General features: G+C 38.2%; 41 protein-coding genes. 23 read left to right on the top strand and 18 right to left on the bottom strand.

The annotated features are described in order from the left end of the window. Nucleotides 1–226: 226 nt before the first annotated feature. The 6 genes from ACNF42_RS03020 to ACNF42_RS02995 all read left to right on the top strand — a co-directional run bounded on the left by ACNF42_RS03020 (nt 227) and on the right by ACNF42_RS02995 (nt 5,414). On the top strand, nt 227–829 hold the full coding sequence (locus ACNF42_RS03020) for a hypothetical protein (protein WP_443338831.1): 603 nt from the start codon (nt 227–229) through the stop codon (nt 827–829). A gap of 208 nt (nt 830–1,037) precedes the next feature. Beyond that, a complete protein-coding gene (locus tag ACNF42_RS03015; RefSeq protein ID WP_443338828.1) occupies nt 1,038–1,337 on the top strand; it encodes a DUF309 domain-containing protein in 300 nt (99 codons plus the stop codon). 21 nt (nt 1,338–1,358) lie between these two features. Beyond that, on the top strand, nt 1,359–2,648 hold the full coding sequence (asnS, locus tag ACNF42_RS03010; RefSeq protein ID WP_443338826.1) for an asparagine--tRNA ligase: 1,290 nt from the start codon (nt 1,359–1,361) through the stop codon (nt 2,646–2,648). Next, nucleotides 2,615–3,625, top strand: coding sequence for a uroporphyrinogen decarboxylase family protein (locus tag ACNF42_RS03005; RefSeq protein WP_443338835.1), 1,011 nt, complete (start codon nt 2,615–2,617; stop codon nt 3,623–3,625). Before asnS ends, ACNF42_RS03005 begins: the two co-directional genes overlap by 34 nt. Beyond that, the gene (locus ACNF42_RS03000; protein ID WP_443338824.1) at nt 3,622–4,506 is read left to right on the top strand and encodes a ferrochelatase; all 885 of its coding nucleotides are present in this window, start codon (nt 3,622–3,624) and stop codon (nt 4,504–4,506) included. Before ACNF42_RS03005 ends, ACNF42_RS03000 begins: the two co-directional genes overlap by 4 nt. Then, nucleotides 4,503–5,414: an EF-Tu/IF-2/RF-3 family GTPase gene (locus ACNF42_RS02995; RefSeq protein WP_443338822.1), complete on the top strand. Its 912-nt coding sequence runs from the start codon at nt 4,503–4,505 to the stop codon at nt 5,412–5,414. The genes ACNF42_RS03000 and ACNF42_RS02995 overlap by 4 nt, the downstream gene beginning before the upstream one ends. On the opposite strand, the gene purD is transcribed toward ACNF42_RS02995, so the two are convergent. Beyond that, nucleotides 5,409–6,713, bottom strand: a complete 1,305-nt coding sequence (purD, locus tag ACNF42_RS02990; protein WP_443338819.1) for a phosphoribosylamine--glycine ligase — start codon at nt 6,711–6,713, stop codon at nt 5,409–5,411. The two genes, ACNF42_RS02995 and purD, sit on opposite strands and share 6 nt — an antisense overlap. Before the next feature lie 2 nt (nt 6,714–6,715). Beyond that, nucleotides 6,716–7,216: an SMC-Scp complex subunit ScpB gene (scpB, locus tag ACNF42_RS02985; RefSeq protein WP_443338816.1), complete on the bottom strand. Its 501-nt coding sequence runs from the start codon at nt 7,214–7,216 to the stop codon at nt 6,716–6,718. 207 nt (nt 7,217–7,423) lie between these two features. On the opposite strand from scpB, the gene ACNF42_RS02980 reads away from it, so the two are divergent. Further along, on the top strand, nt 7,424–8,839 hold the full coding sequence (locus ACNF42_RS02980) for a purine-cytosine permease family protein (RefSeq protein ID WP_443338814.1): 1,416 nt from the start codon (nt 7,424–7,426) through the stop codon (nt 8,837–8,839). Between the two features lie 22 nt (nt 8,840–8,861). On the opposite strand, the gene rnz is transcribed toward ACNF42_RS02980, so the two are convergent. Further along, a complete protein-coding gene (gene rnz / locus ACNF42_RS02975; protein ID WP_443338812.1) occupies nt 8,862–9,806 on the bottom strand; it encodes a ribonuclease Z in 945 nt (314 codons plus the stop codon). A 179-nt stretch (nt 9,807–9,985) separates the two neighbouring features. Between rnz and ACNF42_RS02970 the strand changes: the two genes are divergently transcribed. From ACNF42_RS02970 to ACNF42_RS02945, 6 genes are all read left to right on the top strand, one after another. Beyond that, entirely contained in the window at nt 9,986–10,528 is a 543-nt protein-coding gene (locus ACNF42_RS02970; RefSeq protein ID WP_443338810.1) for a CcdC protein domain-containing protein, read from the top strand. A gap of 64 nt (nt 10,529–10,592) precedes the next feature. Beyond that, a complete protein-coding gene (gene smc / locus ACNF42_RS02965; protein ID WP_443338808.1) occupies nt 10,593–14,120 on the top strand; it encodes a chromosome segregation protein SMC in 3,528 nt (1,175 codons plus the stop codon). Next, a complete protein-coding gene (locus ACNF42_RS02960; RefSeq protein WP_443338806.1) occupies nt 14,117–14,896 on the top strand; it encodes a hypothetical protein in 780 nt (259 codons plus the stop codon). The genes smc and ACNF42_RS02960 overlap by 4 nt, the downstream gene beginning before the upstream one ends. Continuing rightward, nucleotides 14,865–15,131: a hypothetical protein gene (locus ACNF42_RS02955; RefSeq protein ID WP_443338804.1), complete on the top strand. Its 267-nt coding sequence runs from the start codon at nt 14,865–14,867 to the stop codon at nt 15,129–15,131. The genes ACNF42_RS02960 and ACNF42_RS02955 overlap by 32 nt, the downstream gene beginning before the upstream one ends. A gap of 4 nt (nt 15,132–15,135) precedes the next feature. After that, entirely contained in the window at nt 15,136–15,654 is a 519-nt protein-coding gene (locus ACNF42_RS02950) for a CRISPR-associated protein Cas4 (RefSeq protein ID WP_443338802.1), read from the top strand. A 21-nt stretch (nt 15,655–15,675) separates the two neighbouring features. Further along, nucleotides 15,676–16,653 (top strand): tyrosine--tRNA ligase, encoded by a 978-nt coding sequence (locus tag ACNF42_RS02945; RefSeq protein WP_443338800.1) that lies wholly within the window; start codon nt 15,676–15,678, stop codon nt 16,651–16,653. Here the strand turns inward: ACNF42_RS02945 and fen are convergent. The 5 genes from fen to ACNF42_RS02920 form a co-directional block, all read right to left on the bottom strand. Continuing rightward, nucleotides 16,642–17,661, bottom strand: coding sequence for a flap endonuclease-1 (gene fen, locus ACNF42_RS02940; protein WP_443338797.1), 1,020 nt, complete (start codon nt 17,659–17,661; stop codon nt 16,642–16,644). The two genes, ACNF42_RS02945 and fen, sit on opposite strands and share 12 nt — an antisense overlap. Before the next feature lie 45 nt (nt 17,662–17,706). Further along, nucleotides 17,707–18,399 (bottom strand): DNA repair and recombination protein RadB, encoded by a 693-nt coding sequence (gene radB, locus ACNF42_RS02935; RefSeq protein WP_443338794.1) that lies wholly within the window; start codon nt 18,397–18,399, stop codon nt 17,707–17,709. Beyond that, complete coding sequence (locus ACNF42_RS02930) at nt 18,374–19,081, bottom strand: HAD-IB family phosphatase (protein ID WP_443338792.1); 708 nt, start codon at nt 19,079–19,081, stop codon at nt 18,374–18,376. Before ACNF42_RS02930 ends, radB begins: the two co-directional genes overlap by 26 nt. Beyond that, complete coding sequence (gene proS, locus ACNF42_RS02925) at nt 19,044–20,429, bottom strand: proline--tRNA ligase (protein ID WP_443338789.1); 1,386 nt, start codon at nt 20,427–20,429, stop codon at nt 19,044–19,046. Before proS ends, ACNF42_RS02930 begins: the two co-directional genes overlap by 38 nt. Before the next feature lie 128 nt (nt 20,430–20,557). Continuing rightward, nucleotides 20,558–21,991 (bottom strand): MFS transporter, encoded by a 1,434-nt coding sequence (locus tag ACNF42_RS02920; protein ID WP_443338787.1) that lies wholly within the window; start codon nt 21,989–21,991, stop codon nt 20,558–20,560. Nucleotides 21,992–22,131: 140 nt separating this feature from the next. On the opposite strand from ACNF42_RS02920, the gene ACNF42_RS02915 reads away from it, so the two are divergent. Further along, complete coding sequence (locus ACNF42_RS02915; RefSeq protein ID WP_443338785.1) at nt 22,132–23,319, top strand: M20 family metallo-hydrolase; 1,188 nt, start codon at nt 22,132–22,134, stop codon at nt 23,317–23,319. Here the strand turns inward: ACNF42_RS02915 and ACNF42_RS02910 are convergent. The 4 genes from ACNF42_RS02910 to ACNF42_RS02895 form a co-directional block, all read right to left on the bottom strand. Next, the gene (locus ACNF42_RS02910) at nt 23,316–23,837 is read right to left on the bottom strand and encodes a nicotinamide-nucleotide adenylyltransferase (RefSeq protein ID WP_443338833.1); all 522 of its coding nucleotides are present in this window, start codon (nt 23,835–23,837) and stop codon (nt 23,316–23,318) included. The two genes, ACNF42_RS02915 and ACNF42_RS02910, sit on opposite strands and share 4 nt — an antisense overlap. After that, nucleotides 23,833–24,804 (bottom strand): hypothetical protein, encoded by a 972-nt coding sequence (locus tag ACNF42_RS02905; protein WP_443338783.1) that lies wholly within the window; start codon nt 24,802–24,804, stop codon nt 23,833–23,835. Before ACNF42_RS02905 ends, ACNF42_RS02910 begins: the two co-directional genes overlap by 5 nt. Beyond that, nucleotides 24,804–25,958, bottom strand: coding sequence for a pyridoxal phosphate-dependent aminotransferase (locus ACNF42_RS02900; protein WP_443338780.1), 1,155 nt, complete (start codon nt 25,956–25,958; stop codon nt 24,804–24,806). Before ACNF42_RS02900 ends, ACNF42_RS02905 begins: the two co-directional genes overlap by 1 nt. A gap of 404 nt (nt 25,959–26,362) precedes the next feature. Beyond that, complete coding sequence (locus ACNF42_RS02895; RefSeq protein ID WP_443338778.1) at nt 26,363–27,139, bottom strand: Lrp/AsnC family transcriptional regulator; 777 nt, start codon at nt 27,137–27,139, stop codon at nt 26,363–26,365. Between the two features lie 163 nt (nt 27,140–27,302). On the opposite strand from ACNF42_RS02895, the gene ACNF42_RS02890 reads away from it, so the two are divergent. The 4 genes from ACNF42_RS02890 to ACNF42_RS02875 all read left to right on the top strand — a co-directional run bounded on the left by ACNF42_RS02890 (nt 27,303) and on the right by ACNF42_RS02875 (nt 32,762). After that, a complete protein-coding gene (locus tag ACNF42_RS02890) occupies nt 27,303–29,903 on the top strand; it encodes an MMPL family transporter (RefSeq protein WP_443338776.1) in 2,601 nt (866 codons plus the stop codon). Nucleotides 29,904–30,158: 255 nt separating this feature from the next. Continuing rightward, entirely contained in the window at nt 30,159–30,962 is an 804-nt protein-coding gene (locus ACNF42_RS02885; protein ID WP_443338774.1) for a PP2C family protein-serine/threonine phosphatase, read from the top strand. A gap of 161 nt (nt 30,963–31,123) precedes the next feature. Continuing rightward, nucleotides 31,124–31,597, top strand: a complete 474-nt coding sequence (locus ACNF42_RS02880; protein WP_443338771.1) for a GAF domain-containing protein — start codon at nt 31,124–31,126, stop codon at nt 31,595–31,597. After that, a complete protein-coding gene (locus ACNF42_RS02875) occupies nt 31,587–32,762 on the top strand; it encodes an MFS transporter (RefSeq protein WP_443338769.1) in 1,176 nt (391 codons plus the stop codon). Before ACNF42_RS02880 ends, ACNF42_RS02875 begins: the two co-directional genes overlap by 11 nt. Here the strand turns inward: ACNF42_RS02875 and ACNF42_RS02870 are convergent. Then, nucleotides 32,724–33,317, bottom strand: coding sequence for a histidine phosphatase family protein (locus tag ACNF42_RS02870; RefSeq protein ID WP_443338767.1), 594 nt, complete (start codon nt 33,315–33,317; stop codon nt 32,724–32,726). The genes ACNF42_RS02875 and ACNF42_RS02870 overlap by 39 nt on opposite strands. Nucleotides 33,318–33,371: 54 nt before the next feature. Between ACNF42_RS02870 and ACNF42_RS02865 the strand changes: the two genes are divergently transcribed. Next, entirely contained in the window at nt 33,372–35,360 is a 1,989-nt protein-coding gene (locus ACNF42_RS02865) for a thioredoxin domain-containing protein (RefSeq protein WP_443338764.1), read from the top strand. 14 nt (nt 35,361–35,374) lie between these two features. On the opposite strand, the gene ACNF42_RS02860 is transcribed toward ACNF42_RS02865, so the two are convergent. Next, nucleotides 35,375–35,827: an archaellin/type IV pilin N-terminal domain-containing protein gene (locus ACNF42_RS02860; protein WP_443338762.1), complete on the bottom strand. Its 453-nt coding sequence runs from the start codon at nt 35,825–35,827 to the stop codon at nt 35,375–35,377. A gap of 499 nt (nt 35,828–36,326) precedes the next feature. Between ACNF42_RS02860 and hppD the strand changes: the two genes are divergently transcribed. The 4 genes from hppD to ACNF42_RS02840 are packed head-to-tail and all read left to right on the top strand — an operon-like array spanning nt 36,327 to nt 40,451. After that, entirely contained in the window at nt 36,327–37,412 is a 1,086-nt protein-coding gene (hppD, locus tag ACNF42_RS02855) for a 4-hydroxyphenylpyruvate dioxygenase (RefSeq protein WP_443338760.1), read from the top strand. Then, nucleotides 37,413–38,270, top strand: coding sequence for a fumarylacetoacetate hydrolase family protein (locus ACNF42_RS02850; RefSeq protein ID WP_443338757.1), 858 nt, complete (start codon nt 37,413–37,415; stop codon nt 38,268–38,270). A gap of 1 nt (nt 38,271) precedes the next feature. Continuing rightward, nucleotides 38,272–39,414 (top strand): homogentisate 1,2-dioxygenase, encoded by a 1,143-nt coding sequence (locus ACNF42_RS02845; RefSeq protein ID WP_443338755.1) that lies wholly within the window; start codon nt 38,272–38,274, stop codon nt 39,412–39,414. Beyond that, entirely contained in the window at nt 39,411–40,451 is a 1,041-nt protein-coding gene (locus ACNF42_RS02840) for an iron-containing alcohol dehydrogenase (RefSeq protein WP_443338753.1), read from the top strand. Before ACNF42_RS02845 ends, ACNF42_RS02840 begins: the two co-directional genes overlap by 4 nt. On the opposite strand, the gene ACNF42_RS02835 is transcribed toward ACNF42_RS02840, so the two are convergent. From ACNF42_RS02835 to ACNF42_RS02820, 4 genes are all read right to left on the bottom strand, one after another. Then, nucleotides 40,448–40,864, bottom strand: coding sequence for a PPC domain-containing DNA-binding protein (locus tag ACNF42_RS02835; RefSeq protein ID WP_443338751.1), 417 nt, complete (start codon nt 40,862–40,864; stop codon nt 40,448–40,450). The two genes, ACNF42_RS02840 and ACNF42_RS02835, sit on opposite strands and share 4 nt — an antisense overlap. Before the next feature lie 210 nt (nt 40,865–41,074). Then, nucleotides 41,075–41,869, bottom strand: coding sequence for a sulfite exporter TauE/SafE family protein (locus ACNF42_RS02830; RefSeq protein WP_443338749.1), 795 nt, complete (start codon nt 41,867–41,869; stop codon nt 41,075–41,077). Between the two features lie 54 nt (nt 41,870–41,923). After that, on the bottom strand, nt 41,924–42,493 hold the full coding sequence (locus ACNF42_RS02825; RefSeq protein WP_443338747.1) for a hypothetical protein: 570 nt from the start codon (nt 42,491–42,493) through the stop codon (nt 41,924–41,926). A gap of 77 nt (nt 42,494–42,570) precedes the next feature. After that, complete coding sequence (locus ACNF42_RS02820) at nt 42,571–44,928, bottom strand: hypothetical protein (RefSeq protein ID WP_443338745.1); 2,358 nt, start codon at nt 44,926–44,928, stop codon at nt 42,571–42,573. Nucleotides 44,929–45,102 lie beyond the last annotated feature (174 nt).

Raw genomic sequence — 45,102 nt, 5'->3', positions numbered from 1 at the left:
CGATATCTTTTTATCAAACTCTTCCATTATTCATTGCCTCCTTGGGTTGTTCTTAGGAGGCATCCTTTTATGTTTCATGAAATTTATCCATTGTTGATGGAGTTCTTTCATTTGTTCTTACACAAAATTCGGGATACTATCATTCTGTAAAAATTACTTGAATTAAAAGTAGGAAAAATTGTAGTTATTTTTAAATAGTTCCATTTCTTTGTTTGAATGTAGGTATATGTCACTTAATAAATCTGATTACTATATGGGAAAATTGTGGGACTCATCCATTGAGGAGTTGCTCATAATTCTTGATCAGATTGAAAATGATGAGGAGTTATCAACGGATGAAATAAACATACTGGCTCACATCATTGAAGAACTTATTTCCGACAGGAGAAAGGGAGAATTAAGTCTCATAAACAAGGTCAATGGTAAGCCTGAAAATCTCAGGCAGATAATGGAGAATGACTTCGGTGGAACTGCCAGGTATGAAGGTGAAATTGATCTTTATGGCGTCAGATGGAAGGTTTATACGCCATCACCGGAATTTTCATATTCCAAGATTAAAAAATGGAATTATAACCCTCACATATCAGGAATTCTGAGAGATACTCTGGTGAGTGTTGTTCCGGGGATGTTTAAGGAATACTTTGACTATCCCCCATGGCTACTTGGTAGTAAGTATGCTCCAGATACATACTTTGTGCCACTGGAAGAGATAATAAATGTGGCAATAGCAAGAGGCGTGATCACCGGCTGGGGGTACCTTGTTGATATCGGAATACCAAGATTAATGGTGGATGATCTGAGAGCCAACGATCTCGGGAGCATATTCTAATTTGCGAATCCTTGCACTTTTTCCCACGGAAAGTGAAGTCAAATCATTTTTTAACAGTAAAAAGGTGATATGGCGCCAGAGAACATACTGTTTAGAGGGAGATTTTCACCAGGAACTGTCACATGAAGAGTTTGAGATTGTTATGCATCTTTCTTTTCGAATAGATATTCCTGAGAATCTTAATTGCATTATAAACCCAGAGTCCAAAATGAATATTTTAAAAAGGTTATGGGATGAAGAGGCCTATTGGGAAGTTCATGATATTTTAGAGGAAAGATGGAAGATCTCTAAGGGTGCAGAAAGAAAGAAAATATGGATATTGATACAGCTTGTGATTTCACAGATTAAATGGCAAATGGGTCAGAGGGAAACATCAAAAAATATCATAGATAGAAATATGAAGGATTTTGTGGAACTCCTTGGGAGTCATATGTCTTATCAATATCCGGTGAAAATTTCTGAAGAACAGTGGAGATCAATAGAGAAGTTGATTCAATCAAATATTTAATTATTGATCTAATGAGGGTGTATGCAAAGTGTTTCTTCAACCCTAACCGATCAGCTTATCGGTAACGAAGTTGAAATAAGAGGATGGGTGTACAGAATAAGATCAACGGCCAAGATGTGTTTTGTAATATTGAGAGATTCAACAAATATTATACAGTGTGTTGGAAAGGTTGAAGACCTTGGTGAAGAAAGGTTTAAAATGCTTTCCTCCCTGACTATTGAAAGCAGCCTGTCCATAAAGGGTAAAATAAGGAAGGACGACAGAGCCATCACTGGTTATGAATTAACCATCTCGGATTTCAACATTTATTGCAGAAATCAGAACTTTCCAGTTTCAAAGGATATATCTGAGGAATTTGAGCTTGATAACAGGCATCTGTGGATAAGGAGCAGGGAATTTACCTCTATTTTGAAAATAAGATCTACTATATTCAAGGCATTTGCAGATTTCTTCTACGAGCAGGGATATTATCAGGTGCAGCCTCCAATGATGGTCTCCACCGCAACTGAGGGTGGATCGACACTTTTCAAGGTACCATTCTTCGGGGAGGAAGCATATCTGACACAGAGTTCGCAGTTTTATCTTGAAACATTTATTTACTCTCTGGAAAAAGTGTTTACCATCTCTCCAAGCTTCAGAGCCGAAAAGAGCAGAACATGGAGGCATCTGACTGAATACTGGCACGCCGAGGGTGAAGTGGCATGGATCGGTAATGAGGAGATGATGGATATCGAAGAGAGAATGATCCAATATATAGTGAGAAAAGTGATCGATACAAATGCCGAAGACCTTCAGATTATAGGAAGAAATATAGACGACTTAAGGGAGAGCCTAAAGCCATTTAAAAGGATGACATACCAGGAACTTATAGATAAGTCAGATTCGTTGGGTATGCCATTGAAGTATGGAGACGATCTTGGGGCTGACGAAGAGAGAAAGATAATGTCCAACTTTAAGACACCTCTTTTCATAACCCACTTTCCAGCAGAACTTAAGACATTTTATCACAGACCAGACCCTTCAAATCCCAAGGTAATTCTGTGCCATGATCTTCTTGCACCCGAAGGATATGGAGAAGTTATTGGTGGAGGGGAAAGAATATGGGATCTGGAAGAGCTCAGACAGAGGATTAAGGATAACGGCCTGAGGGAAGAGGATTATTATTGGTATCTCGATCTGAGAAGGTATGGAAGCATTCCACATTCAGGATTTGGATTGGGATTAGACAGACTGGCAATGTGGATTATGCATCTTGATAACATAAAGAAGGCCATACCATACCCAAGAACTATCAGAAGGCTGAGACCCTGATAGGAAATAATTTTTTACTTGCTCTTGAAAATGAACCGCACCAGTCAGTTCCCGTGTGGTATATGAGGCAGGCAGGAAGGTTCCTGAGGGAATACAGGGAATTAAGGGAAAAAGTCACAATAAATCAGATATGTTCAGATCCAGCCACTGCAAGTAAGATTTCTTATGATGCTGCGAGGATACTGGGGGTTGATGCTGCAATTATTTTTTCCGATATCGTAATACCAATGGAAAATCTAGGTTATTCTATTGAATATGTAGAAGGGAAAGGGCCTGTTTTATCTCAAACTGGAGATGAAAGAAGTCAGTATATTTCAAAGGCGGCCAGGTCCATTGAGACATATAAGAAGGAACATCTCGATATACCAATTATAGGGTTCGCCGGTGCGCCATTTACCATATTCACATATTTGTTTAATAATAGGGGCAAAGATATGGATGAGGCCCGCCGGGATATATATAAGAGAAACCAGGGTTCCCACGCCATACTGGAAAAAATTTCTTCATTGATTCAGGAAGATGTTAAGATGCAAATTGAATCGGGGGCCGATGCAATTCAGATATTTGATAGCTGGATTGGTTACCTTGATCCAAAGTTTTCGGAAGAAATAATCAGAAAATATGTATCACCCATATTTAGGCTGATTAAAAAAATGAACGTAAAGGGAATATATTTTTCCACCATGACATCTGGGATAACAGATGTGCTGAGAAAATCAGAGGCAGATTTTTTATCCCTGGACTGGCGGATAAATCTTGGAAATCTTACATGGATGAAAGAGGGCCTGCAGGGAAATCTTGATCCATCGCTTATCCTGTATTCGCCTGAGGAGGCTATCAGAAGTGCAAAGGAAATCGTTAATTCTATGAAATCAAAAAATAATTATATTTTTAATCTGGGTCATGGAATCCTTCCTGGTACAGACCCAAATCAGGTAATAAATTTAACAAAAGCAGTGAGGAGTGTAAAATTATGAAGGAGGCAATTGTTCTAATGGGATATGGGAGCCCGGAATCAAAGGGAGATATAATGGAATACTTGAGGGATGTTTATGGTGGGAGGGAACCTCCAGATTATGCTATAAGGGAAACTGAGTCAAAATACTCAACTTTCAATTATATCTCGCCATCAACTGGAATCCTGAGAAATCTTGAGAGAAAGGTCAGGGATAGTTTCAGTGATAGAAGTGTTGATGTATTTCTGTCATTCAAGCACTGGAAGCCATCCCTTAAGGATATTGCCGTCAGAATCGCTGATGGTTCCTACGAAGCAGTTTATGCAATTCCACTTTTTCCAATAAAGAATGGCAGCGTAATGGATAGTTATGTGAAACCATTCACTTACTATCTTGGTCAGTCTGGCTTTAAGGGAAATATTAAATTTATAAATGGGTTTAGCGATAAAACCAGTTTGATTGAATACTGGACAGATGAATGTAAATCATCAAAGCAGGATGGTGATCTGTTTCTCTTCACTGCCCACAGCCTCCCACACGAAGTGTCGATGGAAAAGGACTATTACGGAAATCTTGTTATAATGGCAGCCGAAATATGTCAGAGGGCTTCCATTGAACACTGGTCTTTTGCATTTCAGAGTCGTGGATCCTATGGAAAGGTGTGGCTGGAACCATCGGTTTACGTAAGGCTAAAGGAGATATCTCAGAAGGACTTTAAAAGAATTATCACAGTGCCTATTGGTTTCATTTACGATCACCTGGAAGTTTTATATGATCTGGACAGACTTTTCGGTGCAAAGGTAAAAGAAAGTGGCTTTGATTATGGCAGAGTAAATCTGCCAAATGATTCGGAAAGGATGGTTATGGTTATAAGGGAAATTGTAGGGGGTCTTAAGAATTGAACAGCTTAACGGGTTTCAGTTATGACAGTGAGGAAATTGTTAAGGCAATTGCCAAAAAACATACTGAGAGTGATATTACTCTATATGGTAGAAAGGATCAGGACCTTACGACAACCATATTTGTTCCAACGAAGTTTCCAGATAAAATTTCTTCACTTACAGATTCTATTTCTCTGAGTGAATTCAACATCATTGGAATGACTCATCTGGATAGATATTTGGGAGAAGTTATGATTGCTCTTGATCTAATGCAAAAAACTCAGGGTTTTCTTGTGATAGACGGAAATGCAGATACATCTCAAATAGACAGAATAGTGAAAGGTAGTGTTCTCTCAGGATACAAGAAATTTCAGGCATCTCCCATGGAGATTTTAGAGGATCTTAATAAAATCCAGATGAATTTGAAAAGAGATGCAGATGGACCGGTAAAGGTCATAATAGACCATTTCTTTAAGGTTAAGAGTGTGGGTACTGTAGTCCTTGGCTTTGTACTTTCGGGCACACTTAAAAAGCATCAAAATCTCTTTTTAAATCCCGGAGGGGTACAGGCACAGGTAAGGTCTATACAGATGAATGACGTTGACTTTGAGGAGGCCCCTGCTGGATCAAGAGTTGGTTTGGCATTAAAAAATGTGGATATAGATGATATTGAAAGGGGGTATATACTGGAAGAGACAAAAGTTGATGGTTTAGATACCCTCTCCGGCGATGTTATATTTCACAGGGCAGTTCCAGAGGATCTGAAAGGGGATGGAGAAGTATTCATTGCTGGAAACCTGAGATATCAGAGGGGATTCCTGAGGGGAAAAGAGATTCAGATGGATAAACCGGTAATTCCAAATTCGGAGTATCTTCTTGTTAGACCAAATTCAAAGCCAAGAATTGTTGGAAAAATAAGGGTTCTATGAAAGTGTGGCATTCTCAACCTTTCTGGCCAGAGACTTTTTAGAACCTATGTCATGTCTCATTTCGTACTCTCCACTGATGCGCCAAAGATTTGCCTCAATCTTTTCGGATGCCTCCCATATGGTTTCTCCCTCGGCATAGATTGCTAATGCCCTGGAATGTGATGTCTCAACTTCATCAAGAGAACCAGAAACAGATCCGTAAAATATCTTTACATCATCCGGCATATTTTCCCTATTAATCTTGAGTGTAGTCTTCTCTGGATTCACACCGTAACCTTTTGGGACAATGTACTTGACAACAGAAGATTTCCTTCTAAATATGAATTTTTTTCCTGCGAGTTCTGCGTTTGCAACAGCCATGAGAAGTTCACATGCGTCACCCTCAAGAAGTGTCATTATGTTTATTCCCTCGGGATCAGCCAGTCTTCCATTAATTTCTATTACCTTTACATCCTTATTTGTCTGCATGAACTGTCCATAGATAACACCACGGTAAAGGGCTCCATCATCATATAGACTTTTCACGAATTTATGGAGAATCTCTTTTGCCTTATCGACGCTTTCCTGCCTCAGGAAGGGAAGCGACCCGTTTCTATCTGTTATGGATCCCATACCACCAGTGTTAGGACCCTCATCACCGTCCTTTAATCTCTTGTAGTCCTGGGCTATTGGAGTAAAGATAAGGTTGGTGCCATCCGTAAAGGCCTGGAGTGAGAACTCTTCTCCCTCCACCTTCTCTTCAATAAGGACCTTTCTGTCGTTTCTTATTATGGAATATGCGTATTCCTTAGCCTCTTCCCTATTGCTAAAATGTGCATCTGTGAGCTTGACTCCCTTTCCCCCTGTAAGTCCTGCTGGTTTGATTGCAAATTCCCTGGTAAGATCATCAAGATATTTTCCCACTTCATATTCACTATCAAAAATTTCAAACTTTATGTTCCCTGTTATTCCGTATCTCTTCATCAACTGTCTCATATAGATTTTTGACGATTCGATCCTAAAGGCACGAGATGATGGTGATGCCACTCTGATCTTGGAGTATTCCAGTTTATCGACAATGGGTGTCTCCAGAAAGCTGTCCGGGCTAACATAAACAAGATCTGGGCTCTCTTCCTTTATTATGTCCAGAATCCTTTCCACTTCGCTTTCTGTTGCGAAGTACACTTTTTCACTTAAGCTTCTGATGGATGGATTATCGTTGGTCATTATGCTAACAATCTTTCCACCAGATTCCTTTAATCTTCTGGCCAGTGCATCCTCCCTTCCGCCACTTCCTATAAGTACTATCTTTAACTCCATTGCTATTCCTCTACCTGATTCTTTGAAATTTCTGCTTCCTTCTTGATTTCCTTCTTGTTGACACCAAAATATTTGTAGAATTTATTTGTTAGCTGATAGACTTCGGTATTTCTGTACTTCTCAGCCTTAACAAATCCCATTCTTTTGAGATTTCTTATGATCTGTTCGCTCCTGTCACCAAACTTTTCCCTAATCATACCACGCATTGCCTTTTCTTCATTCAAAATAAGCGTCATCGCTTCCATCTCATCACCGCTGATTTCTCTCTTCGCTACCGGATAGGCGACCTCACGATATTCCGGTTTTAGACCCATCCTGTATTTTTTTCCAGTTATTACAACTTCCATTGGGTGCTCACTTTTTTTATAATCTCTTATTATTTTGTTAAGTTCCTTTTTAACTTCTTCAGAATCAGCCATCAGTATTGAGGAAATCTCAACAATCCCAATTGGCTCTTCCGTAGCAAAAAGAATCGCTTCGATTTTTCCACGAAGTTCCATCATACCAGCATAAAGTTTTACTATTTATTCATTTATGCTATGATAATTACCAGTTTACGCAATTGCATCATATAAACGGCACATTTCTCAGCAAATTTGGTAAAAAACAATCAAACAGTTTTTTCTTTAGGATTTACAACGGCAATCCATTTTATACAGAAAATATATAAATAATATATACTATTTAAAGCGGGATCGGATTATATTCATGTGGTAATTACCCAAAACATGATTCATTCTAATCAAAGTAGTATTAAGGATGACACTGTTGAAATGTCGGTAAATCCAGCAGACAGAACTGTAAATCCAACTTCATTATTTTACTTGTGGTTCGGTTCCAATCTTACTGTGGCGGATTTTGTCCTTGGAGTTTTGGTTGAATCCTTTGGTCTATCCCTTTATTATGTAATACTGTCCCTTTTTTTGGCCAATATATTTGGAGGCGCTCTTGTAGGAATAATGGCTTATCTGGGACCAGAAAGTGGAAAAGGACAGATGGATATATCCAAGGGAATTTTTGGAGACTCAGGTGGGCGTGGTTTTTCGGCTCTTCAGTTCCTTAATACCATTGGGTGGCTTACCGTCAATTTAATAATCTCATCCCGTGCCTTGAGGTTCATAATTACAGGTGGTTCAAGCGTATCAGTAACCGAATCATTTGTGCTTGAAGGTATAACTCTCACCGCAACTATGGTTGCAATAGTACTCACTGTGATTTACGGACATAAATCAATAAAGAAGTTTGAAAAGGCAATGTCAATAGTACTGGGCATTCTATTCTTGGTGATTATTGGTTTCATATTAAAATCCGGCATCAACCTCTCCTCCTATGAGTCATACCCATTTTCGTTGATCAATTTTACAGCCATATTTATGCTTGCCTTTTCATATATTATGTCCTGGGGGCCATATGCATCAGATTATTCCCGTTATGTAAAGGTAAAGGATGGAAATCCAGCCAAATCCGCTGTATGGACAATGCTTGGTGTAACCATTGCTTCCATGGGTGTTGAGCTGATTGGCTATCTTTTTGCTGTTTCTCTAAATCTAAATGGGACATTTTCAAATTCCATGTTTATATCGTCACTTGGTGTCTTCTGGTTACTGGGCTCAGTAACAATATTCCTCGGGGGAGTCGCCGCAAATTCAATAAACCTTTATTCCAATATGATGTCCGTAAGATCTTTAGGTTTTAAGGCAGCAAGGAAATTCATTGTACCGGGAATATCCGTCACAGCCATTATTTTAGGAGCAATCTTTTTTAACACATTCTCAGACTACTTTGAAGGATTTTTATACGTCCTGGATTACTGGATAACACCATGGTTGGGGGTTATGATTGCAGAATATTTCTTTGTAAGGAGAAAGGATACATTCATGGGTAAAATAAATTGGAACCCTATAATAGCATATCTTTTGGGAATTGCAGTTTCAATTCCCTTCATGGATACCATACAGTTCTATTTTGGAATATCCATACCATTTTACAACATTACCGGTGGGTCAGATATATCCTATTTCATATCCTTTGTTGCCGCTTTTCTTATAACCATACTCCTGGAGAAATATTCAAGAAATATTTCCTTTTCAGGATCTAAAATCCCAGAGGAAAGCAGTGTAAGATAAAATTTTTTAAATATTTTCAAATCTATTCTTTAATAACTTCGCCCTTTTGAATTTCAATTACTTTCAGATCTTCACTGAGATAACTTTCCGGGAATATTTCCCTTGCCTCCTTCAAAAGAATCTGAACATTATCAATTCTTGGTGAGAAATGATAAAGGAATAATTTTCCAACTGAGGCATTTTTGGCTATTTCTGCAGCCTGTTTTGATGATGTGTGACCAAACTCATTTACCTTCGGTTCCAGTCCAGAATCCGTGGTTGTGTCGTGTATAAGAATATCGCAGTTTTTGGCAAACTGGATCATATTTGGGTTTGGCCTTGTGTCTCCTGAATATACAACTGACCTTCCCCTACGTATTCCACCCTGTATCTCTTCAAGCGTTATTTTCCTACCGTTCAACTCTAGGAAACCTTTATTTCTTATCGTTTCTATGTTTTTGGAATCGATCCCAAAATTTTTAGCCTTTTCTGGATCAATTTTTACCAAATTGTCTTCATCTATTCTGTATGATAATGCTGGAACTGGATGATCCGCTTTCATGGTCCTGACAGAAAAACCATCCATGTTCACAACACTATCGTATTGAAGTTCATGTATTCTGATATTGTAATTTAATGAATAGTATCCCACATTAAATGCCCTTGTTAGAACACTTATGGCCCCCGGAGGTCCATATACATTCAGATCCTTTTCTCTACCGTTAAAAGACATGCTCTGAATCAACCCGAGTATTCCAAGAAAATGATCGCCATGAAAATGGGAGATAAAAATGTGGTCTATCTTCATGAAGGATGTTGGACTTGCCATTATCTGCTTCTGTGTACCCTCTCCACAGTCAAAGAGGGATACACTATCATCAATTTGAATCATTACTGAGGGCATAGCCCTTCCCGGTTGTGGCCATGATCCACCGGTTCCTATGAAAGTTATCCTGAAAAGTGATGCCATGGGTACTGATTCTATCATATATATTAAAGGTGGATTTCATGATGGAGAATTGTTGGGAATTATGTTGTAATAACTTGTGGATAAGATTTGTTTCGTCACATACTTATTTTATTGGAAAAAAGAAAGATAAATCTTCCTAAGGTTCCAGTATTGAACTACACGTAAATATTATATGCGATTTCAAATATACTCCTTAAATGATAATACCACCACTTACTGAAAGTGCCCAAACTTCCGGTGTTTCCAACAGCTATTACGATTACATTCTACTTATCTTCATTGCATTTATTGTTATAAGAAGGCTTTTCAGGGGAATAAGGGGAAGGACATATTCTCAGGCAAGGGTTTTGAGAGTTCCTGTGGTCTACTCCATACTCAGTGCAATTCTATTAACATATATATTTTCAGACCTGATATATACACTGATTGCAGTTCTTATGGTTATTCCCGGACTCATAGTTGGGATTAGATTCGGATCATTATCCACAGTCTATGAAGAAAATGGAAAAATAATGTATCGAAGATCAGTGGTTATTCTTGCCATGTGGATGATCCTGTTTTTATTGAGAATATATACGGAGCTTTTTATTCCGGCGGATCTTCTTGTTAATTTTATTATAGATGCGCTTCTCATACTTTCACTGGGAATGCTTATAGGCGAAGCATATCATCTTATGTCAAAATACAGGGAGCTGATTGAGTCAAAATCAGGAAATGAAAATGCAACATCTATATCATAGCGGACAAAAGATTTTTATATATTTTAACATATTAGAAATCATACAAATGTCAGACGTGGTTTAATTGAGACTGTATAGCCTTGAAATGAAGAACTTTAAATCCTTCTGTCCTGAGGGAATAAAACTGGATTTTCGTCCCGGTATGACCATGATAGGTGGTCCTAATGGTAGTGGTAAAAGCAACATAGGAGATTCTCTGCTATTTGTTTTAGGCACAAGATCTTCCAAGACAGTGAGAGCGGATAAGATGGATGATCTTATCCACATCCCAAGGGAGGGTCAAAAACGAAAGAATGAGGCATCAGTAACTGCTGTATTTGTAGACGACAAAGATTCTGAAAATTTTGAGAAGCTTGAAATTTCAAGGGTAATAGAGGATATAAATGGAGAAATAAAGAGTACCTATTATTTGAACGGAAGAAAGGCGAGGCACAGTGACATTGACAAAGTTATGGATGATATGGGACTACAGCTGGATTCCTATAGTTTTGTGCTTCAGGGGGATATAAACGATTTTATTAAGAGAAGCGGAACTGAACGAAGAAAACTTCTGGAAACTATCGCAGGTATTGAGTCATATAACATGAAAATAGAAGCAGCAAAGGAGCAGGTATCTGAAATAGAGAAGAATGTGACAGCATCAGAAACATTACAGGCAGAGATTAAAAAGAATGTAGAGGTAATAGAGGAAGAAGCAAAGAAATTGAAGGAATATAAGAGGATAAACGAAGAGATATTAAATTTGAAGGCAACCTCACTGTCAATCCAGATCAGATCTTACGAAATTGATCTCAGTTCCTATGAACAGGCCTTACAGAAAAATCTGGAGGCAAAGGAACAGATGGATCTTCAGATTAACACATTAAAGGAAAGAGAAAAGGAACTTTTGAAAAAGAGAGAAGAGATAGAGTCTGGAATAAGCAAGGAACTACAACAGCAACTAACTTCCCTTAGAGAAAAAATCAATAATATTAAGCTTGAAAAGGCAAAAAAGGATGTAAGATTTCAAAACGAAAGCAACTCCATACTGGAGAAAAGGGAAAGAATAGATCAGAGTGAAGAAAAGATAACAGAGATCGAGAAAGAAATGGAAAAGATAGCTCAGGATTTCATCAGGTTGAAGGAGGATGAGGCAAAGTATAACAGCAACTATGAGGCAATGAAAACACAAATTTCACAGAGAATTGAAGCCCAAAGGCAAAGGTCTGTTGAATATCAGGAAGCATCAAAGAAGTTAAAGGGAATAGAGGAAGAGATAAATAAAGTCAATTCAAGGCTTACAAATCTAAGAAAGGATGAAAAGGAGCTGGATCAGAAGTATTCATCCATTGAGGGTATAATAGGCTCAAAGGAGGAGGCAATTACCTCAGAAAAGTACAAGGTAAGTGAGGTTAGGTGGAATCTCTCTCAAATAAAGAAGAATGATGGTGAAAAGAAGGGCAATTTCGATAAACTGAACAAGGAATATTTCGATCTGAAATCTGAAATAACTCAGCTGGAAGGAAACTTATCCAGAATCTCGTCAAGAATTGAACAGCTGGTAAGGGATACTGAAAAAATGAGGGCAATGATGGGCTCTCAGGGCGTTGCCAACAGATCCATATCAATTTTGATGGACGCCAAGGCCAAGGGTCTAATATCCGGAATACACAAACCAGTGAGCGATATAATATCATATTCCGATGAATTACAGCTTGCTGTGGAATCGGCAGCAGGAGGAAGATTGAATTCTCTTGTTGTTGACGATGAGAATGTGGCCCAACAATGCATTGAATATCTGAGGAGTAAACAGGCTGGAAGGGTGACGTTTCTCCCTGTTAATAAGATGGTTGGTGGCAGGGCAAGGGGAAAGGCCATAATGATCCTCAACGAAGGAAATACCATGGGGCTTCTGAGTCAAAATATATCCTATGACAAGCAATATGAGAATATAGTGTGGTACACATTTCAGGACACAATTCTTGTTAAGGACATAGAGACGGCAAAAAGATATATGACAGGTGTGAGAATTGTAACGCTAGCAGGAGATATATTTGAGGCAAGTGGGGCTATCAGTGGAGGCTTTCAGGAGAAAAAGCAGAGAAGAGGTAATCCTCAGGAATTAATGAAAATGGATGAGGAACTGGAAAGTAGCCGTACTGAAAAAGCTCAACTGGAATCAGCATTAAGGTTAAAGAAAGCACGATTTGAAGAGGTTCAAAGGGACCTAATGGAAGAATCCAAAAAGGGGAGCGAAGGTAAGGGAAGAGTTGAGACACTGGAAAAACAGCTGGAGGAATACACTTCCAATCTGAGCAGGATGGAGGAAGAACTCATAAAACTTAAAAATGAAAGATCTTCCCTCAAGGAGAAAATAGACAACCTCAGGAGGAATATGGAGGAAGAGGCATCTCTTGTAGAACAGCTAAACATGAAAAAGAAGGAGATGTATGATCTGATTGGAAACGATCAGGAAGGAGGTAACGATCTCAACGAAATGCAAAGGGAAGCGGATCTGCTCAATTCAAATTTAGTCTCCGCACGAAGAAAAATAACTGAAAGTGAAACAAACCAGAAAAGATTGTCTGAGAGAAAGATGGAACTATCCAAAGAAATATCGGATCTTTCCATAGAGATTCACGAAAGTGAGGAAGAGAAGAGGAGGCTTGAAAGAGAAATTAGAGAACTGGAAGAGGAAGCCAGGAAATATAATGCAATGGAGAAAGAGCTTAACGAGAGAAACTCAAAGATACTGGGTGACCTCAAGGGAATAGAAATTGAGATAAATCAGATCAATTTGAAGGTCGAAAAGATCAATTCTGAGAAAAATGCCATAGAAAACAGTATTTTGACAGCAAATATCAAAATAGGTGAATTTAAGGACAGGATATCAGAGCTTAAGAGTGAACTGGAATCCAATGGTGGAATTGTGCTCTCGGAATATTCCAGCGTTCAGAGAGTGAAATCCGAAATACTTTTCAGGGAAAGAAAACTTGAGGAGATTGGTGCAGTGAATCAACTTGCAGAGGCCGATCTGGAGAGAGAAACGAAGAGATTATCTGAATTAACTGAGAAAATAGAAAAATTAAGGGCAGAAATAGAAAGCCTTATTGAACTCATGGCAAACCTTGAAGAGGTAAAGAAGGTCAGTCTCATGAATCTGTATAATCAGGTCAGGGAAGAAATGAGGAAAATATTCGCAAGACTGACCAACGGTGGGGACGTGATTCTCTATCTCTCAGATGAGAAGGACCCATTAAATTCGGAGCTTCTGGTAAAGGCAAGGCCAAAGGGTACAACATACACAAAATTGAATGCATTAAGCGGTGGTGAAAAGAGCCTTGTTGCCCTATCATTTATTACAGCAGTTCAAAGAATTAAACCATCACCAATATATTTCCTTGATGAGATAGATATGTTCCTTGATGGCGCAAATGCTGAAAGGATGGGTGAACTGCTTAGGGAAAATTCAAATACTTCTCAGATCATAATGATTTCGTTAAAGAACGCAATGACAAAATATGCAGGTTCCCTTTTCGGAGTCACCCTGAACAGGCAGACGGGGTGTACTGAAGTATTCAGCAAGAGCTTTGAGGAGGGATACCCATCATGATTTCCACCGGTCTCAGTGAGCTTAAAAAGACTCTTATAACTCAGGCGACTGTTTTAGGCCTTAACTACACATACTACGAAAATATAGACCTGGAAGGGGAAGAGAATGACAGCAGGAAGATCATAGAGATCATGGAGAAATGCGTCACACAGAATATAGATCCCTGGAAGGTAAATGTTATAGATTTCGCGCGGATAGTAGGCGAACTTGTTGATAAAAATCTTGTATCGCTTCCTGAGGCCGGTTACATAATTTACAGATCCTGGGGTATAGTGTATCTTCAGTCTGAGGAGCTTTTGAAAGCATTCCAGAAGATAGAAGAATCAGGTTCTGATACAATCGTTGAAGAATTTCCTGAGAATCCATTGGATTATAATATGATGGAAAGGGAAGAGATGGAAAAACTCAAGATCTCTATGCCCATACACCATCACGAACCCAGAAAGGTTATGCTTGTGGAACTGATTGAAGTGATGAAGCAGACCGAGAGGATTAGGGAAAAAATAAAGAGAAATCCCGAAGTCCAGCAGATTAAAGACGTAGAAGGCATACTTTCTGCCCTGAATATGGATGAACCTGAAAAGGAACTTGAAAGAGTTATGAATAACATATTTTCAAGGTCTTCACCGGAATTCTTCATGGAATCAATCTGGGGTGACGATCGTGAATCCAGAATGAAATTTTTTATTTACTGCATGTTTATACAGAGGAACGGATTAATCGATATGAAGCAGGAAGTGTCCTATGACAGAATATGGATCAGAAAAACCAACTAGCAGTAAGAGAATTATAAGCGCAAGCGAACTGGCAGAATATGATTTCTGCAATGTTTCCTGGTATTTTACCAGAAATGGTTACGAGCGTTCCCAAAGATCGACGGCCAGAATGAATCAGGGGACTCAAATGCACATGGATTATGAGAGAAGGTATCATGCAGACAGGAGGAAATCAAACTCTCTCCTCGTAGCAATTCTTGTAGTTCTGGTTCTCATGCTTATCATTTTCCTGTGATTTGATGCTGCTGAATATCATCTATATAATCCCGGTTATCATAATTCTCGCAGTACTTGTATATCTGTATATCTCTGGAAGAAAAAGTGGACCAATATCTGAAATTCCACACGGTACAATGATATATGGAGATCTCCTTCAGGAGGGAAAGGTACTGGTATCAAGAAAGCACCTCCTGTCAGGAAAACCCGATAAGATTGTACGTCATGGAAATATAATTATTCCGTTCGAATACAAGAGTGGAATAGCCCAGGAGGAACCAAAACACACTCATGTATTGCAAATGGGAGTCTATTTCATAATTCTATCCGATCTGTACAGCGACTACGAAATAGGCTATGGAATTCTTCAATACAGTAATAAGAGATTTCAGATTGAGAACACGCCAGAACTCAGAGACGAAGTCCTGTCAAAGGCGGAAGTTATACGAAGAACCATGGGAGTTCCCGTAAGGAATCATAACAGGCCGGGCCGATGCAGAAATTGTCCATATTTGGAAATTTGCAGGCAAAGATTAATATAAATTTCTTAATTGAACCGCACAATGCTTAAAATTGATAAGAGTCTCTTTCAGGAAATTGTCACTGAGGAAGAGTTTGACAGCCTAAAACCAGGTGCTACGGGCTATATAGGATTTGAGCCTTCCGGAATACCACATATTGCCCAGATATTGCTTGTAGGCGAGAGAATCAAGGCCCTGAGTGATGCAGGTGTTAAAATGACCATACTTCTAGCAGATTGGCATGCAATGATAAATGACAAACTAGGAGGAAACATGGAGGAGATAAGAAAGAGTGGGGAGTTAATGAAAAGGGCATTTAAGATTTCTCTGGGAGGTCGTGATATTGATTATCTGTGGGCAAGTGATCTTATAGACAGAAAGGGATACCTTGAGGGTCTCATAAGAACTGCAAAGGCAACCACTCTTTCAAGGTTGAAAAGGGCACTTCCAATTATGGGAAGAACCGAAGGAGATGCCGAATCAGATTTCAGCAAATTCATATATCCTGTTATGCAGGTAAACGATATTGCAATGCTTGACGTTGATATTGCGCTGGGAGGAATGGACCAGAGACATGCCCATATGTTACAGAGGGATGTGGCTGAAAAATTGGGTATTAAGAAGGTCAAAGCGCTTCACACACCCCTCATGGGAAGTCTGAAAGGAAGTGGAAGGATGGATTCCTTCCAGAAAATGTCCAAGAGTGATCCCGATGGGGCCATATTGATCACAGATAAGGAAGAGGATATAATAAGGAAAATTAAGGGAGCCTACTGCCCTCAGGGCGTGTCAGAGGGAAACCCTGTAATGGAGATTCTGGACAAAATAATCCTACCTGCAGTTAAGGAGATACGAATAGATCGGCCAGAAAAGAAAGGTGGTCCAGTTGAATTTAGCAATTCCAGTGATCTTATAAAAACCTACAATGAGGGGCAGATTCATCCCATGGATCTTAAGGCGACCGCCTCAGGATACCTCGTGGAGATAATGAAACCCTACGGAAAACTTCTAGAAGAATGAATCCAGGTTGAACTGGTTCCCCCTTTCCAGAGATTTTGACAATTTTTCTATATAAGGCTCAACTCTTGTGGGTGAGAAGTTGTGCTTAACACATAGAAAATCAATTATCTTTTCCCTGTCAGGTGTACCGAATTTTATACTAATGTCGTGATTCGCCTCAGGTTTTATGAATATCTCCTTAACCTTGTCCAGTTCTGGAATCTCAAATCCCTTTTCCCTAATAACCTCCTGAATGGACCCGTGTTTTTTGATCAAATTAAGAGCAGTTTTTGGGCCAACCTTTCTGATTCCGTCATTGAAATCTGTTCCGACCAGGATGCCGATATCTATCAATTGATCCCTGGTTATTGAAAGGCTTTCAAGATTTTCCTGAAGGTCAATATATTCAGGATCCACTGATATGTATATGTTTCTACTGGAAATCCTTCTTCTGCCATATATTGTAAAATTTCTGAGCACCCTTTTTGCTCCAAACAGGAGACAATCATAATCCTGGGAAATTACGGCCTGTACTATTCCATCACTGCTCATAACTGAAGCCTGTGCCTCACCTTCAGAGGGTGCCTGTACAAAAGGTAATCCCATGTATCCCAAAAGTTGTTTACTCTCCTCTATCATATCAGTAGTTATTCGATTTATTGTTCTCTTAAGTCTGGCTATCTTCTCCAAATCCTGATTTGCAATGGCTTTTTCCAGTTCCTCCTCGTTTCTCTCCTTTATCAGTCTTCTCTCTTCAAGGGTCTTCAGTTTCATGGGTGAAGGTTTGCCGTCAAAAACGTATACGGGCCTCATGCCATCCTCCATAAGTGCGATGGTTCTGTAAAATATACCACTTAAATGTGATGTCACGTTTCCATTTGCATCCATTAAGGGGGTGCCATCTGGCTGTCTTATACCGCTTAAAAACTGATATAACATATTATAGGCATCCACAGATACGGTGTTTCCTGAAAAATCCTTTAGGGCAGTTTTGTGTTTGATCAGAATTGGTTCTAGATTTACACCCATGTATATTCCATATGCTTATTCATATTAAAACTCACCTCAAACAAACTATTGGGGAGAACAGGATAGGCCGGAATCTGTTATGTAAAAGTCAGTGAATTTGCTCTCACCAATGGATCTGTGTTTAATTATTGTCATTCTTCTTGTTCCGGTTGGTAACTTTTCAAGTTTCAGGATGGTTTTGGAGTAGTGGTCAAGAAAGTAACCACCGTATGGTGTTATATCCTGAATATCGGGATCAAAATAGATCTGATTTGCTATAAGCACAGTAATATCATATTCAGTGCACAACCTTTGCAAAATACCAAGTTGTCGCTGCATGGATATGTTTTTGCTCTTTTCGTCCTTTTCAAGCCTCAGCATGGCCGTGAATGAATCCAGTATCAAAACCCTAAATCGCTGATCCTTCTCAATCATCTTTTCTGATTTTATAACCGCAACTTCCTGATCAGAGAAATCACTCACACGATAGAGGCTAATCTTTGATGAAATATCACTTTGGCCTCCACCTATCTGCATAAATCTGTTTTCTGAGAAACCTTCTGTATCGATGTATATGACCTTTTCACCAGCATAGGCTGCGCTGACAGCCATCTGCATCGCAACATTTGTTTTCCCTGTTCCGCCCTGACCATAGATCTGATTTATAACTCCACGATCAATGCCTCCCCCTAAAAGGGTGTCTATGCATCCTATACCCAGTGGAAGTTTTTCGTCACCTTTTATTTCCCTTAATTTCATCTCTCTCCTCTTTAATCGATATTATAAAATCGGCCAGATCCATAAAATCATCACTTCGAAGGTTGAAGCCGTGAATATTTTCATAATCCAAGTCATTGTTGAAGCTTATGGAATAGTCTGTGCTGGTAAACATGCTTTCGTCATCTGGCGAATCGCCTACCGATATTGAAAATTCAGGACGCTTTCTGGAAACATATTCCTCCACAATCATTCCCTTTTTCTTTGGATTAACTACAGCTTTACCCTCTGGTTGTATGATTCCGTCCTTTGCAAATATTATGTTTGCGTAAACCTCTGATGCGCCTATCATTTCGCCGATCCTCTGAGCCAACCAGTTAATTCCACCAGAAACTATGACTATTTTGAAACCGTTTGCAATGAGTTTTTTACAACCATTTTCTGCGTTTGGAAATAGTTCAATCTGATTCAACAGATGTAGAATTGTATCTGCATTTCTCGCCCTGCCAGACTGTATCCACAGGGCAAGATCCAGTGTGAGAAACTTCTCGTAGGTTATCCTTCCGGTCTTGAAGTTTTCATAATTTTTCGAATTGTCTATTCCAAGATTTCTGTTTACATAATTCCAGCTGCTCTTTTCCCTGGTAAGTACCCCATCCATGTCGAAAAAAATAACGGGATTTCTATCAGTATGGTCTGGAGAATAGGGAAGTCCTCCCATCATTTCCGCACACCTCGCACTTTCCACTCTTTCCTCTGTTCATTATATGCCCCATCATGGTCAAACCGGTCTGGGCCTCCATTCTTTCAGCGCACTCCTTTTCGTAACACAGGATTTTCGTTGTGATATGTGACTCCTGTCCCTGGACTCTTATACCCTCAAGGTTATCATCAAGTATTCGTAAGGAGCGTTCCCTTAAGGTATCAGACACCTCATCCAGAAGCCTTACAATTTCCTCAATATTATCGATTCCTAATTTTGTCCTTCCCTTTTCAGTCCTCTTTTTTACTGTTATGGTTCTTTCCTTTATTTCCCTGTCACCAATCTCAATTCTCAAGGGTACTCCTTTCATCTCCCAGAAGTTATATTTATATCCCGGCGTGTACGAATTCCGATCGTCCAGTTTAGCCCTGATTCCAATATTCTTCAGTTTGGCTAAAACTTCCTTCGAATATTCATTTAGGCCATTCTCCCTTCCAGGAATTGGAACTATTATAACCTGTATGGGAGCTATATGGGGTGGAATTATTAATCCCATGTCATCCCCATGGATTGAGATTACAGCTGCCACAAGTCTTTCACTCATTCCGAATGTTGTTTGATGAACGTATTCGCTCTCTCCATCCTCTTTGGCAAATTTAACGTCATAATTTTTTGCAAAGTTCTGACCATATTGATGTATAGTTCCAATCTGAAGTGTTCTGCCGGATGGCATTACAGTGTCGAATGCTCTTGTATAAACAGCTCCCGGAAACTTATCCCATTCCGGTCTTTCGACCTCTAAAAATGGTATGCAAAGCATATGGGTAAAATAATTCCACTCCCGTCTATAAATTTCCAGCTGGTTCTCCGCATCATCATAGGTTTCGTGAGCAGTATGACACTCTATGAAATGAATATCCCTTGACCTCATGAAGGGCCGGGTGTGCTTTGTTTCGTACCTCCAAACCTGAACAATTTGGAATATTCTCAGTGGGAGGTCTGAATGATCCCTTATCCACAATTTGAACATTGGATACATGGCAGCCTCACTGGTAGGTCTCATGGCAAGATCATCTTCAAGGGATTCTCTACCGCCCTTGGTTATCCAGAAAAGTTCCTTCTCAAAGCCCTTAATATGTTCAAATTCAACTTCGAACATTGTCTTTGATATGAGTGCTGGAAACATCACCTCACCAAAATCATCCTTCTTGAATCTTTCCCTTATCATTTCATCTATATTTTTCATCAATTCGTAACCATAGGGCATCCATACATTCATACCCTTTATTGGGTATCTCTTATCCGTAAGCTCTGAAAGTTCCACTATTTCGTTATACCATTCGCTGAAATCTTTTTTTGAATATTCCATGCAATAAGTTAATTTCAATTCCCTTATTTAAATTGTTGAATGCCTGTCCTCCTGCACAATATTGAAATTTATTTTCGTTTATATTTATTCTGCTTTAAACAGTAATTCATTCCTTTGAAAATTTTTAATTAACTTGTCAAATAAAGTTTCTCCTCAGATGAACTTCCCAGATCTTTTTTCTTTGGTTCTGGCAAGAGAATCAATGTTATCAATAAACCTGCCAATGAGAAAATAGATAGGATTGAAAAAAGACCTGATGTACCTATGGCTGACTGAATCAATAGATTAAGGAATGTACCTAAAAAAGCACCTATTTTCCCGGCTGAGGCTGCGATTCCTGTTCCAGTACCTCTTGCCTGTGCCGGAAAAATCTCAGGAGGATACACGAATGTTGTCAGATTAGGTCCAAACTCAATGAAAAAATAACTGAGCCCAAAAATTGCTATGAAAAGCATGACATGGGACGCAGATTCTATTGCTGGGAATATAAAGAGAAGACCAAAAGTCAAGGCCATCATTAGGAATCCAATGCTCTGAATTGTCTTTCTTCCTATTCTGTCAATAGTGAAGGTCGCAATCCAGTATCCGGGAAAGGCAAATAGGGCAAATATGATTCCTGTGATCTCTGTTTTGTAATAGACCTCTGAAAGGCCTTTTAAGGTGGTGGGAACCACTGAAGAAATCATAAAGTCCGACATTATGGTGTTACCATACAGTGCCCAATCCATCAGAAACCATGATATGGACGTTCCAAAGATTAAAAGTCTAAGCCTTTTATCGTAGAGAATTTCCTTAAACGTCATTTTTCTTAGTCTTTCAGTCTTTTCCTCTTCCGAAAGTTTCATTCCCGTATATTTTTCAAGTTGAGAGATCGATTCCTCGTTCATATTTCCCAAGGAAGCTGTGTATCTTGGTGTCTCCGGCATCTTCTTTCTATAGTATATAACAATAAGGGCAGGAATCGCCCCAAAAAAGAGCAGCAGTCTCCATAGAATTCCAGTCCCTACTGAGAAATATAGAAGGGCAAGTGTGATTGATGGCCCTGCTAAAAATCCTATGCTTTGCATGGAAAATACCATTCCAACCCATTTACCCCTGCTCTTGGTGTTTGAATATTCCGTCATGATCACTGAACTTGAAGCATAATCACCTCCAATGCCTACACCGAGTATGAAACGCCATGCAGTTAGTGCAAATATATTTCCCGTGGGAGTTAAAAGGGAACTTCCCAAAGCTCCAACTATAAGAAGAAACATTTCCAGTCCGTATATCCTTCCTCTTCCTATTCTGTCTATAACTCTCCCAAATACTATGGCTCCAAGAGCTGCAGCGAGAAGTGACGAAGAATCCAGTATGGAAATATTTAAGTTACTAATTTTTGACCAGCCACTGAGGGGGAGCAGGCTTGTCACAACTCCAATTATGAATATGTCATAAGCATCAGTGAAAAATCCCATTCCCGATATTATGAGAGTCTTTCTGTGAAATTCTGAATCTCCTGCATTATCAAATGAACTGATAAGTTGACCTGAAGAATTTGTATTTGCTTTACCTCGACTCATTTCTTTTTTCAATTCAATATATCCCTATTATCTTCAATATAACCTATATAATCTATATATTTAACCATCCTCAATTTTGATACTCATCTAAATGACACAGCGTAGAAAATAAATTATACGCAATCAAACTATATCCAGACATGGATTTGATGAAATTAGACGATAGGGATTTTATTATTGAGGTGGCCAGAAGAATAATTCCGGTTAAGTCCATAAGTCCAGCTTCCGGTGGTTCAGGTGAAGGTGAGAGGGCCCACGTAATACAGAATATTCTAAAAGAAATGGGTTTTGAAGATTTTAAGACCTATTCTATAGAGGACGATAAGGGGGTTGAAAGGGTAAGTGTTGTATTGAAAGTGGGAAATAAGGAAAAGACAGTATGGCTAATCTCTCATACAGATACTGTTCCAGAAGGCGATTCAAAGCTCTGGACAAAACCGCCCTTTGAGGTAACTGTTGAAGGAAATAAAATATACGGCAGAGGTACCTCTGACGATGGGCAGGCAGTATTTCTCTCATTCCTTCTTCTGAAACATCTCAAACCAGAATCTCTTAAATACAATCTGGGCCTGGCTTTCGTGGCAGATGAGGAGGTGGGAAGCAAATATGGCATCCAATATCTTTTAGATCAGGATATTTTCAGGCAAGATGACATCATATACGTTCCGGATTCTGGTGTTGAAGACGGTATGGAAATTGAAACTGCAGAAAAGAGCATACTGTGGCTACAAATCACAGTAAAGGGGAAGCAATATCACGCAAGTCTGCCCCAAAATGCCATTAATGCCAATAGGGACGGTATGGAATTTATTCTTCAGGTTGACAAAATGTTACACGAAAAGTACAATGGTAAAGATGACATATTCAACTATCCCTATTCCACCTTTGAACCAACAAAACACTTGAAAAATGTGGACAATATAAATACGATTCCTGGTCTGGAAACCTTCTACATGGACTGCCGTGTCTTGCCTCAGTACGATTTAGATAATGTAATGGATGATATTCAGATGCTGAAATCTGAATTCGAACAGAGCCACAAATCAAGAATAACCATTGATATTGTACAACGAGAGCAAGCTCCAATTCCAACCCCCGCAGATTCCCAAGCTGTTCAACTTCTAAAAGAAGCACTTTCCAAGAGGGGTGGAACCCCAAGGGTCGTGGGGATAGGCGGTGGAACCTGTGCGGCATTCTTCAGAAGAAAGGGGATGAATGCTGTTGTCTGGAGCACCACAATGCCAGATGTGGCTCATCAGGTTGATGAGTATTGTGTTATTGATCATATCCTGATGGATCGGGAAACAGTTGAACAGATAATCTACTAACTCTCATCCCCTTTAGATAGATCCCTTAATCTCTGAACTCCATCTATCTCGTTGATAATTTCTATTACTTTTTCAGGTACGTCCTTTTCCCAATTTCCACCGCTGATCATCTTTTCTCTTATTTTTGTACCTGACCACTCCACTCTGTTAATAAGATCCATTGAGCGAACGGCGTAATTCTTCTCATAAAATAGTCTTTTTACCATTGGGTTATTGCTGTAGACAACATCAAACTTAGGTGTTAAAGACTCCACGTGGGCAACCCATAATGGATTAGAATTCACATCCTCAATTGGAATTATGTAAAAATTAAAAATTCCATCACCCTCCAGTGTGTTGGAGATCATTATATGTCTTTCTCCAGCCGTAAAGGGATTCTGTAAGGTATGGGAATACTGTGCACTTCCTATCCCAATTATAACGGATTTATGTTCTTTCAGTATTTCCTTTATAACTTCCAGATGTCCAAGGTGAAAGGGCTGAAATCTTCCTACTATAAAAGCTCTCGAACCGTTAATCACTCTTCACCATCTCACACATTTTCATTTCCGAATTGTCAAAGATGAACCAGTTTAGTGTGTCTGTAATTTCTGATTTAGTTTTCTCGGCATTTTTCAAGAGTTCAACCAGCTCATTCATCCCTTCAACAGTATATTGTCCCTCTGAGTTTAGCAATGAATTGATCTTTGCCTCTATGGATGATATTTCATCATTAGAGCCGCTTACCAGATTACTGTCTCCCAAAGATAGTAACACAGCCTTACCCAATTTCTTCCCCCTTTTGCCATCAGTTACTTCAATTTTTAGTTTTTCATTGAAAAATATTGAATTCATAAGTTTAAGTAAAGCATCTATTGAATAGACATTTTCCTGGGGTTCCGATTTAATACTATCTTTTCTCGTGAAATTGAGACCACCAAAGAGGTAATTTTCTACGTTCCTGAACACTCGAGTTTTCATAACGGTTATTTTATTCATAGTGTCAACAAAATCAGCCCATCTGTTCAGGAGATCCCCCTTTTCAGAAGGTATGTGATTTTTTGCCAGGTCCACCCACAGTGGGCGTTCGTTGATCACGGGTACCGGTATATGTGTATCATTTGGGGATGTATATGGGGGAGGAGAAATCAAACTATCAATCATATCCCGGGCTACTTTTCTCAGGGTAACATAGTGCTTTTCAAGTTTTTCCCTTATAAATTCCTGATGTCTCATCTCCTCCGTTATTTTTTCAACCTCTCTGTTAATTTCCACCTTTAATTCTTCCTTTACTGTTTCTTCCTCTTCTTCCGATTCGTCACTATAGTTTTCCTCTTGTGGTTCTCCAGCCACAATGTCAACTGGATCATTATGACTTTCATCACCGATTAAAAGACTCATCATATTTGACACGTCGTTTCTTAATTTTCTCAACATGAAAAAATCAGATAAGACCAATAGAAGAGCAAAGGAAACAATAATTATAATTAGGGATTCGATGCTCATTATATCCTGCTCATCTCCATCATAAATTCCTTTAGCTTTTCCATTCCTTTCCTTATGGTTATCTCGTCGGTTGCATAGGATATTCTGAAGTGGTTCTCCCCCTGGCTTCCAAAAACCGACCCTGGTGTCAGGATCAGGCCCTTTCGTTTTAGAGCTTCCTGGCAAAATTCCACTGAGCTTAAATTTATATCGTATTTTGGAAATACGTAAAATGCACCCTCCGGGCGATTAAGTGTTAAGCCAGGGATGTTTTCTATAAGTGAAGTTATCAACTCAAGGCGTTTTTTGAACACTTCCCTCATTCTTTCTGGGCTTTCATCGTCGTTCAGTGCCTCAAGTGCTGCCATCTGGGATATGGATGGCGCACATGTGATTGTTTGCTGTTGAAACTTATCGGCAGCTTGGATCAAAGCGCTGTTTGAGATCATATAACCAATTCTCCATCCGGTCATTGCATAACTTTTAGAAAAACCGCTCATCAAGATGGTGTGGTCCATCTGTGGATCCAGTTCAAAAGGGCTCTGAATTGAGCCCTCATAAACAAGTTTTTCATATATCTGATCAACGATGAGATAAATATCCTCATCAATACACAATTTTTGTAATTGCTTTATTTGTTCACGGGAGAATACTTTCCCCGTTGGATTCGATGGATTTGAAATTATTACGCCCTTTGTCTTGGGTGTAATGGCATTTTCTATATTCTCCATGTTGAGTGAGAAATCATCATTGGATTTTACCCCAACAGGTTTTATGCCATATAAATTTCCAATTTCAGGGTATGATAGAAAATATGGCTCGGGAATTATTATCTCGTCCCCTGAATCAGCAATTGCAAGATAGGAAAGATTTATGGCAAATTTTGTTGGCGTAACAATTACATTCTCTTTACTCAGACTTCTGGCATCTCCTGGAAGAACTTTTTTAAGTATTTTTTCTCTTAATTCAGGGAATCCTTTTGATGGTGTATAATGTGTATATCCTTTTAAAGCCTCCTTGAAAGCATATTCAATTATGGGCTCTGGAGTAAGAAAATCTGGCTCCCCGATGCCAAAATTTATGACCTCTTTCCCTTCTTTCTTCATCGCGGAGGCCATATTGGCCATAGAGACTGTTGCTGATTCTGAAACATCTGATACTCTCTTAGATAGCACATGGAATTATTGTTATTCCGTTATTAACATTTTTCAATTATGTTTGTACACCTGAATAGAGTTTAAAACACTGTAACCTGAAAATGTGTAAATTTAAGGTCTTATAATAAAAAGTTGATCTTAATTAAGACCTCACTTCCAGATCATCCGGCATTTCTTTGAACTGTTCTTCTTACGATAGGTTTAATTCCCAAGCAAAATATTATGCACCTTCTCTCTTCCATCGGAACTGCATTTAGAAACTTTTTTTACTCTCAACTTAGCTGTTGAATATTCCAGGTTGCCTAACCTTAGTTTTCAAAAGATCTCTTAAACTGGATTCCCTCCATATGATTATTTAAAAGGGGATATTTGTCAGTTAAAGTGAAAATTTTTAATTGATTCCTGCTTTCTTAAAAATTTTATCAGTTGACGAATTCATAGTCATATATAACCATGACATCTGAATTTTTCTCCTTCTCCCTGACTGCATTTATTACGTTTCTGGCATTTACCATATTGTCTGCATAGCATACAAATACCCCAGATTTCTCATCTCTGATTTGAAAAATTGAAATTTGCGAAAGAATCGGTTGTAATGTCTCCTGATTATTGGAAAATATGCTAAATAGAACAATATCTGTCTTTGAAAGATCCACCTTTGCAAAGACTGCAAGAAGATTATTCTTTGTCAGATAATTATATCTCCTCTTTACTCTTATCACAGGCTGATCAATTGCCTTTGCAATTTCAGAAATTTTGGCCCTTGGCATTTTCCTCATTTGTTCAATAATCTGTAAATCAACCTCCTTTGAATTTGCAGAATACCTGTCTCCAGGAGGAATATACCTCATAACTGGCTCACCTAGCTTTTTGGCGAAGTTTTCAATCTTCTTATTTATCTCATCCTCATTACTCCCTTCAACACCGTAAAGGGTGATTTTCTCGAGGCATTTCAACTTACTGACATAGTCCCTATCTATCTGTTCCTCAGAAACAAAAGCAGCATATCCCTCAATCATCCCATAAATTCTTGGACTTACGTGAACCTTGAAATCCTCTATAATCTGATCATCAATCATCTTAGACATTCTATAGTTCAAAGTTTGAGCTGAAATACCCAAAGATTTAGCAATCTGCCTTTGAGGTGTTCTACCATCTTTCAGAAGGTAGAAAAGTATTTTTTTGTCAACCGCGTCCATACGATCAGACAAAGAAAACAGTAGATAATCTTTGCGGAATCATGATAAAAATTCTCCCTATTCAAGAGTAATATTATGAAGAGTCTTCTCAGATAGCTCTTGTATTAGATAATAAAAATTTTTTTTATCATTCCTTAATACAGTCTCTTTTTTTTAGGAAAATATGATTAACGGCAAAAAATTAGTCAACAAGAAATTTGTTGTGTTGGCCATATGGATAGTTGTGATTCTACTTTCCGTCCCAGCTGTGATGTCATATGGACACTATCTGAATTATTCAAATGGAACATCAACCCCAACAGGAAGCGAATCCTATGAAGCATCTCAGATCTTATCAAACACATCCCAGAGAGATCAAAGTCTGGAGATCGTGATTCAGGGAAATGTCTACACAAACTTATCACTTGATCGAAAGGTCTTGAAACTTCAAGATGCAATAAACGAGTCCGGTATAAAGGGAATTAAGGCAGTTTCATCCCCACTAAATGAGTATGAAACTTACATAGAAAATTTAGCAGGATCCACAGGATATCTGGTAGATTCCTTGTACTCTAAGATTAATAACACATCTCAAATTATCTATAATTTCCCTTACCAATTCTATGTTCACTGGAGTAATTATTCTTACAATAAATCCGATATTAATATATCTGCCAGGGAGAGCGGTTTTAACAATTCATCATACGAACGTATTTTTATATATAATCTTGGGAATTTGAAAGGCTCTGGGATTTCATTGATCAAACAGGACATAAATCTGACTTTGAATGAGATAGGACATGTATTTCCACTTCAGAACTTTGTCGTTTCTCATGTTAGCATACTTAATTTCAGCAATAAAATTTCTCTGAGTTCTGCAACTTCCGCATATGTATCTGATGATATAGGCTTTAATCTATCCTGGCAGATTGTTTATTCTATTATTTCATCCAGTGACCCCGGATACTTTTATGTCTATAATTTTGGCCTTAATGGAGCACCGTCCTTCATTACATCCCAGGGAGTAAGCCCAAATAGTGCAATTATGTTATTGGATGTGGATTTTAACGCTCCATCTGGTTTTCAATACAGAAACGGCTCATCTCCATCTCAAATCGCATATCCAAAAATAGAAAACTTAACGAGTACCTATCTAAACAATAGTGCCATAGTAACAGGCACAGGAGCAATATCAGTGCAGACTGCCCAGGTTACTGCAAAATCTGGTTTTGCCTTTGGATTGATATTCATAATACTTCTAATAGCTATATTTATCACTCTGGTATCTTACTGGTCCTCCTTAGTTGCTTTATTCTTGGTAGGGCTATCTCTTCTGATGGGTTATGTTTCAATATTCATCACTGGTCTAATCATAGGTAACGTATCATTTATCGTCAATTACACCTTAACTGCCGTAATTTTGGGAATATCTACTGACTATCTGGTTTTCATAATCTCCCGCTATAGAAGGGAAATAAGGGAGGGAAAGGATCCAAAGGAGGCAATTTTTAAGGCGACAGACACGGCAGGGAAAGCTGTGATAATAAGTGGTATAACCGTAGCTTTCACACTTCTGACTTTCTCCTTTGTACCTACTTTTCTAGATTGGGGCATTGTTCTATTTCAGGCGGTTATCTACACAGTACTGATTCAGGTAACACTCCTACCCATTTCTGTTTATTTTCTAAGAAACAGATTAATAATGAAAAGAGGTCTAAAACCTTTAACATATGACTCCCATAAGAGCTCTGTTTTCTACAAGACCACAGATCTTTCTGTGAAAAAAGCATCAGCTGTTGCTTTGGTTTTTATAATACTGGGAACCATGGGTGTTTACTTCTTTTACACAGTTCCAACCACATATAATTTTAATACGGGACTTCCTCAGGATCTATCTTCCGTGAAAGGTTTGAATTTAATATACCAAAATTTCGGTGAAGATAAAATATTCCCGGTCTTTGTTATATATAAGGCAGGCTTTGTCACTTCTCATCTTAATAATACTGATAATCAAAGTTTGATCAAAGTAGCAAACGCTCTTAGAAGTGAGCAATTCGTTACATCAGTCAGTGGTCCTTTCATTAGCGGTAAGAACATATCAAATCGCATAAATCCAATTAATTTTCAAATAGACCATGGCAAGTATTTTCTATTTATAGTTACCTTGAATTCAAACCCCTATTCAGATACAGCGATTCAGGATGTAATGCATCTAAGATCAAATAGCAGCTATATTGTTGGCGGCTTAACTTCAGAGATAATAGATGAAAGGGCCCAGAACAATTCCATTTATTACAGTCTTGAAATTTTTATACTTATCTCCATATTTGTAATCCTGTTGATTGCTTTCAGGCAATTAAGATACCCAATAATAGCTATTTCCGGAACCTTCTTCAGCATTTCATGGTCTACATTTATTTTATACTACATTTCAATGTTTATTTTGCATATTCAGTTGATTTATCTAATACCAGTCATATTATTCATAATTCTTTTCAGCATTGGAAACGACTACACTGTATTCATTGCATCAAACATAAAGGAAGAGACTAAAAAAGATGGATTTGAAGAGGGTATAAGAAAAGGTATGGTAAATGGAGCCAAGACGATCACAGCCCTTGGCCTTATACTAGCCTTCTCTTTAGGTGCACTATCTTTAATCCCAGTTGCATTTTTGGAGGAATTAGGAATAGCCTTCATTATTTCACTGCTCATTGACACATTTCTGATCAGAACATTCTACTTCCCAGCATTGCTCACTATATTTCACAAAATTGCAGATTGAGAAAAAGTGAAACAAAACATAATAATCAAAGTCCATATTTTTATTCAATTATGAGACTCCAAACTTTGTTATATCTATGGAGACACTCCTTCATTTTTCATATAGTGTCATAATTATCTAGTTTAAACCAAAAAATGAATGGTCACGTAATCTCGTGTTCATAAAGGTTGATAATTATTGTCAATTAATATTCTTCATTTATGTACCGTCTTCGTTTAGGGAAAATTAATTAAGCAATAGTATTATCATTATGCATTGAAAATCAATTCTAACAGTGTAAGAGGTTTATTGGGAAAAAAGAATGCCGACGCAAAACCTGAAAGTGAACAAATGAAAAATTCAAAGATAGGCAAATATATTTTTGATTCCATTACTCATCCAGGTAAAATAAGAGAAAATAATGAGGATAGTCTTCTTGTATCAGAAACCAGTTTTTTTTCACAGGAAAAGCAGGCTTCCTTAATATTTGCAGCCATAGCAGACGGGCTTGGTGGGATGAAGGATGGGGAAAAGGCAAGCTATGTTGCGGTGACAAAATCCTATGGATATTTCATTGAGAATCTCTCTTTCGTTATAAGCGGAGTATCTTATGATAAGGTTCTCTTCAAGACTCTTCAAAAGGCTAACAGCTCCATAAATGAATTAAACGAAAAGAGGGAAAAAGAGAATCATATGGCATCTACATTGACCTTAGTTGCAATAGGCGGTTCGCAGGGCTATTTTGTTCATTCAGGGGATTGCTCAATTATAAAGGTAAATTCTAAACTGGAGCATCTAAATAAGTCTCATAGAATGCCCAAAACTAATCAGATTTATTCTTGCCTTGGGGTTGGTAAGGATGTTGAAGTTGATTCGGGAGTATTCACCATTTCAGAGGGGGATTCCATATTAATCTGTTCTGACGGATTGACTGATATGGTCAGTGATAATGACATTAAGAGATTGGTTGCCCAAAACAAAGAAAATCCAGAAAAGGTGTGTCATTCTCTTGTAGATCTAGCACTGGAAAATGGGGGAAAGGACAACGTATCAATAATTTATATTTACTGTAATAGTTAGTAGGAAAAATTTGAAATTTTTTAAGTTTTCTCATTATTTCTAAATGTTTTTTTGGATATTCCTTATTTTTTTGATTCAATACTTTCATTGTGGGAATATTTTATGATCCATTATTTGGTGCCGAAACATTAGTCTTATATTATGATAAAAGATAACTCCATGTGGTAGTTTCTGAAAAGTTTCAGGAAAAAGAATTAAAGGATATACTCTATGAGTCAGCAGTTCACACACTTAAGGAAGTTTGTGATAAATTAAGCGAACGAAATTCTAAGTTCAACTGGACAGGAATTTATGTACTGTCAGGCGATTATTTACTCCTTTCCGCATTCCACGGAGAAGCAACAGAGCACGTAAAGATAAAAGTCGGAGAAGGTCTTTGTAGCCTTGCCATAGTTGAAAACAAGACAGTAAATGAAAAGGATGTAAAATCTAACAGCGAATATCTGGCTTGCTTTGTAAGTACAAATTCCGAAATAGTTGTGCCCATAAGATACGGGGATAAGGCAATAGGCGAAATAGATATCGATTCCGATAGTAAGGCGGCATTTGAAAGTTCCGATGAAGTGTTTTTGGAAAAAATAGCTGAATACCTTTCTCCACTTGTAAAGATCATATATGATTATCATGCGCAATAAGTTAGGAAAGGAGACATTTTTCCAACTTTCCATACTCTCATTTATTCAATTTCTAAGACTCAGTGGAGTTTTTCTTGTGATACCTGTCCTTGCCCTTTACGCTACGAAATTCACAAGTTCAGGCATCCTTGTTGGAATTTCCCTTGCAGCATATGAAATATCCATGGCCATAATGCAAATACCTTCTGGCAGGCTTTCCGATAAATATGGGAGGATAAATCTCATAAGAATGGGGTTGCTCATCTTTTTGGCCGGAAATCTATTCAGCTGGTATGCGTCGAACATTTACGAGCTTATAATAAGCAGATTTATTGCCGGTCTTGGAGCAGTGAGTGCACCTATCACGGCTCTTTCTCAGGAGATAGTACCAAGTGATAGGAAAAATACTGCCATGGCAATTGTAGGAAGCGGTATTGGTGCAGCCTTTATGCTTGGTACAGCCCTGTCACCACTGATAGGATATTTCATTCACATTAGGAATATATTCCTCATTTCCTCGTTATTTGCTCTGGTTGGAATTATAATGGTTAGTTATGTGAGCGATAAGGGAATCAAAAGATCTTCACAAAGGTTTCATATAAATGAGGCGACATTGCTCCTATCACTCGGGTCGCTTTTATTCAGTGTTGCAAGTTTTATAATAATTTACGCAATTCAAATTTATGCAGGAATCACATTTGGTGTGTATGAATATGGAATAGTTCTTCTAATTCCCGTTATTCTCTCTGGTGTAATAGCTCTTTACATTTCAGAAGCATATGGAAGAAAGAGGCATTTGAATTTTGTGAAAACATCTGCACTAACCATAACGCTTGGGATTATGGTGGTATTTACAGGGATATTCTTTAACCTTCCATTTCCAATAATCACTCTGTTCCTGATCCCCTTTTATGTTGGTTTTTCTCTTTATGAAATATCTACAATACCTGCGCTTACGTCCAGTATAAGGAAAGAAACCTATGGTTCAAATATAGGCTTCTTTTACGCACTTCAGTTTGCAGGTAACGGATTGGGAGCAGCACTTGGTGGAGCAATTGGTGGACTAAAACTAACCGGTCAATCAGCAATTCTGCTTGGAACCTTAGGTTTGGTTGCGGCTGCAACCGGCTCACTTATTTTTATAATCTCACAAAGATTCCTTAATTCTCTGGAAAGTCCTGTCTGAAGGTTTCAGTGCTCCAATTGCCAGTATTTTACTATTTTCGAAATCTATAATAGAAATACTTGCATTTCTTATGTCCACTCCTTTTGCATCCTCTTCGTCCATATCAAGAATGTTGCAAATCAGAGCCTTAATGGGCAGGTTGTGGGATACATATATGGATAGACCTCTGTATTTCAGGGCACATTTCTTAAGACGTTCCCCGTTTTCCTCGAAGGGTTCTATTCCATATTCAGATCTGTGGAACTTAGGTAACTCGCTAACTGGCCTATTATTGTATGGTCCAAGAAATGTTTCCCGCAGATCTTCGTCTATGATTGTTTCTCCTGTAAAGTTCATGCCCTTTGCCACGTATTCAGCTGTCTGCCTTGTTCTGACAAGTGGGCTTACCACAAATCTATTAACGTAATCCCTCATATTAATTAGATTCATGCCGGCCCTTTCTGCCTCTTTAACTCCCTTTTCTGTGAGTGGATATCCGTTCAGATCGTGAGAAACTATGCCACTTGAGTTTGCAGTGCTTTCACCGTGCCTTATGAATATTCCAATGTTTGTCACGATCGTAGATAATAAAAACATATTAATACTGTTCATATGCTCGAATGTGATAATGTGGAAGAGAATTACAATCACCTCAAGGAAGAAATGAGTCCCTACCTGAAACAACACGCTAAAAATCCTGTTGACTGGTACCCATGGAGCGATGAAGCACTTAATAAGGCTAAGATGGAGAAGAAGTTAATCTTTGTAAGTATAGGTTATTCCACCTGCCATTGGTGCCACGTGATGGAAAGGGAGAGTTTCAGTCGCCAGGATGTGGCAGATCTTATGAATAAATTTTTTGTCTCAATCAAGGTAGACAGGGAGGAAAGGCCTGACCTTGATTCCTATTTTATAGATTTTGCAATGAAATCAACGGGTTCGGCAGGATGGCCACTTAATGTAATATTGACACCAGAACAGATCCCTGTGTTTGCATTCACATATTTACCAAGGGAGAGCAGAAGAGGGAATATGGGATTAATTGAAACCCTTGGAAGCATCAGTGAGATATGGAAGGAGAACCCTGAAAATATATATGAAACATCAAACAAGAACAGGGCCTTAAATGTGCCGTCTAAGATCTCAACGGGAAATCAATTTAGAAGAGAAAATGAGTTTCTTGCCTATAATCAGATGAAAAGGATGTATGATCCGGAGTTTGGTGGATTTGGAAGAGGTATGAAATTTCCAACTCCTCACTATATTTCGTTTCTTTCAAACTATTTCCTAAAGAGTAAGGAAAAAGATTCAATAATGATGGCTGAGAAGACAGTTGCATCAATCCGGATGGGAGGCATATTCGATCATGTAGGCAAGGGTTTGCATAGATATGCCACAGATACAGGATGGAAGATACCCCACTTTGAAAAAATGCTCTATGATCAAGCTTCCATGATTTACGCCCTTGCTCAGCTGAAAAGGGCGACTGGAAAAGAAGTATATCAAAAAATGACAATGGAAATAATCAAATTTCTTGAAGAATATATGGCTTCGCCTGATGGTGGCTTTTATACTGCAATGGATGCAGATAGTGAAGGAACAGAGGGGAAATATTATACGTGGACAGCTGATGAATTGAGGACGATTCTTGAGGATTCCTTTAATGAATTCTCAAATTTATTCAATGTAAGGGATGATGGAAATTATGTTGATGAGGCAAGGGGAATTTCAACTGGAAGAAACATCCTCTATCTTAATAACAGTTCCAGTAATACTGAGAGATTTTTAGGAGAAGGTGAATTCTGGCTTTCCAACGAAATTGAAGTTTCCTTAGAAAGAATTAAGAATGAAAGAAATAAAAGAGTTCCTCCATTTACGGACAGGAAGGTATGTGGTGATATTAATGGGTTCCTACTTTATGCGTTGGGAGAGGCATACATGGCAATGCATGATGAGAATATCTCAAAGATAATTTTCCGTCTGGGCCAATATTTAAAGAATAAACACGTGGAAGATGGTAAGGTGTTTCATTTAATATACCCAAACGGACAAAAAATAGAAGGTTTCCTCTCAGATTACGCCTTCATTTCCCTTGGGCTTATTTCCTATTCCTCCGTTTATCCGGAAGATTCCGCAATCGATTTGGTTGAAAGAATAATGGAAAATGCAAATTTGAATATACTGAAGGAAATGGAGGAGATAAGGGCAAATGGCTTTTCAAATTTTACAGGAAATATAATGTCGCAGGAGGATTCAGCGATGCCCTCTCAATTTTCCGCTTATCTTAGAACTTTAAGTCTAATGAAGTTCTTTGGCAAATTTATGCCTGATCAACTACCGGTACCAGAAGATGTGATGAGGAACATCGATGAAGTTCCGGCATATTTTGCCTTCAGGACTGAAACAGATATGATCGAGCAGAGAGCATATTCCATAAAAAATATGGATCTTGATCACGCATCTTTAAGATCATTACTTGTGAAGATTGAAGGGATCGGATTCAAAGGTAAGATAATTCCAATCAGGGAAGGTTCTGATAAAAACGCGTATTCCCTTTGCAACAGCAACTCATGCCTATTGGAAAATAGGACCATAGATGAAATATTGAAAAATATTTAAAATTATTTAAAAAATTATGATGGAGTCACAGTGGCGAATAGTGTGGAATCATATATCAGGTCGCTGCTGGTGATTCTGTTTTCCTTACCAGATAACATTATTTCAACGGAATTCGCTGGGGAAAATTGCGCATTGACTTGATCCACTATTTTAATATTCCCTGTTGTTTTATTCAAAAGATTGCCCTCATACAAAACCTTAGAACCATTAAATATTTCAATGGTTATCTGCCCCAGCGGGACTATTTGACTTGTTGACGTGATGTTCAAAAAATATTCATTCCCGTTACTGAGGTTGAATGGGCCCTCCATATATTCAGATGTATCAATATCATGAAAATGAGTTGAATTGTTAAAAGTTGATAATATTGCTATTAGAGTTGCCGCAAGTATTACTGTAATCCCTATGAGCAAAATAGTCGCAATAATTGGAGAAACTGCGCTGTCCTCGTTATACACCCTTTTCATACAGCTCATTAAGTAAGATCAATTTAAAATCCTTTTTGGTTTAGTTTATTATAATTCTTAAATTCATCATATTAAGGGAGATGTTCTCATTCCCGACTCAGATGATATCACTCTCTTTGTCTATAAACCCATGGGATGAATCCATAACCACCGTTCAAATTTGAAGAAACTTAAAGGTATAGTCCCTTATAGAACCAAGGTAGATATCTCAACATGCTTCAGGGAAAATACTCCTACCATCTGGTGTGTTCCTGACAACAAATTTCCAGTCAGTAAAAGTATTTATGATATGAATTCCATTATAATGGAAACACATTTTTCTATGATTTTTCTAAAAGAGAAAATTTTCAATTTCCCTTGAATCTGGTTGCAGTTTCCTGATCTGAGTTTCATATACACCATAGGAAGGGATCGAGTTGCACTGACAATCAGTAACAGACTATTTGGGAGGAATATTAGGAATAGAAATGGTAATATACCATTTTAGTGATTATAAATTATGAGTACCCAATCTTTAGAAAAGGTGGATTATGTAGAATTTTATGTTGGCTCTGCGCGTCAATGGGCCTATTATCATAAATTCGGTCTCGGGTTCAAGCCCATTGCATATGCAGGTCCTGAAACTGGGGTAAGGGATCGTGTTTCTTACCTGATGGAACAGGGAAAGGTAAGAGTTCTGCTAACCAATTCTCTTCATCCAGACTCTCAAATTGCTTCTCACGTTAAACTTCACGGTGACGGGGTTAAGGATATTGCCATAAAGGTCAAGAATCTGGATGAGGCAATCTCAGATCTAGATGAAAGAAAAATTGTGAAACATGAGGAACCTAAAAAAATAAAAACTGACAACGGTAGCATATATACAGCTAAGGCAAGCACCTATGGAGAGACAGTTCACTCATTCATAGATTATAGTGAATATGAAGGGCAGTTTCTTCCGGGATTTGTGCCTCTCGAGAATGAAGATTATGTGGACGCTGGTATAACAAGATTCGACCATATTGTGGGAAATGTTGAGGAAAAGAAAATGGAAGAATGGGTTAACTATTATGTTGATGGTATGGGATTCGAACCTTTAATAAGTTTTGACGATAAGGATATAAGCACTGAATTTTCAGCCCTGAGGTCTAAGGTTGTTCATTATAATAACAGAAAGATAGTTTTTCCCATCAATGAACCTGCAAAGGGAAAGAAAAAGTCCCAGATACAGGAGTATCTTGATTATTATCATATGCCAGGGGTTCAGCATATAGCCCTGCACACTGATAATATTATTGAGACAGTTAAAAGAATGAAGAAGATGGGTATAGAGTTTCAATCTACTCCGGAATCCTATTATGAAACAATATGGGAAAGAGTTGGAAATATTGACGAGGATGCAAACGAAATAAGGAAACACAACATCCTTGTGGATAGGGATGATGATGGCTATCTTCTTCAGATATTCACAAAACCCACCGGAGATAGGCCCACATTCTTTTATGAGATTATCCAGAGAAAAGGGGCAACGTCCTTTGGAAAGGGAAATTTTAAAGCACTATTCGAATCAATTGAGAGGGATCAGGCCAGAAGGGGAAATCTGTAAATGAAATTCGGAATAGGGTCTTTTAGAGGGGAAGTACTTAGATTCGCCTTTGACGGGAATAATTTTTATTCTATAAAGAGAAATGAGAAAAGTATACTGGACTTAATTCAAAGTGATTTCTCTATCCAAAGGGAAAACATGATGGAAGGTCCTGATTTTTTCCTCCCTCCTTTCGAGGATATAAAGCAGATCAGAGATTTTTACGCCTTTGAAGATCATGTTGTTAATTCAAGGAAGAGTCGTGGTCTGCAAATGTTGAAAGAGTGGTATGAAGTTCCAGTATATTATTACACAAGCAATTCTTCACTTTATGGCTCAGGAATGGAAGTGCCATATCCCCAATTCACCAGGAAGTTGGATTTAGAAGTCGAAGTAGGGTTCATCATAGGTAAAGACGGACGAAACATCAAGGAGGAAGAGGGTTTAGACTACATCTGTGGATTAACTCTTATGAACGATTGGAGTGCCAGAGATCTGTGGATACCTGAATCTAAATTAAATCTGGGACCATCCAAATCTAAGGATTTTGCCACAAGTATTGGTCCTTACATTACTCCCCTAAAAGAAGTAATGCATCTCTATGACGGAAAATCTTTCAATATTCGTGTTAGGTCTCAAATCAATGGAATACCATTTTCAGATTCAAATCTAAGAGATATTTACTGGTCAGTTGGAAAACTTGTATCCTATGCGTCAATGGAATCCAATCTTCGTAAAGGGGATATTTTGATGACCGGAACATTACCTGGGGGTTCTAAATTCGAGAGGCAGGTGGGAGATGGGGAATGGATTAAGAAGGGTGACAAAATAGAAATTATTTCAGAGGAATTAGGTAAATTAGAAAATGTGGTGGTGTAAAATGGTTTTTTATGTTAAGAGAGGAGAGGTACCGGAAAGTAGGCATACATTTGACAGCAGAGAAAAAATTAGGAGGGAAGAATTGTTTGGTGAAGACAGTTTTGAAGGTGTCTATTCATTGATTTATCACCTTCATGAACCAACCCGAGTGATGGGTTATAAGATTGAATTGAAACAGAACCCTAAGATTCTTGACGAACCCTATCTTCACAGGCATCTGAAGACTCAGAATCTTGAGGTATACGGTGATATTGTGGATGGCAGAAAGACAATTCTTTGCAACAATCGGGTTCAGGTACAGATATTTAGACCTGAGAAAACGAGGAGAGACTTTTACAGAAATGCTCTTTATGAAATGCTCTTTTTTGTACATAAGGGAGATGGAAAATTAATAAGTCCCATGGGTGAAATCTCCTTTTCAAAGGGCGATTATATATATGTTCCAAAGGGTCTCGCATTCAGAATGGAATATTCCCCAGATTCATATTTTCTCATTTTAAACAGCAAGGATGATTTGAAGATCCCAGAGAGGTACTTGAATCGATATGGGCAATTGAAGGAAGGTACACCATACTATACAAGAGATATAAGGCCACCAGAATTTTTAGTTCCAGTTGATGAAAGGGGGGAGTTTCTTTTGTATGTGGAGTATGAGGACCGATACGTTGTGGAGAAATTTGACTTCAATCCCATGGACGTAGTAGGCTGGGATGGTTATCTTTTCCCATTTGCCATAAATATTCGATCCATGGCTCCTATTGTTGGAAAACTACACCAGCCTCCACCAGTGCACGAAACAATGAGCTCCAAATCTATGATGGTGGCAACCTTCTTGCCAAGACCATTTGATTTCCACGAGAGGAGTATACCAATCTCATATTATCACAATAATATAGATGTGGACGAGTTTCTATTTTATTCCTCAGGGAATTTCATGAGCCGTAAGGGAATAGAGCCAGGATCAGTGACTCTCCACGTTAGGGGGTTGACCCATGGTCCACAGCCCGGAGCTGTTGAGAATTCTATAGGGAAACCAGGAACGGATGAGGTGGCAGTAATGATTGAAACCTATGAGCCACTTCTTATCACGGAGATAGGAAAAGTTATTGACGATAAAGAATATATGAAATCGTGGTATAATTGATAAGGGAATATAACTACTTACCCCTAGATAGGGTAATATATGGAGAAGGATCTACAATCAAAATTAATCAGATTCTTGCGCAAAACAAGATGAAAAACATCCTAATTATTACCAGCAAATCTGTTTCACAGACAAAGGCTTTTCAAGGATTTTTGGGTATACTATCAGTTCAATATTCCATAATGAATCAGATAACCCAGCACTCACCAATTGAAGAGATCGAAAATGCAACGGAAATTTACAGAAATCATGGTTGCGACGGTATAATTTCTGTTGGAGGGGGAAGCGTAATAGATGCTGCAAAGGTCTTAAAATATTATTATGACCTTGGTATAAAGCACATAGCAATTCCAACCACTCTATCTGCATCAGAATTTTCTCATATTGCGGGATATACAATAGGTGGTGAAAAAGAAGGGGTTAGAGATAAGGCAATTACTCCAAACTTTGTCTTCCTGGATCCAAATTTCACACTGGAAACTCCAGATGTTTTATGGAGGTCTTCCGGTATACGTTCTCTTGATCATGCTGTTGAAACCATTATTCAGCCAAACATTCTTGATATATCCAAGATGGCCGCCCTGGAAGCAATTAAAATGTTATTTAACAACTTATCTTCCAGGAGCATTGAATCAAGACTTGAATGCCAGATCGCTGCATGGTACTCCTATTTTCAGGTGTATGATTCCCCAATGGGGATAAGTCACAATTTGGGGAAGGTTATAGGTGCCAAGTATGAGATTCCACATGGCATCACATCCTGTATTACACTCCCGAAGGTCATGGAATTTTATGCCAAAATGTACCCGGATGAAATGAGCAGAATTGCCTCAGCCATAACCGGAAATAGCTCGCAGAAAGAAAAACCAGAAAACGCTGCCTTCCTTGTTGCCACATTCATCAAATCTCTGGGATTAAAGAAAACATTGAAAGATTATAACGTTACTCAGAAGGATGTGGATTATATTCTATCAAAATTGAAAACAAAGGAAGAGTGGTACGTTGACCTTTTAAATTCACTGGTAAATGAAGATTAGGATAATACAAGTTCCCTAAAGGAGCTATTTTCGTTAAGTTCCCGCTTCATCTTAATTTTGTCAAATCTTTTAATCACTATCTCAGCAAATGGATAGGCCTTGCCTGAAAATAGATGTCCCCCAAAGGCGTGGTGAGACACCCCAGCAAGGGAAATGTGTAGATGAAGAATTGGATCATCTTCAGATACTGAACCTGAAATTGACAGAATTTCCATCTGTTCCTCCAAAATCTCCTTTACGTGTGTTTTACCTTTAAGGGCCCCCACTTCAACATGGTGTGCACCTCCAATACCTGAAAACACAAAACCAGCCTTTACATTTTCTTTTGAAATGACATCTTTCAGAGATTCAATAATGTCGTCTTCCGCTTCAAGTTTCACAACTATAAACTCACCATCTTTTGCATATTTCATTATTTTCCATATGGGGAATACATAATAATCTTTACCCTCGATTTATTCTTCTGCTTTTTATACACATGTGGACTGTGATCCATTGGAAAACATAGGAACATGGAAATTTGAGTCATTTCCTGGGATAATTTATCTGAACAGCCTATCTGAAAAAAGGTTTTTCCAAAAAATATGGGAATTAAAGGATTAGATCGAAAATAAAAAATGTACTTAAAGAACGCTTGAATAATTAACGACCATCATGTAAATAGCGACCATTACTATAATTGCGGCGAATACATATGTAAGCGTCTTTCTGGGAAGATTGCTTGATATCCTGGTCCCAATCCAGCCTCCACCAACTCCACCCAGCACAAACAGTACTGAAAAGAGAATGTTTATCTTCCCAGCTATCCCATATCTAATGGCCGTTACAATGCCAAATGTACCCACAGACATTAGTGAGGTCCCTATTGCCTGTATAATTGGCAGATCGGTTGAGAATAGCAGCCCTGGAACGATAAGAAAACCTCCGCCAATTCCAAAATATCCAGACGCGAATCCTACTGCCAGGCCAGTAACTAAAAGGGTAAACAGCTTTGTATCTTTTCCTTCCGTTCTCTTGGTTTCTCCCTTATTGACTCGCTTTTCTCTTGTTCTGTAAACCATTAAGGCCGCTATTCCTATCATTAGTATGGCAAAGAAAAATAGAAGACTCTTTCCGGGCGTTAACAAGCCCAATTCAGTGCCTATAAGGACTCCCACTATACCCGGTATTGTGAAATAAATTCCCTTTTTTATAACAACGTTGTGATTAAGGGCATGGGGTATTAGATTAAGATATGCATTAATCCCAACCGCAAGAGCAGTAGTTCCAATTGCAATGTGCGGATGGTCGTATCCAACAAAATAAAGAAGCAGAGGGATAGCCAAAATTGATCCTCCTCCGCCTATCAAACCCAGTGAAAAGCCCACCATAAGGCCTGATATTAGTGACAGGATGTACTGTATTAACTCTATTGACATTATTATCCATGAGATATTGCTTTTGAATATTTAATCACATTTGTTCCCATTAATTCACGAATGTGATTTTATAATCAGATCACTCAAAATGGACATGATTTGATCAGCAACGCTTTGGTTGCTAATAAGAAGAATTTCCCTATCAAGTCTGTAAATTCTTTCTATTTTGGCCCCATGAATTGACAAAAATTGCACTATAAAAAAGGTGAGTCCAGGGACATCTGAACCGTCTTCAGGAAGTGTGACCTTTATACATGCCAGGTTTCCATCTTTGCTATTATGCGTTATTATACTGATCATATCTTTATTTTTGTATGCAAAGGCAAAATCCGAGCAATCCGGTCCTATAGTTTTAACCAACCTCTCTTCGTATCTGTACTCCAAAGAAAGATCTGCCCTGGATAGGGTATTCATCTGTTTTTTCCATGAATCTGTAGGTATTTTTTCTTCTGTTAAAATTTTAACTATTGTATTTATCTTAACAGATTTGTTAACAGCCTTTTCCACACTCTGTTGTATCTCTCTTGCCAAGCTTGTGTAGTTGACCAAACCTGAACCAACTAAAATGGCATAAAGTGGATTTTCCTGGACAATGTCCCTGACAACATCTTTTACCTTAGGCATAAATCACAATTATGAATAAATATTTAAAAATTTTACAAATTTCCATAATATATTGTCAAATTGAAAGTAAGGAATACTCATGAACGATTCATCCTCCATCTCTTAAACGCCCTAATTTCAACGAACACATCCATGAGAATTAGAATCAGAGGAATCAGATCGAACATATAGAAACCCGGAAAAATTTCCTTAATTAATATGTTTGATCCTGTAAACTTCGATGCCATTGAAAATTCAGAAAGCCAGATAGTATTTACTGAGCTGACGAAGGATTTATCATTATTGTTCACGCTGAAGGATTGGGCTGTATAGTTGTAATTAGTGTTGTTCATTGTATATGTAACCTCAGGCGCATTGAAGGTGTAAGTACCCGGCGAGTTGATATGTATTGAATAATTTACATATATGCATTGATTTGTGCTCAAGATTGATGAGTAGTATAGATAGGGTTTGCCTGACGTCAGATTTATATCACTTGAATAAGCGCTGTAAATGTTATTTTCGTCAATTGTTATGTTTGAAATAGGGTCGCTGTCCTGATTCATTAACTTGTTGACTATTTTGAAATTACCAGAACCCATAGAAATAACCTTGGTAGTGAAAAGTATCTTTGCAGGAAACTGGTAGTTTGAATCCATTTCTACGGAATTTGGTGTAATATAAGTTGCATATCCTGTGTTAATATACTTGATATTTCCGTTAAATGAGCTCTTATTTATATTTTGATTTTCCATCATCAGGAAATCATAAGTTTCACTGTTGTTTTTTACCACTGGTGAACCAAGAAATAGGGCATTGAATGCCTTTGACTGTATCTGTATATCATTGTTATAATCCATGGTACTTGAAAGATTAAAAAGATGATTGGTGGATGAAGAATAGGCAACCCCATTCTTTTCAAAAACACCACCTATAAAAACAACAGGTTTACTGGTAGACGATTGAAGTCCAAGAGCATGGCCAATCTGTGTGAATATATTTGGATAGTTAATGTAACCTCCAATGTACAAAGATGAATTAACGCTATTATTGGTAATACCGGGAACAAGGAAGCCATCTCTTAATCCCTGTCCAAGGATTTGTAATGGATTGTTGTTACCCGTCAAGTTGGAGATCTGATTATATAGAGAGTTCTCAACTCTATAAACGTCTGGGTTGAAACCAAAAACATAAAATGATAGGGCCTTACCGGAGAGCGCACTGTTATCAATGGTCAGATTAGAAGTTGAAATCGAAAGAATTTTGACAAATGAACCTACACTAAGGGAGGATAGTGCATTCATTTGAGAATATGCAAAGGATGAGGTTGAACTAAGATTTCCCTGGTAAACTGAAATAATCATTCCCTCTGGAATTAAACCTGCATACTGAGAATTTGAAGTTTTAGTAATGATAGAATTATTGATCAAACCAGAAAACCCTAAGGAATTAAACAGAGTCGTAAGGTTATCCCCAACAAATTCAAGAGTAATGAGATTTTGATTGTTGTAATTCCATGGAGCCTTTGTCGAATTGGTGGTTGAATATCCTCCAAAGAGGTCAAATAGATCGCCACTCTTTGATATTATGGAACCTGCAACAAATGCACTTGAAATGTTTTTTTCAGATATATTGTTTATATTTGGCTGAATCATGCCAATTGCGGGCAGTTCATTTAGCATAGATATTCCTGCATTTTGAGTTTGGCCATTACTCACTGAACTTGTTATTGGAAGTACCGATGCAATTAACAATAGGGCAATCAATATTGTTATTATAGCTGTAAGTTTTCCGGCATTATTTGTTTCCAGATTTGAATTATCCATTCCCTTTGGAGTATTTTTTATTTTAATCTTTCTGTAAACCAGCATTCCCACAATAGCCGCTGTCATCAAAATAATCATTAAATTTATTATTAAGAAGGGAAGGAAGGGATATATTATGGATTGAAAATTAATATTTGCAGGAATACCTGTTGTGGTTTTCCCATTTGAAGATTGAGATATCAGATTCTCAATTGCCGTAGCAATTCTCCCTATGAGTGGCTCACTCATAATCTGGGTTAGATTTGATCCTTTTGGAACCGGGGGCAGTGAGCTTGTGGATAGTGATGAAAGATTTCCCGAGTTTGTTTGGAAAAATATTATGGCTGCAATAGAAGACCCTATGAATCCCCAGATGGAACCGTAAACCAGTATGCCTGCCCCTATTGCTCTGGTCCCCTTCCTTGCGGATATGCCTATTAATATTCCAAGCATGATAAGGATAAACAAAAGTGTGGGATTTGTAAAGGGGTCACCTAACGTTAGATACAGGAAGGTTACAATAAATATCAAAGGAGTTCCAAAGACTGGCATTAACCAGTTTAAAAGAGGAGTATATAGATCGGATAGATAATAAAAGCCTATAATAAGAGCGAAACCTAGGCCCAAAATATATGCGGATAATTTTCCCATATATGTATAATTATATTCAAATACTTAATCTTATAGGGTCATCGGACTTTCATGTGGGTTCATGGATAAAGCTGTAGATTACCGCACCTGAAATATATGGAAGTCTTCAGGTGCTCCTTATTTCTGAATCCATACGCCATCTTTTCTATGAGCGCTATCTTTGAATTGATCCCT

Origin of the sequence: Cuniculiplasma thermophilum (genome assembly GCF_052315355.1) — an archaeon.
In the GTDB taxonomy this organism is placed as follows: domain Archaea; phylum Thermoplasmatota; class Thermoplasmata; order Thermoplasmatales; family Thermoplasmataceae; genus Cuniculiplasma.
Note: the sequence above shows the minus strand (reverse complement) of the source record. Positions and strands in the feature narration are given on the sequence as shown.

What these genes read in the sequence shown, in the direction of transcription:
- ACNF42_RS02920 (WP_443338787.1), bottom strand. Translation starts at nt 21,991, where the DNA reads ATGAGTCGAGGTAAAGCAAATACAAATTCTTCAGGTCAACTTATCAGT.
- ACNF42_RS02875 (WP_443338769.1), top strand. Translation starts at nt 31,587, where the DNA reads ATGCGCAATAAGTTAGGAAAGGAGACATTTTTCCAACTTTCCATACTC.
- ACNF42_RS02845 (WP_443338755.1), top strand. Translation starts at nt 38,272, where the DNA reads ATGGTTTTTTATGTTAAGAGAGGAGAGGTACCGGAAAGTAGGCATACA.
- radB (WP_443338794.1), bottom strand. Translation starts at nt 18,399, where the DNA reads ATGAAATTAAGGGAAATAAAAGGTGACGAAAAACTTCCACTGGGTATA.
- ACNF42_RS02970 (WP_443338810.1), top strand. Translation starts at nt 9,986, where the DNA reads ATGATAATACCACCACTTACTGAAAGTGCCCAAACTTCCGGTGTTTCC.
- ACNF42_RS02960 (WP_443338806.1), top strand. Translation starts at nt 14,117, where the DNA reads ATGATTTCCACCGGTCTCAGTGAGCTTAAAAAGACTCTTATAACTCAG.
- ACNF42_RS02850 (WP_443338757.1), top strand. Translation starts at nt 37,413, where the DNA reads ATGAAATTCGGAATAGGGTCTTTTAGAGGGGAAGTACTTAGATTCGCC.
- ACNF42_RS02945 (WP_443338800.1), top strand. Translation starts at nt 15,676, where the DNA reads ATGCTTAAAATTGATAAGAGTCTCTTTCAGGAAATTGTCACTGAGGAA.
- ACNF42_RS02930 (WP_443338792.1), bottom strand. Translation starts at nt 19,081, where the DNA reads ATGATGGGAGGACTTCCCTATTCTCCAGACCATACTGATAGAAATCCC.
- scpB (WP_443338816.1), bottom strand. Translation starts at nt 7,216, where the DNA reads ATGATGGAACTTCGTGGAAAAATCGAAGCGATTCTTTTTGCTACGGAA.
- ACNF42_RS02950 (WP_443338802.1), top strand. Translation starts at nt 15,136, where the DNA reads ATGCTGCTGAATATCATCTATATAATCCCGGTTATCATAATTCTCGCA.
- ACNF42_RS02835 (WP_443338751.1), bottom strand. Translation starts at nt 40,864, where the DNA reads ATGAAATATGCAAAAGATGGTGAGTTTATAGTTGTGAAACTTGAAGCG.
- rnz (WP_443338812.1), bottom strand. Translation starts at nt 9,806, where the DNA reads ATGATAGAATCAGTACCCATGGCATCACTTTTCAGGATAACTTTCATA.
- ACNF42_RS02890 (WP_443338776.1), top strand. Translation starts at nt 27,303, where the DNA reads ATGATTAACGGCAAAAAATTAGTCAACAAGAAATTTGTTGTGTTGGCC.
- ACNF42_RS03000 (WP_443338824.1), top strand. Translation starts at nt 3,622, where the DNA reads ATGAAGGAGGCAATTGTTCTAATGGGATATGGGAGCCCGGAATCAAAG.
- ACNF42_RS02915 (WP_443338785.1), top strand. Translation starts at nt 22,132, where the DNA reads ATGGATTTGATGAAATTAGACGATAGGGATTTTATTATTGAGGTGGCC.
- ACNF42_RS02905 (WP_443338783.1), bottom strand. Translation starts at nt 24,804, where the DNA reads ATGAGCATCGAATCCCTAATTATAATTATTGTTTCCTTTGCTCTTCTA.
- ACNF42_RS03015 (WP_443338828.1), top strand. Translation starts at nt 1,038, where the DNA reads ATGAATATTTTAAAAAGGTTATGGGATGAAGAGGCCTATTGGGAAGTT.
- hppD (WP_443338760.1), top strand. Translation starts at nt 36,327, where the DNA reads ATGAGTACCCAATCTTTAGAAAAGGTGGATTATGTAGAATTTTATGTT.
- ACNF42_RS02825 (WP_443338747.1), bottom strand. Translation starts at nt 42,493, where the DNA reads ATGCCTAAGGTAAAAGATGTTGTCAGGGACATTGTCCAGGAAAATCCA.
- ACNF42_RS02830 (WP_443338749.1), bottom strand. Translation starts at nt 41,869, where the DNA reads ATGTCAATAGAGTTAATACAGTACATCCTGTCACTAATATCAGGCCTT.
- ACNF42_RS02955 (WP_443338804.1), top strand. Translation starts at nt 14,865, where the DNA reads ATGACAGAATATGGATCAGAAAAACCAACTAGCAGTAAGAGAATTATA.
- ACNF42_RS03020 (WP_443338831.1), top strand. Translation starts at nt 227, where the DNA reads ATGTCACTTAATAAATCTGATTACTATATGGGAAAATTGTGGGACTCA.
- ACNF42_RS02895 (WP_443338778.1), bottom strand. Translation starts at nt 27,139, where the DNA reads ATGGACGCGGTTGACAAAAAAATACTTTTCTACCTTCTGAAAGATGGT.
- ACNF42_RS02860 (WP_443338762.1), bottom strand. Translation starts at nt 35,827, where the DNA reads ATGAAAAGGGTGTATAACGAGGACAGCGCAGTTTCTCCAATTATTGCG.
- purD (WP_443338819.1), bottom strand. Translation starts at nt 6,713, where the DNA reads ATGGAGTTAAAGATAGTACTTATAGGAAGTGGCGGAAGGGAGGATGCA.
- proS (WP_443338789.1), bottom strand. Translation starts at nt 20,429, where the DNA reads ATGGAATATTCAAAAAAAGATTTCAGCGAATGGTATAACGAAATAGTG.
- ACNF42_RS02820 (WP_443338745.1), bottom strand. Translation starts at nt 44,928, where the DNA reads ATGGGAAAATTATCCGCATATATTTTGGGCCTAGGTTTCGCTCTTATT.
- fen (WP_443338797.1), bottom strand. Translation starts at nt 17,661, where the DNA reads ATGGGTGTAAATCTAGAACCAATTCTGATCAAACACAAAACTGCCCTA.
- asnS (WP_443338826.1), top strand. Translation starts at nt 1,359, where the DNA reads ATGCAAAGTGTTTCTTCAACCCTAACCGATCAGCTTATCGGTAACGAA.